Source organism: Edwardsiella hoshinae NBRC 105699 = ATCC 33379 (assembly GCF_000474215.1).
In the GTDB taxonomy this organism is placed as follows: domain Bacteria; phylum Pseudomonadota; class Gammaproteobacteria; order Enterobacterales; family Enterobacteriaceae; genus Edwardsiella; species Edwardsiella hoshinae.
The window spans coordinates 1-57,671 of sequence record NZ_BAUC01000016.1 but is presented as its reverse complement, the minus strand read 5'-3'; the positions used below and the strand labels follow the sequence as shown (position 1 = coordinate 57,671).

At 59.0% G+C, this 57,671-nt stretch carries 50 protein-coding genes and 2 tRNA genes (1 of these 52 running past the window's edge); 19 read left to right on the top strand and 33 right to left on the bottom strand.

Annotated elements, in window-relative coordinates; all coding sequences use genetic code 11:
* On the bottom strand, nt 1-1,525 hold the 5' portion of the coding sequence (locus tag EHO01S_RS07060; protein ID WP_024523297.1) for an ABC-F family ATPase. Its footprint begins 71 nt before the window's first position; 1,525 of the gene's 1,596 nt are visible here — the first part of the coding sequence; the start codon lies at nt 1,523-1,525; the stop codon falls past the left edge of the window.
* A 578-nt stretch (nt 1,526-2,103) separates the two neighbouring features.
* Between EHO01S_RS07060 and EHO01S_RS07050 the strand changes: the two genes are divergently transcribed.
* The 3 genes from EHO01S_RS07050 (at nt 2,104) to yajD (ending at nt 5,376) form a co-directional block, all read left to right on the top strand.
* The gene (locus tag EHO01S_RS07050) at nt 2,104-3,006 is read left to right on the top strand and encodes a LysR family transcriptional regulator (RefSeq protein WP_024523296.1); all 903 of its coding nucleotides are present in this window, start codon (nt 2,104-2,106) and stop codon (nt 3,004-3,006) included.
* Between the two features lie 200 nt (nt 3,007-3,206).
* Nucleotides 3,207-4,877 carry a methyl-accepting chemotaxis protein gene (locus tag EHO01S_RS07045; RefSeq protein ID WP_024523295.1) on the top strand — a complete coding sequence of 557 codons (1,671 nt, stop codon included), beginning with the start codon at nt 3,207-3,209 and terminating at the stop codon, nt 4,875-4,877.
* 151 nt (nt 4,878-5,028) lie between these two features.
* On the top strand, nt 5,029-5,376 hold the full coding sequence (yajD, locus tag EHO01S_RS07040) for an HNH nuclease YajD (protein WP_024523294.1): 348 nt from the start codon (nt 5,029-5,031) through the stop codon (nt 5,374-5,376).
* A gap of 346 nt (nt 5,377-5,722) precedes the next feature.
* Here yajD and EHO01S_RS07035 read toward each other — a convergent pair whose 3' ends face one another.
* The 16 genes from EHO01S_RS07035 to pbpG all read right to left on the bottom strand — a co-directional run bounded on the left by EHO01S_RS07035 (nt 5,723) and on the right by pbpG (nt 22,866).
* The gene (locus EHO01S_RS07035) at nt 5,723-6,304 is read right to left on the bottom strand and encodes a DJ-1/PfpI family protein (protein WP_024523293.1); all 582 of its coding nucleotides are present in this window, start codon (nt 6,302-6,304) and stop codon (nt 5,723-5,725) included.
* A 12-nt stretch (nt 6,305-6,316) separates the two neighbouring features.
* Entirely contained in the window at nt 6,317-7,171 is an 855-nt protein-coding gene (locus EHO01S_RS07030; RefSeq protein ID WP_024523292.1) for a tagatose bisphosphate family class II aldolase, read from the bottom strand.
* Nucleotides 7,172-7,270: 99 nt separating this feature from the next.
* On the bottom strand, nt 7,271-8,761 hold the full coding sequence (locus tag EHO01S_RS07025) for a DUF2264 domain-containing protein (protein ID WP_024523291.1): 1,491 nt from the start codon (nt 8,759-8,761) through the stop codon (nt 7,271-7,273).
* A 67-nt stretch (nt 8,762-8,828) separates the two neighbouring features.
* Nucleotides 8,829-10,445 carry a sulfatase family protein gene (locus tag EHO01S_RS07020; RefSeq protein WP_024523290.1) on the bottom strand — a complete coding sequence of 539 codons (1,617 nt, stop codon included), beginning with the start codon at nt 10,443-10,445 and terminating at the stop codon, nt 8,829-8,831.
* Nucleotides 10,446-10,459: 14 nt separating this feature from the next.
* Nucleotides 10,460-11,692 carry an anaerobic sulfatase maturase gene (locus tag EHO01S_RS07015; RefSeq protein ID WP_024523289.1) on the bottom strand — a complete coding sequence of 411 codons (1,233 nt, stop codon included), beginning with the start codon at nt 11,690-11,692 and terminating at the stop codon, nt 10,460-10,462.
* A 192-nt stretch (nt 11,693-11,884) separates the two neighbouring features.
* Nucleotides 11,885-12,934, bottom strand: a complete 1,050-nt coding sequence (locus EHO01S_RS07010) for a glycoside hydrolase family 88/105 protein (protein WP_024523288.1) — start codon at nt 12,932-12,934, stop codon at nt 11,885-11,887.
* 137 nt (nt 12,935-13,071) lie between these two features.
* Nucleotides 13,072-14,226, bottom strand: a complete 1,155-nt coding sequence (gene nagA / locus EHO01S_RS07005; protein ID WP_024523287.1) for an N-acetylglucosamine-6-phosphate deacetylase — start codon at nt 14,224-14,226, stop codon at nt 13,072-13,074.
* Between the two features lie 4 nt (nt 14,227-14,230).
* Nucleotides 14,231-14,671 (bottom strand): PTS galactosamine/N-acetylgalactosamine transporter subunit IIA, encoded by a 441-nt coding sequence (gene agaF / locus EHO01S_RS07000; protein WP_024523286.1) that lies wholly within the window; start codon nt 14,669-14,671, stop codon nt 14,231-14,233.
* A 68-nt stretch (nt 14,672-14,739) separates the two neighbouring features.
* Nucleotides 14,740-15,630 carry a PTS system mannose/fructose/sorbose family transporter subunit IID gene (locus EHO01S_RS06995; protein ID WP_024523285.1) on the bottom strand — a complete coding sequence of 297 codons (891 nt, stop codon included), beginning with the start codon at nt 15,628-15,630 and terminating at the stop codon, nt 14,740-14,742.
* Complete coding sequence (gene agaW, locus EHO01S_RS06990; RefSeq protein WP_024523284.1) at nt 15,620-16,390, bottom strand: PTS N-acetylgalactosamine transporter subunit IIC; 771 nt, start codon at nt 16,388-16,390, stop codon at nt 15,620-15,622. Before agaW ends, EHO01S_RS06995 begins: the two co-directional genes overlap by 11 nt.
* Before the next feature lie 54 nt (nt 16,391-16,444).
* A complete protein-coding gene (gene agaV / locus EHO01S_RS06985) occupies nt 16,445-16,942 on the bottom strand; it encodes a PTS N-acetylgalactosamine transporter subunit IIB (protein WP_024523283.1) in 498 nt (165 codons plus the stop codon).
* On the bottom strand, nt 16,929-18,125 hold the full coding sequence (locus EHO01S_RS06980; RefSeq protein WP_024523282.1) for an SIS domain-containing protein: 1,197 nt from the start codon (nt 18,123-18,125) through the stop codon (nt 16,929-16,931). The genes agaV and EHO01S_RS06980 overlap by 14 nt, the downstream gene beginning before the upstream one ends.
* 13 nt (nt 18,126-18,138) lie before the next feature.
* Entirely contained in the window at nt 18,139-19,419 is a 1,281-nt protein-coding gene (gene kbaZ, locus EHO01S_RS06975; RefSeq protein ID WP_024523281.1) for a tagatose-bisphosphate aldolase subunit KbaZ, read from the bottom strand.
* 50 nt (nt 19,420-19,469) lie between these two features.
* The gene (gene agaR / locus EHO01S_RS06970; RefSeq protein ID WP_024523280.1) at nt 19,470-20,249 is read right to left on the bottom strand and encodes a transcriptional repressor AgaR; all 780 of its coding nucleotides are present in this window, start codon (nt 20,247-20,249) and stop codon (nt 19,470-19,472) included.
* A 666-nt stretch (nt 20,250-20,915) separates the two neighbouring features.
* Entirely contained in the window at nt 20,916-21,827 is a 912-nt protein-coding gene (locus EHO01S_RS06965; protein ID WP_024523279.1) for a DUF808 domain-containing protein, read from the bottom strand.
* 109 nt (nt 21,828-21,936) lie between these two features.
* Nucleotides 21,937-22,866, bottom strand: coding sequence for a D-alanyl-D-alanine endopeptidase (gene pbpG / locus EHO01S_RS06960; protein WP_024523278.1), 930 nt, complete (start codon nt 22,864-22,866; stop codon nt 21,937-21,939).
* A 416-nt stretch (nt 22,867-23,282) separates the two neighbouring features.
* On the opposite strand from pbpG, the gene EHO01S_RS06955 reads away from it, so the two are divergent.
* Nucleotides 23,283-24,182: an EamA family transporter gene (locus tag EHO01S_RS06955; protein WP_024523277.1), complete on the top strand. Its 900-nt coding sequence runs from the start codon at nt 23,283-23,285 to the stop codon at nt 24,180-24,182.
* An 83-nt stretch (nt 24,183-24,265) separates the two neighbouring features.
* On the opposite strand, the gene dusC is transcribed toward EHO01S_RS06955, so the two are convergent.
* The 7 genes from dusC to bioB form a co-directional block, all read right to left on the bottom strand.
* On the bottom strand, nt 24,266-25,222 hold the full coding sequence (gene dusC, locus EHO01S_RS06950) for a tRNA dihydrouridine(16) synthase DusC (protein WP_024523276.1): 957 nt from the start codon (nt 25,220-25,222) through the stop codon (nt 24,266-24,268).
* A gap of 72 nt (nt 25,223-25,294) precedes the next feature.
* A complete protein-coding gene (locus EHO01S_RS06945) occupies nt 25,295-25,567 on the bottom strand; it encodes a VF530 family protein (protein ID WP_024523275.1) in 273 nt (90 codons plus the stop codon).
* 75 nt (nt 25,568-25,642) lie between these two features.
* Nucleotides 25,643-27,661 carry an excinuclease ABC subunit UvrB gene (uvrB, locus tag EHO01S_RS06940; protein WP_024523274.1) on the bottom strand — a complete coding sequence of 673 codons (2,019 nt, stop codon included), beginning with the start codon at nt 27,659-27,661 and terminating at the stop codon, nt 25,643-25,645.
* A gap of 554 nt (nt 27,662-28,215) precedes the next feature.
* Complete coding sequence (gene bioD / locus EHO01S_RS06935) at nt 28,216-28,914, bottom strand: dethiobiotin synthase (protein WP_024523273.1); 699 nt, start codon at nt 28,912-28,914, stop codon at nt 28,216-28,218.
* Entirely contained in the window at nt 28,907-29,677 is a 771-nt protein-coding gene (bioC, locus tag EHO01S_RS06930) for a malonyl-ACP O-methyltransferase BioC (RefSeq protein ID WP_024523272.1), read from the bottom strand. The genes bioD and bioC overlap by 8 nt, the downstream gene beginning before the upstream one ends.
* Nucleotides 29,661-30,812, bottom strand: coding sequence for an 8-amino-7-oxononanoate synthase (gene bioF / locus EHO01S_RS06925; RefSeq protein ID WP_024523271.1), 1,152 nt, complete (start codon nt 30,810-30,812; stop codon nt 29,661-29,663). The genes bioC and bioF overlap by 17 nt, the downstream gene beginning before the upstream one ends.
* A 1-nt stretch (nt 30,813) precedes the next feature.
* Entirely contained in the window at nt 30,814-31,851 is a 1,038-nt protein-coding gene (gene bioB, locus EHO01S_RS06920) for a biotin synthase BioB (protein WP_024523270.1), read from the bottom strand.
* Nucleotides 31,852-32,063: 212 nt separating this feature from the next.
* On the opposite strand from bioB, the gene bioA reads away from it, so the two are divergent.
* From bioA to EHO01S_RS06905, 3 genes are all read left to right on the top strand, one after another.
* The gene (gene bioA / locus EHO01S_RS06915; protein WP_024523269.1) at nt 32,064-33,353 is read left to right on the top strand and encodes an adenosylmethionine--8-amino-7-oxononanoate transaminase; all 1,290 of its coding nucleotides are present in this window, start codon (nt 32,064-32,066) and stop codon (nt 33,351-33,353) included.
* 107 nt (nt 33,354-33,460) lie between these two features.
* The gene (ggt, locus tag EHO01S_RS06910; protein ID WP_024523268.1) at nt 33,461-35,221 is read left to right on the top strand and encodes a gamma-glutamyltransferase; all 1,761 of its coding nucleotides are present in this window, start codon (nt 33,461-33,463) and stop codon (nt 35,219-35,221) included.
* Nucleotides 35,222-35,294: 73 nt separating this feature from the next.
* Nucleotides 35,295-36,113, top strand: a complete 819-nt coding sequence (locus EHO01S_RS06905) for a pyridoxal phosphatase (protein ID WP_024523267.1) — start codon at nt 35,295-35,297, stop codon at nt 36,111-36,113.
* Between the two features lie 36 nt (nt 36,114-36,149).
* Here EHO01S_RS06905 and modC read toward each other — a convergent pair whose 3' ends face one another.
* The 4 genes from modC to EHO01S_RS06885 all read right to left on the bottom strand — a co-directional run bounded on the left by modC (nt 36,150) and on the right by EHO01S_RS06885 (nt 39,566).
* Complete coding sequence (gene modC / locus EHO01S_RS06900) at nt 36,150-37,208, bottom strand: molybdenum ABC transporter ATP-binding protein ModC (protein ID WP_024523266.1); 1,059 nt, start codon at nt 37,206-37,208, stop codon at nt 36,150-36,152.
* 1 nt (nt 37,209) lies between these two features.
* Nucleotides 37,210-37,902, bottom strand: a complete 693-nt coding sequence (gene modB, locus EHO01S_RS06895) for a molybdate ABC transporter permease subunit (RefSeq protein WP_024523265.1) — start codon at nt 37,900-37,902, stop codon at nt 37,210-37,212.
* 9 nt (nt 37,903-37,911) lie between these two features.
* The gene (gene modA, locus EHO01S_RS06890; RefSeq protein WP_024523264.1) at nt 37,912-38,679 is read right to left on the bottom strand and encodes a molybdate ABC transporter substrate-binding protein; all 768 of its coding nucleotides are present in this window, start codon (nt 38,677-38,679) and stop codon (nt 37,912-37,914) included.
* A gap of 110 nt (nt 38,680-38,789) precedes the next feature.
* Nucleotides 38,790-39,566, bottom strand: coding sequence for a YdcF family protein (locus tag EHO01S_RS06885; RefSeq protein ID WP_024523263.1), 777 nt, complete (start codon nt 39,564-39,566; stop codon nt 38,790-38,792).
* Between the two features lie 615 nt (nt 39,567-40,181).
* On the opposite strand from EHO01S_RS06885, the gene EHO01S_RS06880 reads away from it, so the two are divergent.
* From EHO01S_RS06880 to EHO01S_RS06860, 5 genes are all read left to right on the top strand, one after another.
* On the top strand, nt 40,182-40,778 hold the full coding sequence (locus EHO01S_RS06880) for a hypothetical protein (protein ID WP_024523262.1): 597 nt from the start codon (nt 40,182-40,184) through the stop codon (nt 40,776-40,778).
* A gap of 90 nt (nt 40,779-40,868) precedes the next feature.
* On the top strand, nt 40,869-41,582 hold the full coding sequence (locus tag EHO01S_RS06875; RefSeq protein ID WP_024523261.1) for a hypothetical protein: 714 nt from the start codon (nt 40,869-40,871) through the stop codon (nt 41,580-41,582).
* A gap of 68 nt (nt 41,583-41,650) precedes the next feature.
* Entirely contained in the window at nt 41,651-44,269 is a 2,619-nt protein-coding gene (locus tag EHO01S_RS06870; RefSeq protein ID WP_024523260.1) for a TcfC E-set like domain-containing protein, read from the top strand.
* The gene (locus tag EHO01S_RS06865) at nt 44,250-44,897 is read left to right on the top strand and encodes a hypothetical protein (protein WP_024523259.1); all 648 of its coding nucleotides are present in this window, start codon (nt 44,250-44,252) and stop codon (nt 44,895-44,897) included. The genes EHO01S_RS06870 and EHO01S_RS06865 overlap by 20 nt, the downstream gene beginning before the upstream one ends.
* Nucleotides 44,898-44,923: 26 nt before the next feature.
* The gene (locus tag EHO01S_RS06860) at nt 44,924-46,099 is read left to right on the top strand and encodes a hypothetical protein (protein WP_024523258.1); all 1,176 of its coding nucleotides are present in this window, start codon (nt 44,924-44,926) and stop codon (nt 46,097-46,099) included.
* Between the two features lie 434 nt (nt 46,100-46,533).
* Here EHO01S_RS06860 and EHO01S_RS18225 read toward each other — a convergent pair whose 3' ends face one another.
* Nucleotides 46,534-46,677 (bottom strand): AcrZ family multidrug efflux pump-associated protein, encoded by a 144-nt coding sequence (locus EHO01S_RS18225; RefSeq protein ID WP_024523257.1) that lies wholly within the window; start codon nt 46,675-46,677, stop codon nt 46,534-46,536.
* 221 nt (nt 46,678-46,898) lie between these two features.
* On the opposite strand from EHO01S_RS18225, the gene modE reads away from it, so the two are divergent.
* The 6 genes from modE (at nt 46,899) to galM (ending at nt 53,151) form a co-directional block, all read left to right on the top strand.
* On the top strand, nt 46,899-47,690 hold the full coding sequence (gene modE, locus EHO01S_RS06845) for a molybdenum-dependent transcriptional regulator (RefSeq protein WP_024523256.1): 792 nt from the start codon (nt 46,899-46,901) through the stop codon (nt 47,688-47,690).
* Between the two features lie 155 nt (nt 47,691-47,845).
* Nucleotides 47,846-48,661 (top strand): CPBP family intramembrane glutamic endopeptidase, encoded by an 816-nt coding sequence (locus EHO01S_RS06840; protein ID WP_024523255.1) that lies wholly within the window; start codon nt 47,846-47,848, stop codon nt 48,659-48,661.
* A gap of 201 nt (nt 48,662-48,862) precedes the next feature.
* A complete protein-coding gene (gene galE, locus EHO01S_RS06835; RefSeq protein WP_024523254.1) occupies nt 48,863-49,879 on the top strand; it encodes a UDP-glucose 4-epimerase GalE in 1,017 nt (338 codons plus the stop codon).
* Nucleotides 49,880-49,890: 11 nt separating this feature from the next.
* Complete coding sequence (gene galT / locus EHO01S_RS06830; RefSeq protein WP_024523253.1) at nt 49,891-50,934, top strand: galactose-1-phosphate uridylyltransferase; 1,044 nt, start codon at nt 49,891-49,893, stop codon at nt 50,932-50,934.
* Between the two features lie 19 nt (nt 50,935-50,953).
* On the top strand, nt 50,954-52,111 hold the full coding sequence (galK, locus tag EHO01S_RS06825) for a galactokinase (RefSeq protein WP_024523252.1): 1,158 nt from the start codon (nt 50,954-50,956) through the stop codon (nt 52,109-52,111).
* Nucleotides 52,105-53,151 (top strand): galactose-1-epimerase, encoded by a 1,047-nt coding sequence (galM, locus tag EHO01S_RS06820; RefSeq protein ID WP_024523251.1) that lies wholly within the window; start codon nt 52,105-52,107, stop codon nt 53,149-53,151. Before galK ends, galM begins: the two co-directional genes overlap by 7 nt.
* A gap of 32 nt (nt 53,152-53,183) precedes the next feature.
* Here the strand turns inward: galM and EHO01S_RS06815 are convergent, their stop codons facing one another.
* Nucleotides 53,184-54,563 carry an SLC13 family permease gene (locus EHO01S_RS06815; RefSeq protein ID WP_024523250.1) on the bottom strand — a complete coding sequence of 460 codons (1,380 nt, stop codon included), beginning with the start codon at nt 54,561-54,563 and terminating at the stop codon, nt 53,184-53,186.
* A 305-nt stretch (nt 54,564-54,868) separates the two neighbouring features.
* Between EHO01S_RS06815 and gpmA the strand changes: the two genes are divergently transcribed.
* Nucleotides 54,869-55,621 (top strand): 2,3-diphosphoglycerate-dependent phosphoglycerate mutase, encoded by a 753-nt coding sequence (gpmA, locus tag EHO01S_RS06810; protein ID WP_024523249.1) that lies wholly within the window; start codon nt 54,869-54,871, stop codon nt 55,619-55,621.
* Between the two features lie 48 nt (nt 55,622-55,669).
* Here gpmA and aroG read toward each other — a convergent pair whose 3' ends face one another.
* The 3 genes from aroG to EHO01S_RS06795 form a co-directional block, all read right to left on the bottom strand.
* A complete protein-coding gene (aroG, locus tag EHO01S_RS06805) occupies nt 55,670-56,734 on the bottom strand; it encodes a 3-deoxy-7-phosphoheptulonate synthase AroG (protein ID WP_024523248.1) in 1,065 nt (354 codons plus the stop codon).
* 549 nt (nt 56,735-57,283) lie between these two features.
* A tRNA-Lys gene (locus tag EHO01S_RS06800) sits at nt 57,284-57,359 on the bottom strand.
* A gap of 165 nt (nt 57,360-57,524) precedes the next feature.
* Nucleotides 57,525-57,600: transfer RNA gene (locus EHO01S_RS06795), tRNA-Lys, on the bottom strand.
* Nucleotides 57,601-57,671: the final 71 nt, after the last annotated feature.

Sequence of the window (57,671 nt, the reverse complement as noted above, 5' to 3'; positions counted from 1 at the left end):
TGATCTCGATGACCCGGGTCGCTAACGAGCTGACAAACTCACGGTCATGAGAGACGAAAATCAGGGTGCCCTGATACAGCTCCAGCGCGATGTTCAACGCCTCGATGGACTCCATATCCATATGGTTGGTCGGTTCATCCATCACCAGCACATTGGGACGACGCATCATCAGCTTACCGAACAGCAAACGTCCCTTCTCCCCGCCGGACAACACCTTGACCGACTTCTTGATATCTTCTTGGCTGAACAACAGACGGCCAAGGAAACCGCGCACCGCCTGCTCGTCGTCCCCCTCTTGACGCCACTGACTCATCCAGTCGAACAGCGTCATATCCTGCTCGAATTCATATTCGTGATCCTGGGCGTAGTAACCGATCTGCGCGTTTTCGGCCCATTTGACCGTGCCACCGTCTGGCGTCAAATCGCCGACCAGCGTCTTCAACAGGGTTGACTTACCGACCCCGTTAGTCCCCAGCACCGCGACCTTTTCGCCCGCCTCCAGCAACAGCTTCAATCCGCTGAATAGCGGGCCATTATCGAACCCCTTGCTCAGATCCGTTAGCTCCAGGGCGTTACGGAACAACTTCTTCTCTTGCTCAAAACGAATAAACGGATTTTGCCGGCTGGAGGCTTTGATATCATCCAGTTTAATCTTCTCGATCTGGCGGGCTCGCGAGGTAGCCTGACGCGACTTAGAGGCGTTGGCGCTAAAGCGGCTAACGAAGGATTGCAGCTCGGCGATCTGCGCCTTCTTCTTGGCATTATCGGCCAGCAGACGCTCACGCGCCTGGGTCGCGGCGGTCATATAATCATCGTAATTACCGGGATAGATGCGCAACTCACCATAGTCCAGATCGGCCATGTGGGTACATACCATGTTGAGGAAATGACGGTCATGCGAGATGATGATCATGGTGCTGTTGCGCTCATTGAGCACCGTCTCTAACCAACGGATGGTGTCGATATCCAGGTTGTTGGTTGGTTCGTCAAGCAACAAAATATCCGGATCGGCGAATAACGCCTGCGCCAACAATACGCGCAGTTTCCAGCCGGGCGCGACTTCACTCATCGGCCCATAATGCTGTTCGACGGGAATACCGACCCCCAGCAACAACTCACCGGCGCGCGCCTCGGCGCTGTAACCGTCCATTTCGCCATAAGCGACTTCCAGATCGGCGACGCGATACCCCTCTTCTTCGCTCATCTCGGCCAGTGCATAGATGCGATCACGCTCCTCCTTGACCGCCCACAGCTCCTGATGCCCCATGATAACGGTATCGATGACACTATATTGCTCAAAGGCGAACTGATCCTGGCGCAACTTACCCAGACGCTCATTCGGATCTAACGCGACATTACCGGCGGTCGGTTGCAGATCGCCTCCCAGGATCTTCATCAAGGTAGACTTCCCGCAGCCGTTCGCCCCGATCAAACCGTAGCGGTTACCGCCGCCGAATTTGACCGAAATATTTTCAAACAAGGGCTTACTGCCAAACTGCATGGTGATGTTGTTACTTATCAGCACAGCGCGATCTCAATAGGTTAACGTGATTTTGCTCACATTATGCCACAATTGCGGCGCAAATGTCGTCCATTGTCGCCTGGATCCTCGTGCTGCCGTACAGGCGGCGACACGGCGCGCCTCGCCTGTAACGCAATAAACACAGGGCATTCATTCATCAAATATCAGCCCGATACGCCTTACGATAAAATTAACGTTAAAATTCCGGGTGAAAATGACGACATACTTTATAACGTCGGCTGTTACCGCCGGAAGTAGACTCCCATGCCCGGAATGAAATTATCAACATGAAAAGGATATTTCTTAATTTAACACCAAACACCAATAAAACCCATTAAGTGATAAACATTAATCAATAAGGTCAAATAATAAACCGCTAGCCGATATCTATTTAGCCTAGGGGAAATTTCTCTCCGCAAATATATGAATAGCTATGCAAAGGCATATATGAAAAATAACTGGCATTACGTTATGGCAATTTTTTTAGGGTTACTGCGTTACTGGGATAAAAAAGAGTTAGGCGCGACGATCCATCCGCCCCGCCGCCGCTCCCTGACCATCGACACCGGGGGCAACGGATTATGCGGATAAATCTTGAGGTACTCCTGATCCTGGATGCGTTAGAGCGTCACGGCAGTTTCGCCGCGGCGGCCCAATCGCTCTATAAAACGCCGGCGGCTCTGAGCTATATGGTACAAAAGCTGGAAAGTAACCTAAATTTACAGCTGCTCGATCGCAGCGGACATCGCGCGCGCTTCACCCGGGCCGGGCGGATTATCCTTGACAAGGGACGCCATCTGTTAAGTGAAGCGCAGGCATTAGAACAACAAGCGATACTGCTCGAATCGGGCTGGGAAACGGAGATCGTCGTCGCCTTGGAGGGCTATACGCTGCCGGAAATCCTCCACCCGGCGATTGAGGCCTTCCTCAATCAACATCGTCATACCCGCCTACACCTCGCTCCCTCACGCCTAGCGCATACGGGCCTAGAAGGCCGCGATGACGGCGCGGATATCATCATCGGTACCGCCGCACGGCTCCCCGAGCGCGAAGGCTACGTCTACCAAGCGCTCGGCAGCATCGAGAGTCTGCTGGTCGTCGCCCCCGGCCACCCACTCATCCACGCCACCACGCCGCTCACCCGCGCCCAGCTCAGCCAACACCGCGCCATTGAGATGGGGGATCGGCTTGGCCGTCAGGCTGGCGAGACGACAACAGAGACGCTGCACGCGCCGCTCATCGTTTACGATATCTACTGCCAAATCAGTCTGTTACTTAATGGTGTCGGCTTCGGTTATCTGCCCTGTCATATCGCACAACGTTATCTGGCGCAGCAAACCCTGATTGCCTGTCCACTCAGCTTTCATCCCGCCCATGAGATCGCCTATGTCGGGTGGCAGGCTGCCAAGAGCGGACGCGCCATGCAATGGTGGCGCGAACGCCTGCTGAACGGTGAATTACGCCGCACCTTAGGCTACGCTTAACCACGCTCTCCCCTTGCCGCAGTACGCTGTTCTGCCGTCGTACTGCGCGCTGCGCTTCCACCGACTGAGCGGAGGGGCGATTTAATTAATTAGCGAAAACATTAAAGTTTTTACTTGCTCTTCCGACAGTAATAACACCTTAATTCCGATCCATTGGCTCGATCGGTAGTTTTCCCATTCTGTTTATAACAGGTTACACCATGTTCGAACGCTTAAAAATTTCACGGGGTCTGATGGCCGTGCTCGCGCTATTCTGCGGCCTACAGATCTTTTCCGGTATTTGGAGCCTACGCGATGCTTCCACTACCGATACCCGCCTGGATGAGATCTCGCGGGGATTTAACCAAATTATGGCCATGGACCGCGCCTATGCCTCGATCACCCAAATCCGTGAAGAGATCATGAAAGATGCCTTGGCGTTGAGCGCACACGGCAACGATGCTAACGCAAGAACCTCGCTCAATAATTTGCCGCAGCGCCTGACCGACGTCGATCAGGAAATGGAAAACTTCTACACCCTATCCCACGACAGTGGCCATGACAACGGACGCGCCGAGAAGGTCAAGGGATTATATAGCAAGGCGCGCGCCGATCTGGTGGCGATGATCGAACACCTTCAGAATAACGACATCAACGGCTTCCAAAGCATCTTGCAGAACCATTCCAGCAGCGGCTTCATGTCCTCCCTGGATGAGGCCTCCGACTATGTCGCCAAGCAGATCATCCAACCAGCGTCACAGGCGGCCTCCGCCAACTACCATCAAATCATCCCGCTGACCATCGGCTTTATGCTGCTGTTCATCGCGATCACCGTGCTGGTCATGTATTGGGTTCAACGCTACATCATCGCCCGCATTCAACAAGTGATCGCCTACCAGGCCGAGATCGCACATGGCAATCTGGCCATCGACATCCAGACGCGTGGCGATACCGAGATCAGCCAACTGATGCAGGGACTGCGCCATATGCGAGACGAGTTGGCACACATGGTCGGCGCGGTACGCAATGGCACCAATCATATCTTCACCGGGGTTCAGGAGATTGCTGCCGGTAACAACGATCTCTCTAGCCGTACCGAAGAGCAGGCCAGCTCCCTGGAAGAGACCGCCTCTAGCATGGAGCAGATCTCCAGTACGGTGAAAAACAACGCCGAGAGCGCTCGAGAAGCCACCGAGCTGGTACAGAAAGCCTCCGCCATCGCCGTCAATGGCGGTGAGATCACGCGTAAAATGGTCAGCACCATGACCGAAATCGCGGAAAGTTCACGCAAAATAGGCGACATCACCGGGGTGATCGATGGCATCGCCTTCCAAACCAACATCTTGGCGCTCAATGCCGCCGTCGAAGCCGCCCGGGCCGGCGAACAGGGACGCGGTTTCGCCGTGGTCGCCGGTGAGGTTCGCAACCTGGCACAGCGCAGCGCTCAAGCCGCCAAGGAGATCAAAGGGCTAATCGACGCCTCTGTCAGCCGTGTCGAGCAAGGCAATCAGCTGGTAGAGAATGTGAGCCAGTCGATGGGCGACATCGTCACCTCCGTGCACCATATCGCCGACACGATGCAGGAGATCTCGTCGGCCTCGGAGGAGCAGAGTCGTGGTATCGCCCAAATCGCTCAGGCCATCAACGAGATGGATAAGGTAACGCAGCAGAACGCTGCCCTGGTCGAACAATCCGCCGCCGCCGCCGGCGCGTTGGAAGAGCAGGCCGATCGCTTAAACCAGACGGTCGCCCAATTCAAGATCACCTCGCAAGAAAGCGTCATCGCTAGCAGCGCCACCGCATCAAGCGCCGGCCCGCTACCGGCGGCACCCAAAAAATCGCCGCTTCCGGCACGGGAGAGCTCAGACGACGATAACTGGGATACTTTTTAATCGCCCTCACCGCGGCATGCCACACGGCATGCCGCCAACAAACTCGCTAACGCGTCTCCACCGCTAACGCACCGCCGTAGCGACACAGGTGATTAGCTGGCCGCTTTGCCTTACCATAGGGACTTCTATTGTCAGCTAGCGAGAGAGCCTCATGGCCATCATCCCGAAAAACTATGCCCGCTTGGAAAGCGGTTACCGTGAGCAAGCCCTGAAACTATTTCCCTGGGTCTGTGGCCGCTGTGCCCGCGAATTCGTCTACTCCAACCTGCGGGAACTGACGGTACACCATCTCGATCACGATCACACCAATAACCCGGCCGATGGCAGCAACTGGGAGTTGTTGTGCCTGTATTGTCATGATCATGAGCACGCTAAGTATACCGAGGCCGATGAATATGGCAGCCAGGTGGTCGCGGGTGAGGATGCCCAGCAGGACGTCGGCGTCGCCACCTATAACCCCTTTGCCGATCTGAAAAGCCGGATGGCAGGAAAGAAATAACCGTGACGGGGGACGCGCTCCACGCGTCCCCCTCTCAGCGAGGGCGGCAGTAGCCGGGTGCATTCGCGCCCGGGCGTCCACCGTTGTAATGCGGGCTCCCTACCTTTCCTCGCGCGATCAGTGCGCGCGGCGTATCGTTGACGCGATGGCGGCGGGCGTAAACACGCTAATCGACCTGCGATGGATTACCGTCTGCCCCCATCATGCCCCATACTGAAAAGCAAACGAAACATAACAACACGCAGCGCTCATCCGAGGATAAGTACGTGCGCGCAAAAAAAAACGGTATCACCGTCGGTGATACCGCCACAGTCAAAATTACCCCTAACAACGCTTCGGCAAACGGTTAATCGTCAGACAACGGCCAACGACGAAAATAGATATGGCTGGCCTGAGCATCAACCTTAGCAACATTGTCAGCCAATAAGTGGCGTGCCACGGTAAAGGCGAATTCAAAGCTCACCCCCAGCCCTTTGGCCGAGATGAAGCGGCCATCGACCACCACGTCGCGATCGACATACTCGCCGTCGGCGAAACGCTCCGCCAACTTATCCCCGGTGCTATAGCGTCGGCCCGCCAGTAAGCCGTGCGCCGCCAACACCTTGGCGCCGGAGGAGCACAACGCGCAGATATACTTATCGGCGGCGATGTGACGACGCAAGAACGCCAAGACCTGCACGTTGGCGTTGAGGCGGTCGGTGCCCTGAGGCCCTCCCGGCATCATCACCGCGTCATACAGGGTCTCTTGGCGATCGGCCAATAAGGCATCGGCCTGGATCGGCGTGGCAAAATAGCTATTCAATGCCAGGCTTTCTTCGCACGAGAGGATATCGACCTGAATGTCCAGACGACGCATGATGTCGATAAACACCACCGCCTCGCCCTCTTCAAAACCATGCGCCAGCAGTACGGCAACGCGCTTCGTCATGCTCATCTCCTCTTACAACTGTCCGGCACTGCCGCAGATACGGATCTTATGTTCGACCACCTGTTGCATCGCGGCCTTACCTGGCTCCATGTAATGGCGCATGTCATTGGCGTTAGGATGGCTGGCGAAGTAAGCCTTCACCGCGTCGGAGAAGGCGATCTTCAACTCGGTAGCGACGTTGACCTTACAGATCCCCAGCGACACGCAACGCGCCACGTCCTGATCCGGAATACCGGAGGCGCCGTGCAGCACCAGCGGAATCTCGGTCTGGCGACGGATCTGCGCCAGACGATCGAAGTCCAGGCGCGGAGCCTCTTTATACATGCCATGAGCGGTACCGATGGCGATCGCCAGCGAGTCGATGCCGGTGGTTTGCGCGAACTCGGCTGCCAGGGTCGGATCGGTATAGCTACCGTGTGCCGCGTCGACCACCAGATCATCTTCCTGACCGACCAGGCGTCCCAATTCGGCCTCGACGGTACAATCCAGGCGATGGCAATACTCCACCACCTGACGTGTCAACGCCACGTTATCGGCAAAGCTATGATGCGAGGCATCGATCATCGCCGACTTGACGCCACTCGCCACCTTGGCACAGATATCCTCATAGGATTCATGATGATCCAGATGGAGCGCCAACGGAATACGGTATTCACGTGCCGCCTCGCGGCAGATATCGACCAGGTAAGCAACGCCGGCATAACTAAAGGTGCCCGGCGTTCCCGCCAGGATCACCGGAGAGCCCATTTGTGCCGCCGTCTTGGCGATCACCTGGATGGTCTCCAGGTTATGAATGTTAAACGCCGGTACGGCGTAGCCCCTGGCCTGCGCTTGCAGCAACATATCCCGGGAAGAAACCAAAAACATCGTCACACCTCCGCATCTTCATCTGCTTTCATTTAATCATTAAAATAAAACAAAGAAAACATTCAAAAGACAATAAAAGTGTGACTCCACCCGGCGAAACTAAAAGTAAAGATCCATTTTCGAACTATAGCAGGTGACCCCTTTTCGCAGCAGGTTGTTTTTTGGCCGCTCGGCGCGCCCAGTCAGACGTTCCAATAGCCACGGCCATGGCCGTTGGCGGCTCAAGCGACGGCTAAGCGGTGTCTGTTCCTGGGTATAGTCATGGCGGAACACCACCACGCTTTCGCCCGTCTCGCGACAGCCAAACACCTGCATCCCCGTCGCTTCGATACACAAGGAAAAATCCGCCTGCTCGATCGGCAATGGCTGTTCCGGCACTTGCCATAACCCGTTTTGTGGCGCGCTGTACAAGGCAATATTCAAGGCGCGCAGCGACCAGAAGCTGCTGGCCGGTCCGCTGTAGTTGTCCACCAGGCGGGCATCGTCGGCGAACAGCCCTTGGGTCGGCGCGCCGGCGCGCATCGCGCCGTTGGCGATGAAGTAGCGTAGTGTCGAGGCCAACGCCCGTTTGGCGACGCCAAGGGTGGCGGGCGTGGGTGTTTGGCTGGCCTCGGCCAGTAGCGGTGCGGCGGCGGCCAGACGATAACAGGCGCTACGTCCGAAGAAGGCGATGCCCTGGGGGGTAAGCAGATGGCGATAACCCGCGTTAAACTGCTGCAAGGCCTGCTGAATAAAGGCCCGATCGAATTGTGGATCGATCTGATTTAGCCAATACAGGGAGTAATGGAAACCCCAGGCATTGTAATAGTCATAGTTGCCGCGTGCGCCATCACGGAACCAACCTTCGCCGACATGGAATTCCTTAATACGTTGGTATTTTTGCTGATCGACCTCCCCCTCACCGCGCAGATCGCGTAATACCATCTCGACCGTTAACCCGAACAAATGCCAATTGTTGTCTACCGTCTGCCGTGCCGGCACCTGCGCGAACCAAGCCAGGATCTGTTCACGTTGGCGCGCATCGTAATGCGCCCACACCCAGCGCTTACTCAGCCATAGCGCCAATGCCAGATCGGCGCTCTCACAGATGCGCTGATCGTAATCATGCAGCGTCCCCCAATAACCGGGATGTGCCGGATCGGTGCCGGCCAGAAAGGCCCGGCTCAGTAGATCAGCGATATCCCAGCGTTGGCCATTCAGCCCGCTCAATACACTGCCCTTCGCCTGGCTGAGCGCGCCGTGCAACCAAGCGGCCAGCGTCGGCAGAACCCGGCTGCATCCCTCCATCGCATCGGTGCGCGCATTCTGCTGGCTGGGGCGCCCTGGGTAGTAGGCGTGGCTGTAATCCCATACTGCATAGTGGACAAACGCCTCGGCGACATAGCGCACCAGCATGTCGCACTGCTGCTCCAACGGCCGGCTATCGTCGGCAAAACAGGCCCGCAGGGCGGCGTCGTTACGCGTGTAGGCCCGCTTACGCCAGCGCAGGCGGATCAGGCGTTCACGCAGTAAGCGCAAATACATCTGCGCATCGGGATGTTCGTAGGGGATGAGCGGACGCGGCGCGCCGTCGATTTTCTTTTGCGCCATTTCGGTTCCTTCGCTGAAAAAAGTCAAAAAAAGGGGCAGCGTGCATGACGCTGCCCCGATACAGAGCTTAACCGCGGGCAGACTGCTCCAAGATATGGTAGCGATCCTGTCCCCAGGCGACCGGCTTCGGCTTGGTCTTGATCCAGGCATGGTAGGCCGCTTTCATCTCGGCCACGCGCTGCGGGTATTTAGCCGCCAGATCCTGTGATTCGGCCGGGTCGAGGCGATCGTTAAACAGTTGAACCTTGTCGCTACCGTCGTCATAGAAGTAGAGCGTCCACTCCCCGTCGCGCACCGCCCACGATGAGGGAGAAAGCTTTTCAAGATTGGGGTTCTTCGGTGGCTGCGGTGCCTCATAGCTGATCCACTTCCAGTAGTCGAACCAGAACGGCTGGTTCTCTTCGCTGTAATGCTTGGCCCCCGGGCCGGCCCAGTACAAGTAACGGTGCGGCGAGGTCTGCGCCTTGCCGCTCAACTGCGGCAGGATGTCGCGCCCGTCCACCTTCATGCTGTCGGGAATGGTGATCCCGGCAGCCTTCAGCGCCGTCGGCAGGATGTCGATGGCGCTGACCATCACGTTACTCTGCGTCCCGGCCGGAATGTGTTTCGGCCAGTAGGCGATGAAGGGAACATGCACCCCACCGTTAAACATCTGTCCCTTGAAGCCACGATCCATACCGTTGAGCGGCATCGGCGACTCATGCACTGCCCCGTTATCGGAAATAAAGAAAATCAGCGTATTATCCAGCTCACCAAGCGCTTTCAGGCGTGCGATGATCTCACCGATGCCTTCATCCGCGGCGTTGATGGCGGCGAAGTATTTGTCCGCCTCGACATTGCCGGTGGCGAATTTATCCATGTAGCGCGCCGGTGAAGCCTGCTCCAACGGGATGTGCGGAACGCTGTAGGCCAGGCTGATAAAGAAGGGTTTTCCCTTATTCTCATCGAGGAACTTCAAGGTTTCGTTGGTCAGGTTATGGGTCAGGTAGCCCGGTGCGGCGATATTCTTGCCGTTTTGCCAGATGGCCGGCGAGTTCCACAGCGCCGCCCCGGAGGCATAGTAGCTGTAGGAGTAATCGAAGCCACGCTCCTCCGGCCCGTAGCCCGGTGCGCTGATGGAGATCATGTTGTCGTGATAGTCACGGGTCTGATCGGCCTTATCGATATAATTTTTCTTTTCGATACGCGCGTTGTGCCACTTGCCGATATTGGCGGTCGCATAGCCGTTTTCTTGGAACAGTGCAGGCAGCAGTTTGATATCCAACGGTACCCCGAGCAACGCATCATCGTTACTGTAGGTTCCGAAACTGGCCGGGTAACGACCGGTAAAGATGCCAGCGCGCGACGGGCCGCACACGGGATGGGCGACGAAGGCGTTCGTCATCTTCACCCCTTGGTTTGCCAACTGAGCCACGTTGGGCATGGCCCGACGCGCCGCATCGATCATCTTATCCAGATCGCCCTGATAGCGCGTGGCGACGGGACGCTGCGCTAACGCCTTAGGGTCCAGCGCATCCAACGCAAAATCCAGTTGTCCCGTACCCAGATCGTCCATGATCACCAACAGGACGTTGGGGCGCTTCGCCTCCGCCGTAGGGGCCGCCTGCGTGGTTGCGGCGCCGCACAGGCAGGCCGCGGCTACCAACCCCGCCAACTGCTTCTTCTTGCTACTGAAAAACGTCATTGCCAACTCCGTTATTATGCATGCTTAAGTAAAGGCATCACATCCGCCGCCACACCGCCGCGCCGGATCACCGCCTGCATCATCTGCATCGCCTGGGCGGTATGAGTAAAAAAGTGCAAGTAGGAGGGACACAGGTAATTGTGCCGCTGGCGCTCATCGGGCAAGCCCATGATGCGATGTTTAGGACAGCCGCCATGACAGAGCGGACGTACCGGACACTGTTGACAGCGCGTCGTCAGCTTATCCTGTTTGGCCTGACCGAAACGCTGCTGGCGCGTCGAGGTCGCTAACTTCACCAGAGGTGTATCGGCGATGTTACCCAAACGGTTAGCGGGATAGACGAAATGGTCGCAGCTGTAAACATCACCGCTGGCTTCGATGATCAGCGCCTGACCACAGGTCGCCGCCTGTACACAGGTCGAGGCGGGATAGCCCATCCATACCCCGAGTAGACTGTCGAACTCTCGCACGTAATAACGCCCCACATCCTGGGTGACCCAGGCGTCAAAGACGTCGCTCATAAATTGACCATAGCCATGCGCCGGCACGCTAAATGGCGCCATCGTCGGCGACGCAGGCGGCGAATAGTGACGCCCCTGGCTACAACCGATGGCCGCATCGACCTCCACCAGCGGGATAAACTGCATGAACGTCGACCCCAGCGCCTTGAGCGCCTCATAGGTCTGGCGGCCTTTGTCCCAGTTCTGATCATTCACCACCGTCAAGGTATTGAACGCCACCTGGTGGTTACGCAAGGTTTCGATCGCGCGACAGACGCGATCGAAAGTGGGTTGTCCCTGAGCGGCGATACGATAACGGTTATGCACCGCGGCCAAGCCATCCACCGAGATACCAATCAGGAACTGCTGCTCGGCAAAGAAGTCGGCCCACTGGCTATTGATGGCGATACCGTTAGTCTGAAAGCTGTTGGTGATGGTCTTACCGTCGGCATACTTCTTCTGGTAGGCCACCGCCTGCTGGTAAAACGGCAATCCCGCCAGCATCGGTTCACCGCCCTGCCAAGCGAAATCGACCTGATCGCCCGCGTGCGACTGAATATAGTCGCGCACATAACGGCGCAGTGTGGCATCGCTCATCGTCTCCGCCGCGCGCGCGCCTGCCTGTTGCGGCACCACCGTCTCCTTCTCCAGGTAGAAGCAGTAGTGACAGCGCAAGTTGCAACGATAACTCGCCGGCTTGGCCATCATATGAAAATGCGCTTGCGGCGCGGAGGGAGAACGCGACATGAGAAACACCCCAATTTAAAACGATGTTTCTTATTTTACGAAAGTGAAAGCAAAGATACGCTGCGTAAAATCACAGTATCGAAAAAAATCGAAAGCAAAGGCGAACACAGTAAGCGCAGAGGCCGCATAACAACGAAAGGGGGTGAAAGAACGCCCGACCTGGGTCGGGCGTCAGTGGCGACGATGAGGGGATCAGGCGTAAAGCGCTAACATCGCACTGCCCGCCAGCAGATAGGCTCCCGCACCGTAATCGATGTTGTGCTCTCGCTGTACATCGCGCGGGTTGAAGGCGGGTAACTGCACCCAACCCAACATGCCATTTGGCTGGATACAACCCTGCAACGCCGTCCAGGCACGCTCGACGATCGGCAGATAACGTTCACGCGCCAGCAGCCCCTGCGCAATCCCCCAAGCCAGCCCATAGCAGAATAACGCCGCGGCGCTACTCTCCGCCGCCGGGAAGCGTGCGGGATCGCGCATACTGGTGCGCCACAGGCCATCGGCTTGCTGGTAATCGCTTACCGCTGCCGCCAAATCGCTAAACAACGCCAGGTAACGCGCGCGGCTCGGATGATGCGCAGGCAGATGCGCCAGGATACGTGGCACGGCGGCCAATACCCAGCCGTTGCCCCGACTCCAAAACACCTTCTCGCCATTCTCTTCACGCAACTCGCCGCCCTGTCCATCGGGAATATAACGGTAGTCGCGATAGAACAGGCCGCTCTCGGGATCGTACAGATGCTCGACGGCATCCCAGAAGGCGACATCCATATAGTCGACGTAACGGCTATCGCCGGTACGCGCACTGAGCGCGGCGAAGGCCGGCGGTGCCATGAACAGCGCGTCGCACCACCACCAATCCTCACGACCCGGGCGCGGCTCATCCACCATCTGGCTCAACGCCTTGATGGTCGGCTCCAATGCTTCCGGCTGCTCGACCTGGGGATAGACATCCAAATAGGCCTGACAACACACCATGTCATCGGCGAAACGGGCATTAGGACCGGTACGGAAACCGGTATGCAGGGTGTAGTTCATCACCCCATCGAGATAGATGTTATCGCCGGTCGCCTGCCAGGCTGCGGCGACACAAGACCAAAATACCCCGCGCTCCCAATCGGTATCCTTGATGAAGCGCGTCTTGCCGCTGCGGCGTACCACGCTGCGCGTCTGATTGGCCGCCTGATAGCGGTAAACCCGCAGCATGTCTGCCAGGATCTCTTCACGTGTTATCGCACTCATTGCCTTATCCTCACTGGGCCCGCACGCCCTTATCGGACGACTCCCCTGCGGGCCACTGATTAGCGGTGGCCATGCCGGGCATGACCCTCCCTGGTTGTAATGTATCGCGCCGTCGCCCTCGCCCGGCCCGTCACGCGTTAGACCGAACGCCGGTAGGCGCACTCGCCGTTAATATAGGTTTCCACCACCGTCATCGCCTCATCCACCACGGTAAAGTTCGCCAGCGCGCCGCTGCGGATTTCGCCCAAACGCTGCGCCAGACCGAGGTAGGCGGCCGGGACCGCCGAGGCCATCTGCACAGCCTCCCAGACCGGCACGCCGGCCAGATTGACCATGTTGCGCACCGCCTGATCCAAGCTACAGGTACTGCCGGCTAACGAACCATCGTCAGTACGCGCCTCACCGTTACGCACGTTGATCTCCTGAGCGCCGAGCCGATAACGCCCCTCGCCCAGTCCGCCGGCACGCATGCAATCGGTGATCAGCGCGATATGCCGATAGCCCTTGCAACGATAGGCCAGGTTGAGCATCACCGGGTGAACGTGGATCCCATCGGCGATCAATTCGGACAGCATGTCTAAATAAAGCACCGCCCCACAGCAACCCGGTTCACGATGATGTAACCCAGACATGCCGTTATACAGATGAACGCCGCAATCGGCGCCTAAGGCGTGCGCGCGCTGTACCTGGGTAAAATTGGCCGCGGTATGGGCGATGCCCACCTTGACACCGCGCGCGCGCCACCAGGCGATAGCCTGGAGCGCCGTCTCCGATTCCGGTGCCAGGGCTGCACGCAACAGGGTGCCGTCGCTAGCCTGCCACAATGCCTCCAACGCGTCGGCATCCGGTTCGCGCAGGAAGGTTTCGGGGTGGGACCCCCGATAAGGCGCGGTAAAATGCGGCCCCTCGAGGAAACTTCCCAGCAGGCGGGCGCCATGCCGTTGCCCTGCGGCGACAAACGCCCCAACCTGTTGCAACGCCTGGCAGACATCCTGCTGCGGCGCGCTGACGGTGGTACCCACCCACGCCACCACCCCGCACTGCGGTAACGCATCGGCGATGGTTTGCAGGGCCTGCGGCGTCGCATCCATCACATCGGCACCAGCGCGGCCGTGAATATGCATGTCGATCAATCCCGGCCAAAGCGTATGACCGGCCAAGCGCACCACCTGTGCGCCCGGCGGGATTGTCGGGCCGACGCCGGTGATGATGCCATCCTCGACCAGCACGGCGACATCGCGCTCTATGCCGCGCGGGGTAAACACCCGGTCGGCCAGATAGGCAATCGGCATCATCTTACAGTCCGTCGCTCGCTTCACACTCGGCTGGTGCCATGACGGCTTCCAGCGTCTGGCGCATGTTCTGTACGCTGCTGGCGCCGATCTCTTGCAGGATCGCCACTAACTCCGCTAGGCTCGCGCCATCGCGCTCGAAGGCGGCATTGGCGATCATCGGCAAGTTAACGCCGGCCAGTACCTCAACGCCCTCGCGGCTCATCAGCACATTCAGCGCGCGGTTACAGGGGGAGCCGCCTGGCAGGTCGGTCAGGAACAAGACGCCGTCGCCCCCGTCCACCTCATCGGCTGCCTGGCGCAGTGCCGCCTCCAGATCATCGGTAGACATGGACTCAACGAAGTCGATAAAACGCATCTGCGGCTGTTCGCCGGCGATGGCGCGTACCGCGGAAGCCATGCCGCTGGCGAAATGGATGTGACCGGAAATGACAAGACCAATCATGAAATAACCCTTACAACTGACTCATTGGTAGACTCCCCGCTCCTTGATGATGGTGCGGGGAGTGACGATTACAGAATACCCAGCAGGTGGCCGACGACGCCGGCCGCCAACGTCGAGAAGATCAGCACCGGTGGCTTAGCCCAGAAGCCGGTTCCCTTCACCATGCGGAACATGAAGAAGACCAACAGCAACGGCAGCATGTTTGGCATGATCTTGTCGAACAAGGCACTCTGGAGATCCACCGTCTTGCCGCCCAACTCTATCGACGCCGTGGTACTGAAGCGGATAAAGGTGGCGCACAACGCCCCGATGACAAAGATACCCATGATGTTGGCGGCACGTGCCAGCTTCTCGGTGGCATCGCTCATGCTCACCATCGCCGCCGTCCCGGCGCGGTAGCCCATAAACATCAGGCCGAAATAGACCAGGAAGTGGACGATCTGATACAGAATGAAGAACACGAACGGACCGGCGATGGAGCCGTCGATGGCGATGGATGCGCCTAGCGCCAACGTCAACGGCATCAACGTCATATGGTCGATAGCGTCGCCGATCCCGCCGGTCGGGCCCATACCCGCTACCTTCATCACGTTGATGGTAGACGGCTTCTCTTTGTTCTCCTCCATCGCGATGGCTGTACCCAGCAGGAAGGTGAACAGTTTCGGACTGGCGTTAAAGAATTGCAGATGGTTCTTCAGCGACTTGGCCAAATCCGCGCGGTTATTGCCGTGGATCTTCTTCAGTGCCGGGATCATCGAGTAGGCAAAACCCCCACCCTGCATACGTTCGAAGTTGAAGTTACCTTCCATGAACAGCCCGCGGAACGCGCACTTCCACAGATCCTTCTTGGTGATCACCTTGCGGACTTCACCATCTTGATAAGCATCCACGTTGTCCACCAGGCTGGCGGCCTTACGTGTTTCTTCCTGCGCCGGAGAGATAATGACTTCAGATGCCATCTTCGAATTCCTCTTTAACCTGCTGCTGTGAATTGGACTTGTTACCGCTGAAGAAGTAGTACAACACGGCGATGGAGGCGCCGAGGATCGCCACGGCCATGATCGGCAGCTTGAGGTAGGTGGTCATCACGAAACCGATAAAGAACACCCCTGCCATTTCTTTAGACCACATGATTTTCAGCAACATGGCGAAACCGATAGCCGGAACCATCTTGGCGCCGATGCCCAGGCCTTCCAACAGCGCTTTCGGTGTATTCTTGTCGATCCATTCCGCCGCATGCTCACCGAAGTAGACGGTGGCGAAAGCGATAACAAAGTAGAGCATCGAGCGCGTGACGATCGTGCCGATCAGCAAGCGCGATATCCCGCCGGCATCCGCCTGCTCGGCATACTCGTCCGCTTTCCCCATGGTAAACGCGGTCAGGGCGAAGAAACCGATGACGATCATCTGCATCAGTACGGCGATCGGCATGCCGACCCCCATCGCCACTTCCGGTGACTGACCCGTCATCACCGCAAACGCCACGGCGGCGATGGTCCCCATGGTGACATCCGGTGGCTGCGCCCCGGCGTTCGGCACCAGACCCAACCAAGCCAGCTCCAACGTGGCACCGGCGATCAAACCAATTTCCATATTTCCCATAATTAACCCAACCACCGGGCCGGTAATTAATGGGCGGTGAATATTTAATGCCACATCGTATTTATCGATACCGCATAAGAATGCCCAAATGGCAACGAGCGTCGCTTCAAAGACCATAAATATATTCCTCAACCGCAGAGTTACAACGGGGGAAGCAATCCCCCCATTGAATTAGGCGCTTTTCGCCAGAGTCATAATATCGATGGGAGATTGGTCAGGTGTATTTTGTACGGTACAGCTGACGCCCAAATCGATCATACGACGGAAAGCATCCAGATCCTTATCATCGACCGATACGGTCTTCGCGATCTGCCGTTTACCTTCATGGAAATGCATATTGCCGATATTGCAATGTTTAATCGGCACACCGCCTTCGACCAAACGTGCGACATCGCTTGGGTTATTGCACAGAATAAAAATTTTCTGGCGCGCTGCGGCCTTATGAATCACATCGATGGTTTTCTGAATAGTAAAGAAGCGTACCTCATATTCACCGCCAGCAGAGGCTTTCATGCCCGCTTGCATGAATGCCGCGCTATCGCCTTCGGCCGCTTCATCGTTGGCAACCAGAATCAGATTGGCCTCAGTATGTTTACCCCAGGTAATACGGATTTGCCCGTGTAGTAAACGCTCATCGATACGAGTCCAGACAATATTAGGCTGATTCATATATTTTCCCTTCGAGTGATTTTTCAAAACCATAAATAGTAACACCTTGTACAACCCGATTAATTTCCCCGGTAGGTGAAGGGTTGTCCGGTGAATTGCCAACGGCGATTGAATTATGGAATGCAAATGCTTGCGCCAACATCAAATAAGCAAACAACAGTCCAATGTCATCGCTTTGTGCTACGCCTGGCACGATAATATGCCGACCGGCAGTGACGGCATGCTCGCTATAAGCGGAGACGGCAATAATTTCCTTGGCAACATTATCATTGCGTAGTTCTTGCAACAGATCGAGATCATACTTACGCGTATAAGGATCGTTGGAAATAAAAACAAAGATTAATGTTTCACTGTTAACTATTGCCTTCGGTCCATGGCGGAATCCCAATGGGGAGTCGTACATGGCAGCGATTCTGCCTGACGTTAACTCCAGCACTTTCAGTGCCGATTCCTGAGCCAATCCCTGTAATCCTCCGCTTCCCAGGTAGATAACACGCTGATACTGCCCAGCCCGGATATTATCCACAAATTGCTGGTTTATTTGTTTGAACCAATCCGCACTTTTTTTACAAAATTCTTCGATATCTTTCGAATATTTATCAAGGCCGGCAAAAATCGTAACTGCCGCCATCATCATTGAGGAGAAGCTGGAGGTCATCGCCAGCGACTGATCGTTAGTCTCCGCCGGCGTCAACACCGCCAAGGCGTTGAGGCTATCCTGGCAGAAACGATACAACTGCCCTTCGGCGTTACAGGTCAGCACCAAGTGATAGCACTGGCTGAGGCATTCGGACGCGACTTGCAATGCCGCCACGCTCTCCGGGCTATTCCCCGAGCGCGCGAACGACACCAACAGCGTCGGCACGTCTTCGCTCAGATACTGTTGCGGGCAAGAGACCAGATCGGTAGTGGCGATCGCCTCCATGCGGCGCGGGACATAACGTGACAGCAGCGGCACCAACGCACGCCCGGCGAAGGCGGAGGTACCCGCGCCGGTGAAGATCACCCGCGCATTGTCGGCCGCCAGCGCGCGATGCAGGAAGGCGCTGATTTGCGCGTGCATGTCGCTAACGATTTGCTGGGTCTTCGCCCAGCAAGCCGGTTGTTGTTCGATCTCTTTTGCCGTCCATGTCGCGCCGAGACGCTGTAAGGCGTCCAGGTCATATCCCATATACTGTTGCATAGTCACGTCCTAATTAGTTGCGCAAGCACGCCTGCGCGTAGCCGGATAAAATGTGTTTAATGTGCGCCTTGACCAACGCTTCGGGTTGCAGCGTCAGGTTGCCCTCACGCACCGCGGTGAATTCACGCGGCAGATACTGGCTGAGCAGCGGGTAAGGGATCGGCGACTGGGTCAGGTTGTCGAACAGCTTCTGCTGCGCCGCCTGTACTGCCGGCGTCGGCCAGTAGTAGCGGATGCGATCGCTAAAGCTGTAGCGACGCGCAAAACGCACCTGCTCTTCGCTGCCGCTGTAATATTTCTGCCAGTTCTGCGGGGCCTCCAGCATCGCCGTTTCGATGGCCTGGCGCAGGCCAGAGCACTGTTCTGCGGCATACATTTCTTCTTCGATATGACACAGGTTGAACAACGCCTCACGTAGGGCGAAAGTCAGCGCCGGACCAACCTTGAGGATGGCAAAATGGTTGTCCACCAGCTCACGATAAGCTTGATCGGTCTGGTAATCGGTCGAGTGTGCCTCAAACACCTGGTGCGGGTAATCCGCCAACACCTGGCTTAGCGCCTGGGCCTGCTGCGGACGGAAATCGATCACTCCAGTATGGTCAAACTCGACGCCCGGCTGTACCACCAGGCCGATCACCCGCTCCCAGCAGTCGGCGACGCCGGCCCGCGCAAAGGCCTCGCGGTGACATTCGATAGTCTGACGCGCCGCCTGCGGTGAGGTGACTTCCAACGTATCGATGTGCTCCTTAGCGCCACCCGGTACCGGAACTTCAGTACCGATCACATACACCAGTTGGCTACGGCCAAACTGTTCACGCGCGGTGCGCTCGGCGATGGCGGCCAGACGCGCGGCACGCTCGGCCACCATGGCATCGCTCAGCGGTAGCGGATCATCGGCGCAGGACATGCTGCAATCGAGGTGGATTTTTTGGAAACCGGCGGCCACATAGGCGGCGATCAGGGTATCGGCATGGGCCATCGCCTCAGCGGCGGGCAGATGCTGCCAACGGTTGGGGCCGAGATGGTCTCCCCCCAAAATCAGGCGGGCAAGCGGGAATTGCAGCAGATCGGCCTGACGGCACACGTAGTCGCGGAAATCGACCGGGGTCATCCCGGTGTAACCGCCGAATTGATCCACCTGGTTAGAGGTGGCTTCGATCAGCAGGAGCGAATCATCCTGCAACGCCTGCTCCATCGCGGCTTCGATAACCAGCGGATGAGCGGAACAGACTGAATAGATACCGACCGGCTCACCGGCCTTGTGACGCTGAACAAGCTGCGCTAACTGATGCATCAAAATAACTCCACAATAAACACGGACCGGTTTACCGTGGAGTCAGCGCGTCACTTCTCTTTTTCAGCGATAATCACTTCGACGTGGGCTTCCCGCAGGCGTTCGACATAATCGTCGGGCACCCCGGAGTCCGTCACCAGGATATCGATATCAGCAAAATCCCGAATCATATGGTAACCACGCTTGCCGAACTTGGTCGAGTCGGCAACCGCGATCACCTGATCGGAGATCTCACACATCAAGCGGTTAAGACTCGCTTCCTGCTCGTTGTGCGTAGTGATACCCGCTCGCAGATCGAATCCATCCACCCCGAGAAAAACTTTGTCGAAACAGAAGTTCTTCAAGCAGGCTTCGGCCTGCGAACCTGAAAAAGACATTGCGCTCTTACGTAACACCCCGCCGGTACACACTACCTCGATACCGGGCGAGGAGACGAGCTCCACGGCGACATCCAGACCGTTAGTCATGACCACCACGTTCTCCAAGCCCCGAAGGTGCCCGGCGATCTCACGGGTCGTCGTACCAGAATCCAGAATCACCGCGTCACCGCTGTTAATCAGCTTGGCCGCCGCCAGACCGATCTGGGATTTCACACCGCTATTACGGTGGCGCTTCTCGTGGACGCTCAGTTCGGCAATCACCCCGGTATTCGGGATAGCCGCCCCATGCGAACGCACGATATAGCCGTTCTCCTCCAGAAAGGTCAGGTCACTGCGGATAGTGACGCTTGAGACGTTAAATCTTGCGGCTAACTCCTCAACGCGAGCTTTCCCTTGAGCGGTCACCACGTTGAAGATTTCCATACGCCTTTCGATTGCTGCCGCTTTCACTTTTGTCCCCTTACGAAACCGGTTGAAGCGGGCTTCAACTGGCCTCGAACTAAGATTAATAACATTACGATTGCTTTCAACACAAACAACCGAAAAATATGATTGCTTTCACAAACTTTCGAATAACCACCACCAACTTTCAAAGCTAGCATAGCGACAACCTAACCGGAACGTCACCCGCGTGGTGACAGGCGCGGTCTATCCGCTGATAGAAGAGCGACATCGAGATCATCGACAAGCAGCATACAGTGCCGATCGCCCTCATTAGGTTGCCCAGGCTATAGAGTAGCAAACGAAAGCAATATTCTTCGTTAACTTACGCATAAAATGAAATAAAAAACAAATAAAAGCGAATAAGGGAAAAATGATGCACTTTCCGTGACAGAGGCATAAAAGGACGACAAGGTTCGAACTTACGCCTGCTTATCCCCTCAACAACGCTTTGGCAGCTATTTATCCAAATATTCCCTAGGGAAAGCAAGTGATAAATCGATTGCCTCACGTCTGTTTTGATCGACTCACCGCCACAGCCGAGGGTAAAATCGCTAATACCTTTACATAACCATCGCAAGGATACGAAAGCAAAACAAGGAGATATTGCGCATAGTGCGAAAAGGAAAACGCAAAGAGAAGGGCGTCGGCGGTAGGCCAGGCCACCGCCGCAGATCAACGACGCAGGAGACGCTGCCCCCCGAGGAGTACACCAACGATAACCATCCCCAACAGCAAGCCGAACAGCATCGCCAGCAAAGAGGGGACGACCCCGCCGAGTAACTCACCCAGCGTCGGCCATGCCCCTGCCGATTGACTCAGGGCGAGAATACCGTGATGCAACCAGGGTAAACCATGCACCACAATACCGCCGCCAACCATAAACATGGCGATCGTCCCCGCCAGCGACAGTAGACGCATCAACCAGGGGGCCGTATAGAGGATAGCGCGCCCCAGGCCACGCGCGATGCGGCTTGGCCGCGCGCCAAGCCACACCCCGGCATCATCCAGCTTCACGATCAACGCCACCAAACCGTACACGCCGAGCGTCATCAGCAAGGCGATGCCACATAGCACCAGCACTTGCTGGACAAAAGGCGCGCTGGCCACCGTACCCAGCGTAATGGCGACGATCTCGGCGGAGAGGATGAAATCGGTACGGATCGCCCCCTTCACCTTGTTACGTTCATAGGCGACGATATCCCCTTGCGTCAGCGCCGCTATCGCTGCCGGAGCCTCGCCCTCATCCTGCGGCCAGCACTTATGCACCAACTTCTCCGCCCCCTCATAACACAAGAAGGCGCCGCCCAGCATCAACAACGGGGTAATCAACCAAGGCGCCACGGCGCTGATCAACAGCGCCAGAGGCACCAGAATCGCCTTATTCAACAAGGAGCCGCACGCGACCGCCCACACCACAGGCAGTTCGCGATCGGCATGCACACCGCTAACCTGTTGGGCGTTGAGCGCCAGATCATCCCCCAATACGCCGGCGGTCTTCCGCGCCGCCACCTTACTCATCAACGCCACATCGTCGAGCAACGAAGCGATATCATCGATCAGGGTCAATAGACTGCTGCCGGCCACCCTCTACCTCCTTCTTACCATGATCGCGCCAGTGAGCATACGCCGCGAAGATCCAACAGTCGTACACCCTCAGGCGCACGCGCCCATCACCTCTGCACGAGGCATAACCTTAATTTTCAGCCAGACGCTGGCCCAGATTTTTCTGTTGTTTGTAGCTGAGGGCCGCCGCCGGTACCGGCGACGCCTTGCCCGTCAGCATCCATTCACGCAGGCGGTTAGCATCGGCGAAGTGGGTATATTTGCCAAAGGCATCCAATACCACCAGGGCCACCGGGCGCCCGCCGATCACCGTGCGCATCGCCAGGCAGTGTCCCGCCTGATTGGTGAATCCGGTCTTGGTCAGCGCGATGTTCCACTTATCATTGCGCAACAAGTGATTGGTATTGTTAAAGGTTTCTGTATAGGTCGGGTGACGGAAAGTCACGCTCTGGGTTTCCGTCGTGCTGAGTTCACTGATCAATGGATACGTCTTCGTCGCTTGCAGCAACTTAACCAGATCACGCGCGCTCGACACGTTCAGCGGAGAGAGGCCGGTCGGCTCGACATAGTGGGTACGCGTCATGCCCAACGCCCGGGCCTTGGCGTTCATCGCGCGAATGAAGGCGTCGTAGCCGCCGGGATAATGGTGCGCCAAGGTCGCGGCGGCGCGGTTTTCCGACGACATCAACGCCAACAGCAGCATCTGGCGACGTGTCTGCTCGCTGCCGACCCGTACCCGTGAGAAGACGCCTTTCAATTCTTTGGTATGACGGATATCGACCGCAATCACTTCGTTCAGATCAGGATGGGCGTCCAGCGCCACCATCGCCGTCATCAGCTTGGTGATCGAGGCGATCGGCACCTGCACATCGGGATGGCTGGCGTAGATCACCTGATGGGTATTCAGATCCATCACCATGGCGCTTCCCGAGGCGAGCGCCAACGGGGCACGCTGTTGCGCGGAGGGGGCATTGTCACTGGCCTGCACCGCTGGCAACGCCGCCAGAGTACCGCCCACGATCAGTAAACTTAATAGGGAATAACGGAGTGTAACAACCATGTTTCTTCATTAATCTCGCTAGGGAATGACCCGGGATGCGCCGGGAAACCCGCCATACTGATGGCCGACTGCGGCCTATGGGCGGGAATAGTGAGCCGAAAAGGCATGTCTATCATGGCATTAGCGGCTACAATGCGTTGCGTGCGCACCGACACAGTATAGACGCTGGCGGCGCGTTGGGCGCGGCGGCACACAGCCTAATCGCTCGCCGGAAAGGCAGCAAAAATAAAAATGTTTCCGTATGTGAATGGCGCGACGCGCTACATGCAAACAAAATTATTGCGGCCAAAGCGGGGAAAAGATACACGAACAGATAGCCTTGACTATAGTTGTTTTATCAGTGGGATAACCGCTAAAACGCCCCGCGCTCGCCACACCGCTGCACGGGAACGAAACGACAAAATGAGGGAGGCATTATGGGGCTAAAAGATACCCTGCTGGCGCTGTTGGTGGTGGCGATCTGGGGCGTCGGCTTTGTGGCGATGCAGCTAGGGCTGCAACACCTATCGCCGCTGCTCCTGGGCGGCCTGCGCTGTTTGCTGCTGGCGCTGCCCGCCATCTTCCTACTGCCGCGCCCGGCCCTCGCGGCACACACGCTGATCCTGTATGGCCTGCTGATCGGTTTCGGCCAGTTTGCTTTCCTGTTTTTCGCCCTGCATGGCGGCCTCAGTGCGGGCGTAGCCGCGATGTTGCTGCAACTACAGCTGCTGTTTACCGTGCTGCTCGGCACCCTACTGTTCGGCGAACGCATCCGCCTCAGTCAGCTCTTTGCGCTACTGTTGGTGTTCGCCGGCGTGGCGTTACTGTTACACCCGGGCGCCGATGGGCTCTCGCTACCAGAAGGCGCCGTTCTGTTAGCCCTGGGAGCCGCCCTGTGCCTGGCGCTGGGTAATCTGATCCAGCGTCTGCGCATCCGCGACAGCATTCAAGGCTCGTTACCGGCATTGATCGCCTGGGCCGCATTGGCACCGATCCTGCCTTTCTTCCTCGCCGCCTGGCTGTTCGATGGGGACGAAGCTACCCTGACGGCCCTGCGCGGGCTCGATCTTACCACCTTGCTGGCGCTGCTTTATCTGGCCTACATCGCGACCCATCTGGCCTACGCCATCTGGGGACGCTTGCTCAGGCGTAACCACACCGGCTACTTGATGCCCTTTACCCTGCTGATTCCGTTGATCGCACTGGCCGCCGATAAGATCATTCTGGGCACCACATTGAGCGCCGTACAGCTCTATAGCCTGTTGTTGATCCTACTCGGCCTGGCGCTGGCGCTGTTGGGTAACCGCCTGATGGATTTCCGCGTGGTGCGCCACTGAGTCGCCCCCAGGGCTGGGCGCATTCGCCTCGGTCTTAGCGCACACCGCTCGGCGATGACACGCGACTCACGGCGAGCCGGCGCTTACTCGGCGCATGACAGCGCATCGATGCGCGCCGCGATCGCCGATGTCGCCATCAGCGGCCGCACCTGGCGAAACAGCGTCTCCGCCTGGGGATAGACCTTACGCAAATAGCCAAGCCACTGCTTGATGCGCGCCACATGGTACAGACCGGTATCGCCCTGCTTCTCCAGACGAACGTAACGCTGCAACAGCGCCACGACCTCCGGCCACGCCAACGGCGCGGCGTTATCTTTCACCACCCGGCTCAGGTTAGGGATATTCAACGCTCCGCGTCCGATCATCACGGCGTCGCAACCGGTCTGCGCCAGGCAGGCTTGAGCGCTGGCATAATCCCAGATCTCACCGTTGGCGATCACCGGGATCGACAGACGCCGCCGGATCTCGCCGATCGCTGCCCAATTGATGCGTTCGGCGCGATAGCCGTCCTCCTTGGTGCGCCCATGGACCACCAGCTCCGTCGCTCCAGCCTGTTGCACCGCATCGGCGATCTCGAAGCGCTGGCTAGCACTCTCCCAGCCCAGACGCACCTTGACCGTGACCGGCAGCGCTGCGGGCACCGCCTGGCGCATCGCCCGTACGCCCGCGTAGATCTGTGCCGGATCCTTCAGCAGCGTCGCGCCCCCACCGCTACCATTGACCGCCTTCGACGGACAGCCGCAATTGAAGTCGACGCCGGGTGATCCCAGGGTTACCGCGCGCAGGGCGTTTTCTGCTAGCCAGTGTGGTGACTGCCCCAGTAACTGGATGCGTACCGGCGTGCCGCTGCGTGTGCGGCTGTGACGATGCAGCTCCGGGCAGAGGCGGTAGAACACCTTTTCCGGCAACAGGCGATCCACCACCCGCACAAACTCGGTGATGCACAGATCGTAATCATTCACCTCGCTCAACAGCTCGCGTACCAAGGCATCGAGCACCCCTTCCATCGGCGCCAACAGCACCCGTTTGACTTTCGGCATACCTTTCCCCTCGTGGATAGCGGCGCAGATAGTACTGAGTTCCTGTGCCGCCCGCAACGCAGGCGCGGCCCATCACGCATCGTCGTGACGTCGTCGCCAACCGTCCCACGGCGCGGCCGGATCGCTCGGCGCATCCTGCAATGACGCCAGATAAAGTGCCTCAACCTTGGCGCGCGCCCAAGGGGTACGGCGCAGAAACTTGAGGCTCGACTTGATGCTAGGATCGCTCAGAAAGCAATTGATGGCGATACGGCGGCCCAACTCCGGCCAACCGTAGCGTGCCACCAGCGCGTTGAGTAACGCTTCGAGAGTGACCCCGTGCAGGGGATCGCGTGATATAGACATGAGGATTATCCGCTTGGCATGAAAGGCGCTTACCCTAACGGCCTTAGCGCCGCCGGGCAAGCAAAAGCGACGCCGTTACGGCGCCGTCTTGAACTGTTCGCGTAACTGATGAATTTCATCACGCAACGCGGCGGCCTGCTCGAACTCCAGGTTCTGCGCATGCTGGTACATCTGCCCCTCTAGGCGCTGGATCTGCTGTTCGAGCTGTTTGGCAGAGAGGCCGCTGTAGGCGCGCGGCGGCTCGGCAGCCCGCTGCCCGCGCGTCCCTTTGCCACGCCCGCGCGTCGGAGCGTCACCCAGTTGCAGGATATCGGTCACCTTCTTGTTCAGCGCCTGTGGCACGATGCCATGCGCGAGGTTAAACGCCTGCTGGCGTTCGCGCCGCCGTTCCGTCTCGCCGATCGCCCGCGCCATCGACGGCGTGACGCTATCGGCATACAGGATCGCCTTGCCGTTGAGGTTACGCGCCGCTCGACCGATGGTCTGGATCAGCGAGCGTTCGGAACGCAGAAAGCCCTCCTTGTCGGCGTCCAGGATCGCCACCAGGGAGACTTCCGGCATATCCAAACCTTCGCGCAGCAGGTTGATGCCCACCAGGGCATCGAACTCGCCCAGACGCAGATCGCGGATGATCTCCATGCGCTCGACGGTGTCGATATCGGAGTGTAGATAGCGCACCCGCACCCCATGCTCCTCCAGATACTCAGTCAGATCCTCGGCCATTCGCTTGGTCAGGGTGGTCACCAGCACCCGCTCGCCGCTCGCGGCGCGCGCATTGATCTCCGACAGCAGATCGTCCACCTGGGTCGCCACCGGGCGTACCTCGATCTGCGGATCGAGCAGGCCGGTCGGACGCACCACCTGATCGATCACCTCACCACCCGACTTCTCCAGCTCATAGTTGCCCGGCGTCGCCGAAACATAGATCGTCTGCGGGGCCAACGCCTCAAACTCCTCGAAACGTAGCGGCCGGTTATCCAACGCGGAAGGCAGACGGAAACCATACTCGACCAACGTCTCCTTGCGCGCTCGGTCGCCACGGTACATGCCGCCGATCTGCGGGATGGTGACGTGCGACTCATCGATCACCAACAAACCGTCCGCCGGCAGGTAGTCGAACAGGGTCGGCGGCGGCTCGCCGGGCCCACGTCCGGAGAGGTAGCGGGAGTAGTTTTCGATCCCCGAGCAGTACCCCAGCTCATTCATCATCTCCAGATCGAACTGAGTTCGTTGGCTGAGGCGCTGCTCTTCCAGCAGCTTGTTATTGGCCAGCAGCACCTGTCGGCGCTGCGCCAGTTCGCCGCGGATCTCCTCCATCGCCTGCAAGATACGCTCGCGCGGCGTGACATAATGGGTTTTCGGATAGACGGTGAAGCGTGGAACCTGACGCAACAGTTGACCGGTGAGCGGGTCGAACAGCGACAGACGCTCCACCTCCTCGTCGAACAGCTCCACCCGCAACGCCTGATCCTCGGCCTCGGCGGGGAAAATATCGATCACCTCGCCGCGCACACGGAAGGTACCGCGTGCGAAAGCCTGATCGTTACGGGTGTATTGCAGCTCGGAGAGACGACGCAGGATGGCGCGCTGATCGATCAACATCCCCTGGGTCAGGTGCAGCATCATCTTCAGATAGAGATCGGGATCACCCAGGCCATAGATCGCCGAGACCGAGGCAACCACCACCACATCGCGTCGTTCCAATAACGCCTTGGTGGCCGAGAGCCGCATCTGTTCGATGTGTTCGTTGACCGAGGCGTCTTTCTCGATGAAGGTGTCGGAACTGGGTACATAGGCTTCCGGCTGGTAATAGTCGTAGTAAGAGACGAAATACTCGACCGCATTGTCGGGGAAGAATTGCTTCATCTCACCATACAGTTGGGCAGCCAGCGTCTTATTCGGCGCCATCACCATGGTTGGCCGATTGAGATCGGCGATCACGTTGGCGATGGTGAACGTCTTGCCCGAGCCGGTCACCCCTAGCAGCGTCTGATGCGCCAGGCCATCCTCCAGCCCCTCCTCCAGGCGGCGAATCGCCTCGGGCTGATCGCCGGAGGGCTGAAAGGCGGAATGCAATTTGAAGGTTTTACTCATGGCTCGCTACCCCATAGCTTGCGCGGCGGCAAAATGCCGACGGAGCAGCCGCACCTCGCCCGCCGGATCATCGCGTGAAGCCGTCATGTTACTGGATGGCCCGCCGGCTTAAAATAGCCGCCCCGCTCGTCGCGGCAAACATTCACCTGGCACTCACAACTGTCACATAAAAATGACATTTATCCCCATTCCGACATTACCCGCGCGCTTCCCCGCCGCCGGGCCGTTGTCAAGAGGGGAACGCCGGCAACGGTGAAAACGTCGCACCGCCTTGCTTTTGTTTAATTATTTGATATACAAGGAAATCATTCAAAAGCCGAGAATCCGAGCGGGTTAAGTGCAAGCCGCATAGGCACTGGCTTGGCGTCGGTTTTCTAAACCTAATACACAAGGTTATCCACAGGAATGGTGGATAACTTCGCGCGCCCCGCGGGAGAGCGCCCGTGCGGAGTCGGCGATTTTTTTTCGCCCGCCCGACACAGGCGGTTTATTAAACGAATATGCAGATTAAAAACAAATAAACAATCTAATTTTCAGTTATCAAGGAGGGCGGGCTAAGCTTCCGCCGCCAGCAGCGCGGTCAGATCCAAGTAGGCGGCTCGCGCCTGGCTGTCCAGCGCCGGATCAAAGGGGATCTCTCCCAGGCAGGGCACGGATAACCCCTGTCGCAGGGTCGCCAAATACTCCGCATGACGCCGACCGGGTGCCTGGATCTGATTGGCCACCCAACCGGCCAATGGCAGGCCGGCGGCCGTGATCGCCCGCGCGCTCAGTAAGGCGTGATTGATGCAGCCCAGCTTCACCCCCACCACCAGGATCACCGGCAGACGCTCTTGCACCACCCACTGATCGAAACCATAATCCGAGCTCAACGGGGTCAACCAGCCCCCCGCGCCCTCCACCACGACCCACTGCGCCCGGCGCTGTAGAGCATGTAACCCGGCGCTGAGGCGACGCGGATCGATGAGCACCCCCTGCGCTGCGCTGACGATATGCGGGGAGGTCGGTTCGGCGAAGGTGTAAGGATTCACCTCCTGGTAGCGCAGCGCCAAGTTCGAGGCGGCCTGCAAGGCCAACGCATCGGCATTACGCAACCCTTCCGCCTCCCATTCGCTCCCGGAGGCGACCGGCTTATAACCGGCACAACACAGACCATGGCGCGCCGCCGCCTGAAGCAATGCTGTGCTGACCACCGTCTTGCCCACATCGGTATCGGTTCCGGTAATAAACCAACTCTGAGTACGACTAGCCACGCGTCAATTCTCCTACCACCAGTTGATAACTTAGCGCGACGCCCTGTGCCTGGCGTGGATAGCACTGCGCCAGGCGTGCCAAACGCTGGCGTCCGCTTAATCCCCCCATCCGTCCCGCATGCAAATGGGTGGCGCCGATCCCTTTCAGCGACCGCATCAAGGCCACAACATCAGGAAAGTGATAACGCAGGGTATGCATCGTCAGGCAATGGCGATAGGGGGCGCAGGCCGCCGCAATCTGTTCGTGACGCAGAAAGCGGTTGACGTGTTGCCGCCCGTCCACCTGCCGCCAGGCCGCGGCCAGCTCCTGCAACGAGCCGTCGGCCAGGGTGGTGAATACCACCCGGCCACCGGGGCGCGTTACCCGCATCAACTCACCCAGCGCGCGAGGCAACGAAGCGCACCACTGGATCGCTAAGTTACAGAAGCAGAGATCCACACAGGCATCGGCTAACGGCAGGCGCTCCATATCGGCCAACACATAGTGCTGCGCGCTGTCCAGGCGCCGCGCCTGCGCCAACATGCCGGGTGCCAGATCGAGCGCTGTGACGCGGTAATCGCAGGCAGTCAGACGTCGGCTAAAATAGCCGGTACCGCACCCGACGTCCAAGGCCACACGCCCGGCCCCCGCGCCATCCAGCAGCGCCAACAGACGCTCGCCGCTGTGGCGCTGAAAGGCAGCCGCCGCGTCATAACTGTGGGCGGCGCGACTAAAGGCCGCCGCCACCGCCGGTTTGTCGACCCACTCATGCGCCAGCGTCATCGAGCGCCTCCAGCAATCGTTCGATATCTTGCGTCTGGTGCGCCGCGCTCAGGGTGATGCGCAAACGGGCACTGCCCGGCGGCACGGTTGGCGGACGCATGGCCCCCACCCATAGCCCGCGCGCGCGCAAGCGTTGCGCCAAATCCAACGCCGCCTGATTCTCGCCGACGATCAGCGGTTGAATCGCGCTAGGCGAGTCTGCCAAGCGCCAACGTCCCCCCGCCAAGGCCTGGCGGAAGCGCGCCACATGGCGCGCCAGACGCGCCCGCTCCTCGTCGGCCTGGCGCACCACCTGGAGGGCGCTCAGCAAGGCACAGGCTTGGGCCGGCGGCATGCTGGTGCTATAGATCAGGTGACGAGCAAACTGCAACAGATACTCCGCCAACGATTCGCTGCACAGCAGCGCCGCCCCACTGATGCCGAAGGCCTTGCCGAAGGTGACGATCAGCAGATCGGGGCGAACCCCTTGGGCATCGCAACTGCCGCGCCCCTCGCGACCACAGACCCCCACCCCGTGGGCATCGTCCACCATCAGCCAGGCCGCATGGCGATCACACAGGGTGCGTAGCGCGGCTAATGGCGCGCTATCGCCATCCATACTGAAGATCCCTTCGGTTACCACCAGGCTCTCACCGTCATGCGGTGCGGCCAACAGTCGCGCCAACGACGCGGGGTGATTATGTTGGAAACGACGCAACTGACTCGGCGCCAACATCGCCGCCTCCATCAGCGAAGCATGGCTCAGTTTATCCGCCAGCACCCGATCCTGACGCTGCATCAACGCCAGGATCAGCGCCTGGTTGGCGGCGAAGCCGGAGATAAACAGCAACGCACGCGGGTAACCGAGCCAGTCGGCCAACGCGGCCTCCAACGCCGCATGGGCCGTGGTATGACCGGTAACATGGCCGGAGCCGCCGGCGCCACTGCCATAACGCGCCAACCCCTGTTGCCAGGCGGCGATCGGTGCCGGGTGCTGACTCAGTCCCAAGTAGTCGTTAGCCGCAAAGTTGAGATAACGCCGCCCGTCGATGACGATCTCTCGTCCCCCGGGCGCCTCGCGTACCGTACGTCGCCGGTAGGCGTCGGCAGCTTGGCGCGCCGCCAAAGCCTGTGCAAGCCGTGTCTGCCAGCCCATATCAGCGCGCCGCGTTGTAGAACAGGTCGCTATCGGCATGCAACACCTGTTCGGTCAAGTGTTGCTGTTGCTGTTGGTCGCCGTAAGCCACCTGAGTCTGCTGTGGATTTAACCCCAGTTTACGGAACAACTGCCGATCGCGATCCTCCGCCGGATTAGGGGTAGTCAGCAGCCGGCAGCCATAGAAGATCGCGTTAGCCCCGGCCATAAAACACAGCGCCTGGGTCTGCTCGTTCATCTGCTCACGCCCGGCAGAGAGTCGCACATACGAGGTCGGCATCATGATGCGCGCCGCGGCGATGGTGCGAATGAAGTCGAACGGCTCGACGTCAGGATTATCCGCCAGTGGCGTTCCCGCCACTTTCACCAACATGTTGATCGGTACGCTCTCCGGCGGCGTCGGTAGGTTGGCCAACTCCACGAGCAAGGCGGCACGATCGCGCTCGGACTCACCCAGCCCGACGATCCCGCCGGAACATACCTTGATCCCCGCCGCGCGCACGCGCTCTAGGGTATCCAGGCGATCTTGGTAACGACGGGTGGTAATGATATTGGCGTAGTATTCCGGCGAGGTGTCCAGGTTATGGTTGTAGTAGTCCAAGCCCGCCTGCGCCAGGCGCTGTGCCTGACTATCGCTTAACGCCCCCAGCGTCATGCACGCCTCCATGCCCAACGCCTTAACACCGCGCACCATCTGCTCCAGGTAGGGCATATCGCGCTCATGGGGATTCTTCCACGCCGCCCCCATGCAGAAACGGGTCGAACCGGCGGCGCGAGCCTGACGCGCCGAAGCCAACACCTGCTCCACCTCCATCAGCCGCTCGGCCTCTAGCCCCGTCTTGTAACGCGCGCTCTGCGGACAATATTTGCAGTCTTCCGGGCAAGCGCCGGTCTTGATAGACAGCAGGGTGCTCACCTGCACCTGACGCGGGTCAAAATGTTGGCGGTGAACCTGCTGGGCCTGAAACAACAGCTCTAACAGGGGATATTCAAACAGCGCCTGCGCCTGCGCCAAGGTCCAGCGCCCGGAATGCGGTATCTCTGCCACGGTGGCTTCTCCCATCGAATGAGTCGGTAAATCGTCGGCTCAGTGTAAGGCGGGAAAATAACGTGTCAACCATACTTAATGCCAAAAGGTTGACAATATCGGCGCGATACGCGGGCGCGATTACGGCACACGGCATGACGCCGGCGGCATAAAGCGTTACAATGTCAACCTTAACCATAAATGTAAGGTTGACCAAATAAGCCATGGATTTCAGCGCACTCGACTTCGATCGCCGCCATATCTGGCACCCCTACACCTCGATGAGCCGGCCGTTACCGGTCTACCCCATCGTTGCGGCCAGCGGCTGCGAACTACAGCTGGCGGACGGCCGCCGGTTGGTGGACGGCATGTCCTCCTGGTGGGCCGCCATCCACGGCTATAATCATCCGCACCTGAATCAAGCGCTGAGCCGCCAGCTGACACAGATGGCGCACGTCATGTTCGGCGGCATCACCCACCCGGCGGCGGTGGCGCTGTGCCAAAAGCTGGTGGCGTTGACACCGGCGGCATTGGAGTGCGTGTTTCTCGCCGATTCCGGCTCTGTCGCCGTGGAAGTGGCGTTGAAGATGGCGTTGCAATACTGGCAGGCACGCGGCGAACCGCGTCAGCGCTTCCTCACCTTGCGTCACGGCTACCATGGCGATACCTTCGGTGCTATGGCGGTGTGTGATCCGGATAACTCGATGCATAGCCTGTATCACGGTTACCTGCCGCAACACCTGTTCGCCCCGGCACCGCAATGCGCCTTCGACGACGCGTGGGATGAGGCAGACTTTGTCCCCTTCGCCCGTCTGCTGGCGGCGCACCACACCGAGATCGCCGCCGTGATCCTCGAACCCCTGGTACAGGGTGCCGGCGGCATGCGTTTCTACCATCCGCGTTACCTGCAACGCGTGCGTCAAGCCTGTAGCCGCCACGGGGTATTGCTGATCGCCGATGAGATCGCCACCGGCTTTGGCCGCAGCGGGGCGTTATTCGCCTGCGACCACGCCGCCATCACTCCCGATATTCTCTGTCTCGGTAAGGCATTGACTGGCGGCTACCTGACCCTCTCCGCCACCCTGACTACCCGCGCCGTTGCCGACACCATCAGCGAGGGGGAGGCGGGCTGCTTTATGCATGGCCCTACCTTTATGGGCAACCCGCTGGCCTGCGCCGCGGCGGTGGCCAGTCTGGAGCTGATCGAGCAGGGGCACTGGCGTGGTCAGGTCGCCGCCATCGCGTCTCAGCTGCGTGCGGAGCTACTGCCGCTCAATGCGCACCCCCGTGTACGCCAGGCTCGGGTGCTCGGCGCTATCGGCGTGGTGGAGACGCATCAGCCGGTCAATATGGCCGCCCTGCAAGCCTTCTTCGTCGCACAAGGCGTCTGGATCCGTCCCTTCGGCCATCTGATCTACCTGATGCCGCCCTACCCGATCAGCGCCACACAGCTAACGCGGCTGACAGAGACAATCGGTGCGGCACTCGAGCATGACGCTCACTTTTTGCCCTAAATCGGTTGCGCCAGCTTCCCCCGTAAGCAATGGTAAACCCAGCGCCGCCGTCACGGCGCGTTGGGTTCCTGTCCCCGTCAACGGGGCATTGCGCATGGAGAGCCACAATGAACCGATTTCCCCCACTGAGCGCCGTTCTCATGGCGCTGTTAACGCTCATCTTCCCCTGCCTGTTACCCGCGGCGACCCTGCCCGCCGTCGAGGCGCGCCAGGGCGCCGTGGTCAGTGAACAGCACTTAGCCTCCGCGGTGGGGGTACAGATCCTCCAAGCGGGGGGCAACGCCGTGGATGCCGCCGTCGCGACGGGGTATGCGCTGGCGGTGGTGAATCCCTGCTGCGGCAATATCGGCGGCGGCGGCTTTATGACCCTGCACCTGACCGATGGCAAAAACACATTTATCAACTTTCGTGAACGAGCCCCGGCCGCGGCCAGCGCCGATATGTATCTCGACGACCAGGGGATATTACGCCCAGACAGTAGCCTGTACGGCCCACTTGCCGTCGCCGTTCCCGGCACCGTCGCCGGGTTGGATCATGCGCTACAACGCTATGGCACCCTCAGCCGCCAGCAGGTGATGGCGCCGGCCATTCGCCTTGCCCAGCACGGATTTATACTGACGCGCGGCGACACCGACATCATCGATAGCAAGCGAGAGCAACTGTACGCCGATCCCCTGGCACGCCAACGCTTTTTCCGTCCAGACGGCAGTCCGTTGCAACCCGGCGACCGCCTGACGCAACCAGAGCTGGCGGCGACGCTACAGGCCGTCGCCCGCCAAGGTAGCGCCGCCTTTTATCGCGGCACATTACCCCAGACCACCAGCCAGGCTATACGGCGCAACGGCGGGATCATCACGCCGCAGGACTTTGCCGACTACCACATCAGCGAAAGTTCGCCCGTCGCCTGCGACTACCGAGGCTATCAGTTCCTTTCCGCGCCTCCGCCCAGCTCGGGCGGCATTACGCTGTGCCTCCTGCTCAATATTCTAGAGGGGTACGATATCGCCCAGGCGGGGGTTAACTCCGCCCAAAGCATCCGCTGGATGGCCGAAGCGATGCGTTATGCCTATCAAGATCGCAATACCCTATTGGGGGACCCCGACTTCGTCGCTATTCCGCTGACGCGCCTGCTCAGTAAGGCGTATGCCGCCGACATCCGCCGGCGGATCGCCAGCCATGCCGCCAGGCCGCCCGCCACGCCACAGAACAACCGGGAAAAACCCGAGACGACCCACTATTCGGTGATCGATAAGCAGGGGAATGCCGTCGCGACCACCTATACATTAAACGGGCGCTTCGGCGCGCTGGTCATGGCCCCTGGCGGTTTCTTTCTCAATAATGAGATGGACGATTTCACCACCCAGTTGGGCAGCGCCAACTTGTACGGGTTGGTACAGGGCGAGAAAAATGCCATCGCGCCGGGGAAACGACCGCTCTCCTCGATGGCACCGACCCTGGTTTTACAGCAGGGCCGGATCGTGATGGCGCTCGGTTCGCCGGGCGGTTCACGCATCATCAGCATCCTCTTGCAAAACGCGCTGAATCTCATCGACCATGGCATGGCGCCTCAAGAGGCCGTCGATGCCGCGCGGATCCATTATCAAGGGGTGCCGGATCGCCTGTATATCGAACAACGCGGGATCTCGCCCGATACCCAGGCGCTGCTGAGGGCGCAGGGCTATACCTTACAGGAGCAGACCCCTTGGGGAGCGGCGGAAATCATCGTCAGCGCCCCCTTGTCACCCTCGCCCAGCCCATCGGCGGCCAGCTCCGGCAACGACGCCGCGCTCTCCGGGGCGATGCGTCCCGGTTACCTGTACGCGGCCAGCGACGCCAGGCGACCCGCCGGCGCGGCGATGGGCTATTGAGTCGTGGGTGTGTCGTCCGGCGAGCATCCGGTGTACCATTTAGCGCAGAATCCCTCGTCTTAAGGTATCGCTCATGCACTATCGCCTGATCGCCCTCGATCTCGACGGCACCCTACTCAATGCACGCAAACAGATCCTCGCGGAGTCGCTGGCCGCGCTGGCCGAGGCGCGCGCCGCCGGCCTGGAGGTGATGATCGTCACCGGCCGCCATCATGTCGCCATCCATCCGTTTTATCGCGCCCTCCAACTCGATACGCCGGTCATCTGCTGCAACGGAACTTACCTGTATGACTACCCGGCCGGGCAGGTACTGGCGGCCGATCCCCTGCGCCATGATCAGAGCATAGCCGTTCTGGATCGCTTACAGCAGCAACAGATCCACGGGCTCATGTACGTCGATAACGCCATGCTCTATCAGCGGCCGACCGGCCATGTCATGCGCTCTCACACCTGGGCAGCCTCCCTGCCGGATGAGCAACGCCCGATACTGCAACAGGTCGATGATCTGCATAGCGCGGCCGGACAGGCCAGCGCCATCTGGAAGTTTGCCACGTCAGATGAAGATCTGGGGCGTCTGGCAGAATTTGCCGCTGGCATTGAGCGGGATCTTGGCCTGACTTGCGAGTGGTCATGGCATGATCAGGTCGATGTGGTGCAGACGGGCAACAGCAAGGGACGGCGTCTGGCAGAGTATGCCGCCACACGCGGCATCGCCATGGAGCAAGTGATTGCATTTGGCGATAATTTCAATGATATCAGTATGTTGAAGGCAGTCGGCCTGGGCGTTGCCATGGGCAACAGCGCCGATGAAGTCAAGGCCTGCGCCGCAGAAACCATTGGCAGCAATGAAACGCCGGCCATCGCCGACTTCCTGCGCCGCCACATTCTGTAAGGGGGAGACACGCCGCGCTAGCGTCGCGGCATGATACTACTGATTGATCGAGACGCTTTTGATCTGGGCATACAAGTGCTGGCCGGGTGCCAGCCCCAGATCATCGCGGGCCCAAGGCGTGATGCGCGCCCACAGCGTCTCATCGGCTAACGCCAGCTTGACGTCGATCTGCCCGTCGACTTCCACCAGTTCAACCACCCTGACCGCCAAGATATTGCGAATGCTGCTGGCACGTGGCACCTCTCGCACCAGCGACACATCCGCCGCCGCGATACGCAACCGTAGACGCGTCCCCGGCTCGCCCGCCTGACGCGCCACCCACAGGCACTGATCGCCGAGGGCTAACGCGCTCATAGCATAGTGTGGGTGATGGTGAGCGAGACGCACATTCAGTACGCTGCTCGGCTCCTCCTTTTGCAGCCAGGGACGCAAGGCGCTACTGGCCCACACCTCCTCCAGACGACCAAAGGCGCGCATCTGGCCGTGATCCAGCAGCAGTACGTGGTGCGCCAGACGCAGGATCTCTTCCATGCTATGGCTGACGTACAGGATAGGAATACGGACATCGCGCGCCAAGCGCTCCAGATAAGGCAGCAGCTCACGCTTGCGCGGCAGATCGAGGGAGGCCAATGGCTCGTCCATCAGCAGCAACTCGGGGGCGGTCAGCAGCGCGCGCCCGATGGCCACCCGCTGGCGCTCACCGCCGGACAAGGTACGGGGGAAACGATTCAACAAGGCCGAGATCCCCAGTAACTCGACGATATCATCGAACTGATCACGCATCGTCTCCGCCATGCCGTAGGTGAGGTTGCCGCGCACCCGGTAGTGGGGAAACAGGCGTGCATCCTGAAACACATAGCCGATGCGCCGCTGCTCTGGCGGCAGATAAATAGCACGCTCACAATCCACCAATGTGCGGCCATTGAGCACAATGCGTCCCTGCTGTGGGCGCGTCAGCCCACCGATGGCATTGATCAGCGACGTCTTCCCCGCGCCAGAAAGCCCGAAAATGGCGCAGATCCCCTCTCCCGGCAGATCGGCATTGACCCGCAGATCCAGATCGCCTAAACGTTGGCAAACATCGACATGCAGCATCTCAAGCCCCCCCCAGCCGTTTCTGGCTCCAACGCGCCAGCCACTCCGAGAGTAACAGGGACAACAGCGACAAGGCGATGGCGATGGCGCAGAGGCGCGCAGCCTCTAATTCCGCCCCCGGCGTTTCGATCAGGGTATACATCGCCAGCGGAATGGTGCGCGTCTCGCCAGGAATGTTGGAGACGAAGGTGATGGTAGCCCCGAACTCGCCCAATGAGCGAGCGAAAGCCAACACCGTCCCGGCCAAGATACCGGGGAACGACAGCGGCAGGGTGATGGTAAAGAACACCCGCAGTGGCGTGGCTCCCAAGGTACGCGCTGCCAATGCCAGGCGCGGATCGACGGCGGACAGGGCCAGACGGATCGCGCGTACCATCAACGGGAAAGCCACCACCGCCGAGGCCAGCGCGGCGCCATGCCAACTGAAACTGAAACTGAAACCGAACCAGTGATACAACCAGGCACCGATCACCCCTTTACGCCCCATCGCCAGCAACAACAGGTAGCCGATCACCACCGGCGGCAGCACCAGCGGCAGATGGATCACGCTATCCAGCAAGGCCTTGCCTGGGAAACGGTAACGGACCAACACCCAGGCGGTGAGAATACCGAACGGCAGACTGAAGAACACCGCAGTACCCGCCACCTGTAGGCTGAGCACCACGGCTTCCCATTCATAAGGACTGAGGAACATACTCACGGATTAACGCGGGGTAAAGCCGTAACGGGTAAAAATAGTCGCCGCTTGTGGCCCCTTCAGGTAGTCATAGAAGGCATCGACCGCCGGCGACTGCTTACCCTTGACGATCGCCATCGGGTATTCCACTGGTTTGTGGCTGTCGGCCGGGAACACCCCGACCACCTTCACTTTCTTACTGGCCACGGCATCAGAGCCGTACACGATCCCCAACGGCGTTTCGCCACGCTCTACCAGTACCAAGGCGGCGCGCACGTCGTTAGCCCGCGCCATCAACGGCGCCAGCGTCTGCCAGGCTCCCAACTTCTGCAACGACTCTTTGGCGTAGATCCCCGCCGGCACGTGATCCGGATCGCCGACGGCTAAACGGCCACCGTCCAACAGCGTCTTCCACGGGGTCTGTGCGTCGATGGTGACCTGACCCAGCTTGCTATCGGCCGGCGCGACCAGCACCAACTGATTACCCAGCAGGGTGTAACGGGTATTAGCGACCATCGCCTGCTTATCGATGGCATAATCCATCCACTTCTGATCGGCGGAGATGAACAGATCAGCCGGAGCCCCTTGATCGATCTGGCGAGCCAGCGTCGACGAGGAGGCAAACGAGGTCACGATGCGAACATCCTTACCTTGTTGATACTGTGCGGCGATCTCCTGCAACGCATTGGTCAACGACGCGGCGGCGAATACCGTGACCTTCTCGGCCGCCTGCGCCCCCTGACACATCCCGGCAGCCAGTACAGCTCCCGCCATCAACTTATTCCACGCTTTCATCGCCTCTCCCCGTTACTTACCATGATATCGTTATGTATTGGATTATATGGCGAGAATCCATGCAATGACACTGAAAAAAATCATAACTATGACGCCGTTAGCATTTACCTTCACGCCGGACGAAAGCCGTAACGCGCCCCCAGCGTCGCCGCCAGCCGCTGAAACGCCGCCTCTACTTCATCCGGCAGTGAGACATGGGCGATGAAGTCGCGCCCACGCGGCCCGTATCCCTGCGCATCGTCACGCAGACGCGGGATCTCACCCAACAGCAACGACATGAAGCGCGGCAGCGACCACAGTGCGCCCGGCGCACCGTCGATACACCATTGCCCTGCACGCCACACCAGCTGTGGAACAAAGGTTGGCCAACTGGCAAAACTGACCTCCGGCTGATCTTGCCAGACACGTTGAAAGGTCGCCAAGGTTCGGCGTTGCATCAGCGGGTCCTGTACCAACAGGATGCGCGTGGGTCTTTCCCCCTGCGCCTGCAATAACGCACGGCTGAAACGCGCGTTCTCACCGCAGTTGGTCGACGCTGTCTCTAGCCAGATGCGCTGCACATCGAGCCCGGCCTCTTGCCGCGCCAACGCGGCCAACAGCTCGGCCTCCGCTCGCCCCGCGCTCGCGAACCCCGCAGTGACGGGATCGGCCGCCAACGCCTGATACAGCAGCGGGGTCGAATGACCAATCCCCCCGGCGATCAGCAGCTGCGGCGCCACACCGGCACGCACAGCGGCGAAGCTGGCACGGGCGGTCGCTAACAGGGCATTGCCCAGCAAGATCAGCAGATCGGCGCTGGCCGGCGGCGGTCGCTGGCCGGCAAACTCATCACAGGCGAGGAAACGGGCAAGCAGATTAATATCGTGCTGTTGGGCATCGGAAAACACACAAACCTCCATGACGGGGAGCGCAAGAGAGTTCAAGGGATGGCGTCTACTCTAGGCTGTTTACCCGCATCGCACCACCAGGCGATGGCGCAGCAAAAGCGGCTAAAATAGCGCTATATTATTATCATATAACCTGATTAAATATATCAGCGCATCGTTTATATGGCAAAATTCCCCATCGCTCGATGGTAGGCTTTATCCACCGGCTGCGACCTACCGCTAGCGTTAACCTCCTGCACCGATCAACGCAACACACAATAGGGGAAAGACAATAAGGTACAACACCATGTATTATAACAAGAACACCACCGATGGCAGCGCAGTATTCGGGTTAAACGGAATACTTGTCGCGGCAAAACATATAATTTAAATAAATATATTCAACAACAAGGATATATCATTCTATAAATCACCAGATCATAAAATACAAAAAGCGAAAATATCACCCATAAAATGCATCCTGACGTACAGATAAAAAATAAATTTCATTGATAGGTATTGGTGCTGCCTGTCAGGTGAATATGAATTTTTTAGCTGCCGCTAGCGTCGTTCGATCAATCACACTATCGATTATCGATAGCTTTTATTTATAAACCCAGCGTAATGGTGATATTTATGCGTAAACAACTCTTAGCGTTAACGCTGACCTTACTGAGCGCGTCGCTTTCTTCTCAGGCTGCCGTGAGTAATGCACAGCTTTCTTTTAGTTGGGTGGGGACCGTACCGCCTGCAACCGTAGCCGGTAGCGGTTGGAAGTTTACCGATTTATTAGGCAATGATTTTGTTCCCCGGGCACAGACACTCCAGGTCATCACTGACGCAGACCAGAAGGTCAACTTTATTACCAGCCAACCGGTCGTCTTCAATTTAACAAGTAATAATACCAACAACCTGAATAGACTCGATGCCTACCTGGCCGGGCAGCCCAATGTCACCGGACTGGTTGGAAATAAACAATTAGCACTGACCCAAACCTTCACTGCGCCGGGTGATGATGAGATGTTAGTCTCGTTAAATCAGCAGGCGCTTAAGGTAGGTGATACAAATAAAGTTCAGATAGCGAGCTGCGCCAGTAGTACGAGCTGTACCGTTGGCCTCATGCTGCACGCTAAGGTCACTCAGAGTAATGTCGCGCATGGCAGCACCGTTAATTTCACCACACCTGTCGTCTTTGCCGTCGATCTAGCCAGTAGTAGCGGTCAACAACCCTAACATCCGCTTTTCTCCCAATAATGGCGCGTCCAACAGCGCCATTATTGGAGTAAGACGCCAGGTTATGGATTTTTAAACGGGCGAGCCCTCATGCTGAAATATCTCCTGCTGTTTTTACTGCTGGCGGCACAGCCACTGGCCGCCTTCACGCTGGATGCGCTGTTTAAGGTAGATGGCGAGAATAATCGCTTCTTTCTGCTTAACAATCCCGACAAAGAGCCAGTCTATCTCGCGATTAACCTCAGTGAGCTGCGCCGAAAGGCCGACGGGCGCTATCAGGAGTCGCCGCTACAGCCGGAAGCGTTCCTTAGCTGGCCCATCTACCTTGACCCGAGCGAACTGGTGATCGACGGCGAAGGTGAGGTGCGGGTCGCGGTCGTACGGGTGGCCGGGCCGGTCGCAGAAGATCGTATTCTCGGCATCACCTTTGTGCCGGATACCTTGCGCCAGCAAGCGCAAACCGGCAGCAGCATCTCCCTGGCCATCGGCTACAAGGCCTGGTACTTGCTGCCCGGCACCCAGCCGATACAAGGGGCGCCCGCCGCCTGGCTAGCCAATGGCCAACTGCACTTTGCCAACCGCAGCAACAAGGTCTTGCAGATGGAGCTGGATCTGTGCCGCGACCAGAGTCCGCCGAGCGGGGCGGAACGCAACATATGTTACGCCGAGGCGCTGCTGCTGCCAGGCAACAGCAAAACGATGGCATTACCCACGGCGATCACGCGTCCCAACGGACGCGTCACCTTTAGCGATCTGACCGGCGATTATCGCCAGGAGATCATGCTGCCGGCCACGGGACGCTAAGTTTGCTGGGTGAGAATCGGGGAGTCCGCTGCCCATCGGCAGCCGTAGCTAATCAATGGATGGACATTGTGGGCAAGCAATCTTTTTTTAGACTCTTAATCTTCACGAGCGCGCTGGCGCCGTACGACACGGAGGCGCAAACGCTACGGCTCGCTCACCGCGCGACGTCGGCGGCGCCCACCGAACTGGCCGTCAACCGCCCAATCGATCTGGCGCAACGCACATCCGTTCCCACGGCCAAGACACGGGAGCTCGCCGCGGTGTCGCCGACTACGCTGGCGTTGGCGCGCGGTATGCAACTCGCCTCGGGGCAATCCCTGGCCCAGTCGCGTTACAACAAGATCCTCGTGCCCAGCCCGATGTCCATCACGCTGGTGCTACCGCAACTGGCTGAAGAGCGCTTTGACGGCCAACTGGCGTTGGACAGCGTGCAGATCGATGACACGGCGGCAGTAGCGCGCTTTTTGCAGCAAGCCGGCCTCCAGGAAGGATATGCCCACCAGGCCGCCGCGCAGCTGGCTGCGGGGGCACAGCACGACGCCCGTTGTAAGGGCAACCGCAGCCAGTGCGTGGTCCCCAGCGACGGCATGGCACTGGTGATCGATTACTATGCCCGCCAGGTGCGGCTGTTCTTTGCCCCCGCCTGGTTTGCCCGCAACGAGCGCCAACGCGCCTGGCTACGCGCTGGCGACGGTCAGGCGGTGTTGGTCAACCATGCCAGCCTATCCGCCAACCGCTATAGCGACAGTAACAGCCTCTACCTGCGCGATTACGGTCTGCTGGGGCTGCCCGGCGGCTACCTTAAGTACGATGCCTACGCCACCGAGTGGCAGCGAGAGATAACCGATCTCAACTATGTATGGCAACGGCGTTGGGCTAAAGCCCAGTTGGGAAGCATCGGTAACAGTTACGATTTCAACCCTTCCGCCCAGCGTGGACTGTTCCGTAACAGCCAACTGCATGGCGTGCTGCTCGGTAACTCTGCCGAATTGCGCCTACGACATCGTGACGATCGCAGCTATACCTACTATGCCCCGCTGCCGGGGGTGTTGGAGGTGTGGCGCGAAGATCGCCTGTTGCTGCGGCGCAGTGTCTCTGCGGGCATCGGGGAGCTGGCCTACCATCAATTGCCAACGGGGATCTACCCGGTTCGGGTGCTGCTCAAGGGACTCGACGAGGCGCTGTTCTCCAGCCAGTCGTTACTGATCGTCAACGATGGGGCGGCGTTAGAGGGGATCAGCAGCCACCTAAGCGCCGGGCGACTACAGCGCCACAGCTACTATGGTAATGCCTGGATGAGCGAACTGGGCGTAACCATCCCCATCGGCGAGCGGTTAAGCCTCTCCGGCCTTGCCGACTATGTCGGGGGAGAATGGCTCGCCAGCCTGGGGGGAGAGATGCGCAGCAACGATTTCTCCCTCTCGCTGATGCACAGCCAGGGCAATCGCGACTACTTAAAAAGCGATCTCACCGCGACCTGGCGGCTGCTGTCGCTGCAATTTACCCAGGAGCGCTACCGAGAGCGGGCATGGGCGCGTGCCGAACCGGAAGAGTCGGCCGAACTGGCGGCGCTACAAACGGTAGCATTGCCGTCGCCCGGGTTCGATGCGCGACAACGGCAGTCGGGGGAAACGGTCAAGCGCAGCAGTCTACTGGTCAACTACAGCCTGGCACTGACCCCGGAGCATAACCTGCAACTGGGTTACCAGCGCTTCAATGAGGGGGAACAGGAAACCCGCAACCATAGCTATAACCTCAGCCTGTTCAGCCGCCTGCCGTGGCAACTTAACCTCACCGCCGTCGCGAGCTATTCGCGCAGCGATATGTGGAGCGTCAGCCTGGGACTGTCACGCATATTCGGCGACCTACAGATCAACAGCAACTACCTGCAACAAGATCACGGGCACTGGAGCAGTCAAAACATGCTCAACTACAACCGGCGGCTGAATGACGCCTGGCAGGTAAATGCCCAAGCAGGGCAACAATTTACCGATAACGGCCCGCAGAGCAGCCTATCGGCCGGGGCGACCTACCAGCACGGACTGGACGCGCGTGGCCAACTCTATTTGGCCGGCGGCCGCCCCCTTACCGGCAGCCTGGATGTACAGTCCAGCCAACTCCTCTCCGCCGACGGCATCCGCTTTCAGCGGCCTAGCGAACTAAGCCAACAGTCATTCCTGCGTCTGCCGCCGCCGCAACAGGGGGCGATGCAGCTGGGTCTGAACGATCTGGCCTCGGGGTATACCCGCTACTACACCCCCGAACAGGGGCGCATCATCGCCCTGCCCCCCTACAGTCGTTACCGTCTGGAAGGGAAGCTTATCGGCGGCAATCAGCTGTTTGATAACCGTCAAGCGCGCTATCAGCAGCAGGTCGATCTGCTACCGGGACGGCTGATCGATGCCACGCGCCCGGTGATCACGGTGCGCAGCCAGGCGGTGTTGGTACGCCGTCACAGCCAACCGGTCGAGTCGTTGCGCTGTAGCGGAGCCGGCTGCGTCGGGGTGCAACGCCTGCAAGCGGGGCTGTTTATGTTGCAACTGCAACAGAATGGGCGCATCCAGCTACAAGCCGGGGACCAGATCTGTGCCACGCTCGCCTCGCCCCATCTGTTGCCGAGCGATCAACTGCCCATTGTGGAGTGCCAAGGTGAACAAGGTGAACAAGATGATACGCGCACACAGTAATCGCTGGTCGCTTGGCTTGTCGGCGCTACTGCTGGCCACCAGCGCACAGGGGACGCCGACCTTCAGCCAAAATAACCAACACGTTGAGGAGACGCTCTCGCTGCAAGCCGACATCGATCTTAGCCAGGCTCAGCGCCAGTCGCTGGAGGTGATCAGTTTTAGTCCGGCTATCCAGCAGGTGGCTTGGAACCCGCGAGAGCAGCGTTTTGAAGATTTATTCATCTCCTTGCGCGTGCTCGCGCTGCAAAATACACAGCCGCTGGTGCTGGATCTGCTGTCTGACGCCTACCAATGCGCCGAATTATCACTGCACAATGCCTCTCCCTTCTTCAGCCAAGAGGTCAATCGCGGCTACCACTACCAGCTATGGGTACAAGGGCGCCGCTGGTCAACGTTAAACACAACCGGCGGCGCCAACTACGCCTCACAGCAGCAATACCGCGTTTCAAGCGACCAATGGCAGTACGCCGGTGCGCTGTCCGGCGTGCTACAAGACCGTTATACCCTGGATCTGTCGCTACAGGTCGCGCTCCCCGTGCCGCACGCTATACCGGCAAACGCGAGAGGCCTGCAATGCAGCGGGGCGCTGACACTCCTGCTCAGTCAACCGCTCACTTCTGCCCCATAAGCGATCCCCCACTATCTGGAGGCCCCATGTTTCGATTGCCACAATTACGCTCGCTACGGCTCACCGTCCCGGGCTCTCTGGCGCTACTGCTCACCGCCCCCGTCCCCGTCCCGGCGGCGATGGAAGCCAACCTGAGTGTGATTAACCGACTGGTTCTGCCAAACCAGGGCAACACTTGGCAACACGACGCTTCGTCGTCGCCCGGGCTGCTACACCTATGGGATAACTACCCGGATGCATACGTTTACCGGGTCGACCAGACTGGGAATGTTAATGCCGGGAAAGGGGCTTACCGACACAGCAGCTTGTTTACCCTGACATTCACCGGCACGCAGTACGGACGTACCTTTACTCTCCGCGGTAAACTGGGCAGAACCCGATACCGCCCGAATGGCTACACGGGCAACTATTGGCCGCAATTTTACGCAAACAATGGCTGTCAAACCGTCATGCCAAACTTAAATCAAGTCTGGAAAGGCGGCCACACCTTCGGCTTTGACCCGCTCAACTTGGCGATGGATCAAGACTGCGTAGGGCAAACGCCATTTTTTGTCTGGGATCGCATCGGCCAGGTTGGCCCAGAAGGGGGGCCGCCCGAGCGCCATGTCTATCTGGATCTGGGAACGCTACTACAGAGCGAAGCCTGGCGGCAGTTGCCCGTCGATCTCTACCAGGCCTCCACCAATCTGGCGTTGGAAGGGTGGAGAGCGACCGATACGGGCTACCGTTTTTTTGATCTGCCGATTACGGTCGCTATTCGTAAACAGGCCTACTTTAGCGGATTGCAGATCCCCAACACCCAGGTAAGATTTCAGGTCAGCTATCTGCATGACAAGGTGTACGGCAGCGCCAACACGCCCCTACTGTTGCAGGGTGCCTTCGATCCCACCTTTGGCCGGGTGAGATTTAGCGTGCACTCCACGCATAACTTTCAGTTACAAAAACAAAATTCTGCCAATAGTGGCAGCGGCCAAACCACCGCGGGCATCGCCTACCAGGTAGAACTGCGCGATCCAAGCCAGCGGCGCTATCCGCTGAATGAGGGCATGACAGCCAAAGCGGTCATCACCTTGGAAAACCTCAACAGCGTGCAACAGATCCCCCTGGAGCTTCGCTTCAACTTTGAGCAAGCGCGCAACGCGCTAACCAGCGGCAGCTACACCGATCAACTGACCCTCATCGCCGAGGTGCCGTTTGTTTAGGGATATGGCTATCCGCGATGCGGATCATGCGGCAAGCCGTGGATGGTGGATGGTGGATGGTGGATGGTGGATGGTGGCGGACGATAGCCTCGACGCGGGCGCGAGCAAGCGGCACATCACCGGGTGTCGTTACCTTGCGGCACCGTCAATGTACATCCAACGGAGCATCATCGTGGCCTAAATCAGGTAGGACAGTGCGTGGCGAGGGCTCAGCGGCTGGCCCCCTGAAAAGAGATCGGTTTTCCGGTGAGCCGAATCGCTATCGGCGGCCGACGGTTTTCCGGCGGGATAACGATAACCGGGGGCCGCTTACCCCGCCGCACGCACCATGGTGACAGACGCCGTTGCGTCTCTACTTGGTAACGATGCCGATACGCGCCGCCAGGCAAGGTACTGATCTTATGGCGCGCTGGGTTTTACGACAAAGACGTGTATCAGGACTCTTTCTCTTCCGGATGGCCCCAGGCGGAAATTAGGTTGCAAAGCTCCCCCATTCCCCAGATCAGCCCCAAAATAACCGCCATCACCACCGGCACCATAATGGCGGCGACAACTAAACTCTTCAGCAATTCCAACATAGCTGGCTTCACTCTCCGTTGATATGCGCACTGCGCTAACGTTGCCCCTCGCCACCGATGACGCGGCGAGGGTACTTTCCTCGTCGGATGACAGGCTCCTGTGCGATAGTGTAACTCAGCCGGCACCGTTTCGCATTGTTCAATCCGTGCGATAGTCCCGGTTTGCCTGTCGATGGTCAGATCGGCCACAATAGAGCACGCAGTCACGCCGAGGAGCCACCATGCAAGCCGATATCTTACTCACTCTCAAACTTCAAGATCGCCTGTTCGCCGATCCGCGTCGTATCGAACTGCTCAAGCAGGTGCGCCATACCGGCTCCATCAGCCAGGGAGCCAAACTGGCCGGGATCAGCTACAAGAGTGCCTGGGATGCCATCAACGAGATGAACCAACTGGCGGATGAAGAGATCGTCGCCCGGGCCACCGGTGGCAAGGGGGGAGGTGGCGCGCATCTGACCCGCTATGGCGAACGCCTGATCGCCCTGTACGATCTTCTGGGACAGATCCAACAAAAAGCCTTTGATGTGTTAAAGCGCGACGATTTACCGCTCGATAGCCTGTTAGCGGCCATCGCCCGCTTCTCTCTACAGACCAGCGCCCGTAACCAATTCTTCGCCACCGTCATCGAACGTGACGATGAGGCGGTGCAGCAACACCTGCTGCTGCGCCTGGCGGACGGCAAGACCCAACTGCGTGCCGCGGTCACCGCTCAGAGTGCCCAGCGACTGGCGCTACACCCGGGCAAAGAGGTTCTGGTACTGATCAAAGCGCCGTGGATCCGCCTGAGTACCGATCCCGCGCTGAATGGCGCCGCCGACAATGCCCTGAGCGGTCGTGTCAGCCACATTCAGGCCGGTAGCGATAACAGCGAAGTACTGCTAACCCTGCCGAGCGGCGAGACCCTGTGTGCGACCGTCGATAATCGCACCATGAGCCAGCTCCAACTGAGTCTGGGCATGTCCGTCAATGCCCTGTTCAACGCCGATCGGGTGATCGTCGCCACCCTGGCCTAGCCCCGCTCGGCGCTACCGCGGATGCCATCCCGAGCTGGCGTATCACACTCCCCCAGCGCCGCACGACGGGGCATGATGTTAACGTTAGGTTAATAATGATGTGCTAATATACTGCCCGTTTGCATAACATAACGACATTCCCAAGGGAGGGAAACATGTGGGGGATATTGCTACTGCCGCCGCTGCTGCTGGCCTGGGCGCCGCGTGCCGCCTTTCTGATCGCGACCATCGGCGTCGTACTACTGGCGTACCAAGGGATGATCTCCCCGCTGGCGCTGGCGCTGCTGGCCTTGATGGTACTGCTGCTCTACCTGCGACGTCGTCTGACGCTAAGCGCTCCCTGGCTCGCCCTCTCCGAAATCGTGCTACTGGCCGCCATCCTGGCGCTATACCTACACGCTTTCCCCGGCTTCCATAACCCGCGGCTGCTAGATAGCGTGTATGCCGGCGCGCACAGCACCCCGTTCACCCTGTACGCCAATCTGGATAAGGCATTGGCACCGCTGCTGCTGCTAGCGCTGTATCCCCCCCTGCTGCGCCGCCCTGTGGCAAGCGCGGTCCCCGCCTGGCGCTGGGGAGTATTGCTGCTCAGTCTACCTGCACTGCTGCTGTTAGCCGTCGCCCTGGGCGGCCTGCGCATTGAAGCGCACTGGCCCAGTTGGCTCCCCACATTCGCCATCCTCAATCTGTTGTTTGTCTCACTGCCGGAAGAGGCGTTGTTTCGCGGTTACCTGCAACCGCGTCTGAGCACCTGGTTTGGCCCTTGGGTCGCCCTTCTGCTCGCCGCCTTACTGTTTGGTCTGCTGCATCTCGCCGGCGGTCTGCTGTTAGTGCTCTTCGCTACCCTCGCCGGGGTGATTTATGGCTTGGCCTGGCAATGGAGCGGACGCTTATGGGTCGCGACGCTGTTTCATTTCGCGTTGAATATGCTGCATCTGCTGTTCTTCACCTATCCGCTCTACCGCCCCTAAGCCAGCGCCAGTGTAATCGCTACCACCAGAAGACCGCGCAACGATGGCGCCGCCGGCTAAGATAAAAGCGGCGCCGCTATAAATAGCGCCCGTATTATTGATGATAGTTGTGTAAACGATTCCATTTTATCGCCTAGATCACCTTTTCGCCTCTCGCCACGTGCTACCTTTTCACCATCAGAGTCGCACTGGGAGTCCATCATGATTGTATTAGTCACCGGAGGAAGCGGTTACATCGGTAGCCATACCTGTCTCCAACTGCTCCAGGCGGGCCATACGCCGGTCATCGTCGATAATCTCTGTAACAGCAAGGCCAGCGTACTGGATCGTATCGCCGCCCTCAGCGGGACGCGTCCCGTGCTGTACCACGGCGATATCCGTGACCAGGCCCTGCTCACGCGTATCTTCGCCGAGCAGTCTATCGATGCGGTGATCCACTTTGCCGGGCTGAAGGCGGTCGGCGAATCGGTGCAACAGCCCCTGGCCTACTACGACAATAATGTCAGCGGAACGCTGGTGTTACTGGCGGCGATGCAAGCGGCCGGGGTGCATAACATCATCTTTAGCTCCTCGGCCACCGTCTACGGCGATCAGCCGCAGGTGCCCTATGTCGAAACGATGCCAACCGGGATGCCCTCTAGCCCTTATGGCCGCAGCAAGCTGATGGTCGAGCAGATACTGCAAGATCTACAGCACGCCTCACCGGCGTGGAGCGTGACGCTGCTGCGCTACTTCAATCCGGTCGGCGCGCATCCCTCGGGCACCATGGGCGAAGATCCGCAGGGGGTTCCCAACAACCTGATGCCGTATATCTCGCAGGTGGCGATCGGTCGCCGCGATTCGCTGGCCATCTTCGGCAACGACTACCCGACCCCCGACGGTACCGGGGTACGCGATTATATTCATGTGATGGATCTGGCCGATGGCCATCTGGCGGCGTTACAGGCCAAGTGCGGCCATGCGGGGGTACACATCTATAACCTCGGCGCCGGTGTCGGTTACAGCGTGCTACAGATGGTCGAGGCGTTCAGCCAGGCTTGTGGCAAGCCGATCCCCTACCATTTTGCCCCGCGTCGAGCCGGCGATCTGCCCGCTTATTGGGCCGATGCCGCCAAGGCCGAACGAGAGCTGGGCTGGCACGTAAGCTACTCCCTGGCGCAGATGGCCGAAGATACCTGGCGCTGGCAATCCCATAACCCGAACGGCTACCCACAATAAGGAGCGTGGCGATGACTATTCCCTTTAATCCGGTGGATCATCCCCACCGCCGCTACAATCCGCTGAGCGATCAATGGGTACTGGTGTCGCCGCATCGGGCCAAGCGCCCCTGGCAAGGGGCGCAGGAAACACCGGCCAATCCCCAGCTACCGGCGCACGATCCCGATTGCTATCTCTGCCCGGGTAACCTCCGTGTCACCGGCGATCGCAACCCGGATTACCACACGACCCATGTCTTCACCAACGACTTCGCCGCACTGATGCCGGACACCCCCGACGCACCGAGCAGCGACGATGTCCTGATGCGTAGCGCCAGCGCTCGCGGTACGAGCCGGGTGATCTGTTTCTCGCCCGACCACAGTAAAACCCTCCCGCAACTCTCGCTGTCGGCGCTGGAGACGGTGATCGCCACCTGGCAAAGCCAGAGCGCCGAGCTGGGCCGCCGTTATCCCTGGGTGCAGGTGTTCGAGAACAAGGGCGCGGCCATGGGTTGCTCCAATCCTCACCCTCATGGTCAGATCTGGGCCAACAGTTTCCTGCCCAACGAGGCCGCACGCGAGGATCGTCTCCAGCGAGACTACTTCCTCCGCCACCAACGCCCGCTATTGCTCGACTATGTGCAGCGAGAATTGGCCGATGGTAGCCGTACCGTGGTCGAGACGGCACACTGGCTAGCGGTCGTGCCCTACTGGGCCGCCTGGCCGTTCGAGACCCTACTCTTGCCGAAACACCCACTACGACGTCTGCCGGAGATCGACGCACAGCAGCGTAGCGACCTGGCCGTGGCGCTAAAAAAACTGACGAGCCGTTATGACAACCTGTTTCACTGCGCCTTCCCCTATTCGATGGGCTGGCATGGCGCGCCCTTCGATCAGGTCGATGCCGATCACTGGCTGCTGCACGCCCATTTCTATCCGCCCTTGCTGCGCTCCGCGACGGTGCGCAAGTTCATGGTCGGCTACGAGATGCTGGCAGAGACCCAACGCGATCTGACCCCGGAGCAAGCGGCCGAACGCCTGCGCGCCGTCAGCGACATTCACTTTAGCGAAGCCTAACCGCCGAGAGGATACAACCATGCGTCTCCATGATCTGACTCGCGTGACCCGTGAGATCTTTACCCGTGAATTTGGCTACGCGCCAACCTGCTGCGTCCAAGCGCCGGGGCGCGTCAACCTAATCGGCGAACATACCGACTATAACGATGGCTTCGTTCTCCCCTGCGCCATCGATTACCAAACCGTCATCAGTTGTGCGGCGCGTCCCGATCGCCAGGTACGCGTCATCGCCGCCGATTATGCGAATCAGCAAGACAGCTTCAGCCTCGATGCGCCGATCACCGCCCACGACAGCATGATGTGGAGCAACTATGTCCGCGGGGTGATCAAGCATCTCCTGCAACGCTGCAACGCTATCGGTGGCGTCGACATGGTGATCAGCGGCAACGTACCGCAAGGGGCGGGGCTCAGCTCCTCCGCCGCCTTGGAGGTCGCTGTTGGCCAAGCACTCCAGGCGCTGTATCAACTGCCACTGGATGGCGTCGCGCTGGCGCTCAATGGTCAAGAGGCGGAGAACCGTTTCGTCGGCTGTAACTGCGGCATCATGGATCAGTTGATCTCCGCCCTCGGCCAGGCGCAGCACGCACTTCTGATCGATTGCCGCTCGCTGGCCACCCAGGCAGTTCCGTTACCGGCGCAGGTGGCGGTGGTGATCATCAACTCCAACGTCAAACGCGGCCTGGTCGACAGCGAGTACAACACCCGTCGCCAGCAGTGTGAAGAGGCGGCGCGCTTCTTCGCCGTACCGGCGTTACGCGACGTGACCCCAGAGCGCTTCGCCGCCGAGGCGCATGCCCTCCCCGCGCTCACGGCCCGACGCGCTCGCCATGTGATCAGTGAAAACGCACGTACCGTGGCGGCGGCCGAGGCGCTCGCCGCTGGCGATCTGGCACGCATGGGGGAATTGATGGCGGCCTCACACGCCTCGATGCGCGACGACTTCGCCATCACCGTCCCGCCCATCGATATTTTGGTCGAGATCGTCAAAGGCGTTATCGGCGATCAGGGCGGAGTACGAATGACCGGTGGAGGCTTCGGCGGCTGTATCGTCGCCCTGATGCCACAGCATCTGGTTGAAGCGGTACGCAGCGCGGTGGCACACGACTACCCGGCACGCACCGGACTGCGTGAGAGTTTCTACGTCTGCCAACCATCGGCAGGGGCCAGCGTATGCTAAGCGCTCACCTCGAACGGGCACCGGATGGTGCGCCTTTTCAGTTTACCGCCCTGCATAATGCCCGCGGCACAACCCTGCTGTTCATGGATTGGGGGGCGACCTGGCTCTCCTGCCGTCTAGCGCTGCGTGACGGCCAGGCACGCGAGGTCTTGCTCGGCTGCCGACGCGCCGGGCAATATCCCGAGCAGCAGGCCTTTCTCGGCGCGACCGTTGGCCGCTATGCTAATCGCATCGCCAACGCCGCTTACCATCATCAGGGGCGATGTATCACCCTGCTACCCAGCCAAGGAGCCAATCAGTTACACGGCGGCCCCGAAGGGTTCGACAAGCGCCGCTGGCAACGCGTCGCTCACGATACCCACTCGGTCACCTATCGCCTGCACTCGCCCGCTGGCGATCAGGGCTATCCCGGCAACCTGACGGTAGAGACGCGCTACACACTCGACGACAATGATCGGGTGACGGTCGACTGGCAGGCTCACGTCGATCATCCCTGTCCCGTCGGCCTGACCAACCACGCCTATTTTAATCTTGGCGGCGATGGCCAGGCGGACGCGCTCATCCAGCGTTTACAGCTAAACGCCGACTATTATCTGCCGGTGGATGAACAGGGTATCCCCTGTGCGCCATTGAAGGAGGTCGAAGGCAGCGGTATGGATTTCCGCCAAGGGAAAACGTTGCGCCGCGACCTGTTAAGCGACGCCGATCAACGTCGAGTTAAGGGCTATGATCACGCCTACCTGCTGCAACCCCGTTGCGCCGACGGCGCTTACCCCGCCGCCACGCTCAGCGCAGACGATGAGCGAGTCCGTCTACAGGTGTATACCAACGCCCCGGCGCTGCAACTCTACAGCGGTAACTACCTCGCTGGGACGCCCGATCGGGCGGGTGGCCACTACAGCGACTATGCCGGGGTGGCACTGGAGTGCGCCTTCCTCCCCGACAGTCCCAACCATCCCGAATGGCCTCAACCCAGTTGCCTGTTGCAACCGGGCGAGCGTTACCACGCCTTCGCTCACTACCAGTTCTGTGTGGCCTAATACCTGCGGGGCGCTCGCCGCGCCCCACGAACCTAACGCCAGAACAGCCATGCGAAGAGGCTAAGCGCGACGATACTCACCAGGTTGAGCCAGAAACCAACGCGCACCATCTCCTGTTGGCGAATATGACCGGAGCCGAACACGATGGCGTTCGGTGGCGTGGCGACCGGCAACATGAAGGCGCAGGAAGCACCGATACCGATCACCAGCGTCAGCAGACTCTCCGGCATACCTAGCGCCTTAGCGACGGTCGCAAACACCGGCACCAGCAGCGCGGCGCTGGCGGTATTACTGGTGAACTCCGTTAGGAAGATGATAAAGGTCGCCACCGCCAGCAAAATGATAAACCAGTGACTTTGGCCGAAGATGTCGGCCATTCCACGTGCCAGGATGGCGCTCGCGCCCGATCCTTCGAGGATCAGACTCAGCGTCAGGCCGCCACCGAATAGCATCAGTACGCCCCACTCCGTGTTACGCTGGATCTGATCCCAACTCGCCACCCCACTGGCCCCGATCAATACCGCCGCACCGACGGCTACTAAGGTGTCAAACTGCTTGATGCCACCCAACATGGCACTGATTTGGCTACTGAAGATCCAACCGATCACCGTCAAGGCGAAGATCAACAAGGCGATCACCCGCGCTGCGGTCCATTCCAATTTTTCGACATGCAGCGTCACCTTATGCTGGAGATTGGGGCGTAGCAGCAAGTAAAGCAGCCCCATCATCAGCGGCATCATCACCACCATCACCGGGATACCAAACTTCATCCAGGTAAAGAAATCGATCCCCAACTGGGCGGCGGCGATAGCGTTAGGTGGGCTGCCGACCAGGGTACCCAACCCGCCGATACTGGCGCTATAGGCGATCCCCAATAGTAGGAAAACGTAGGTATTACGCTCACGTGCTGGATCGAGATTACTGAGAATCCCCAGCGCCAGAGGCAACATCATCGCCGCCGTCGCGGTGTTACTGATCCACATTGAGAGCGCGGCAGTCACACTGAACAGCATCAGTACCGCCGTCCCCATCCGTCCACCGGCCAGTAACAGCAACTGATTGGCGATCAGACGATCCAGCCCTTGCACATGCAGCGCCGTCGCCAGCACGAAGCCGCCGAAGAAGAGGAAGATGGTCGGGTTAGCGAATGATTTCAACGCCCCACTGGCATCCAATAACCCGAAACCGATCGCAAGCAGCGGGATCAGCAACGCGGTGATGGTCACATGCACCGCCTCGGTCAACCACAGCACACCGACGAAAATCGTCAACGCCAAGCCCGTATTGGCCTTCTCGTCAAAGGGTAAGGTATGCAACAAAATCACCAATAGCACAATGTCGAGCGCCATAATCAATAAACCCCGCTGCGAAGGCGGACTGGTCATCGCAGCGGTTAATGGGGTGGCATCCATGGGCAACCTCGCTATCCTAGAGTCATTTATTGTTAACATTTGAAACAAGACGTTAACTATAATCAACAATGCGCCGCCCTCAAACCCCGAAACGGCAAAAATGAGAGGCCGATAGGATCCTAGCCGCCCCGCCGCCGCTGGGGCTCGAATGGTGATATCGTTTGAGCGGGCCTCCACTACACTGAGAAGATGACGCAGCGCGTCGACACGGCAACATATACCGGCCCCGCACGCGATGCCATTGCATTTCATAACGCATAATGATAATTATTATCATTATGCTAACGCAATTAAGGAGTCTCTCTATGGCTGTCACCAAACTGGTCCTGGTTCGCCACGGCGAAAGCGAGTGGAACAAGGAAAACCGCTTCACCGGCTGGACCGATGTCGAACTGTCGGATAAAGGACGTCAGGAGGCCCTGGCAGCAGGACGCCTGTTAAAGGCGCAGGGATTCAGCTTCGACTTCGCCTACACCTCCGTGCTAAAACGGGCTATTCATACCCTCTGGCATATTCTGGACGAGATCGATCAACCCTGGCTCGCGGTCGAAAAGTCGTGGAAGTTGAACGAGCGCCACTACGGCGCTCTGCAAGGACTGAATAAGGCCGAGACCGCTCAGAAGTATGGCGATGAACAGGTCAAGTTATGGCGACGCGCCTTCGCCATCACCCCGCCGGCCTTGACGGTGCAAGATGAGCGCTACCCGGGGCACGATCCACGCTATGCCGCGCTAAGCAGCGATGAGTTACCGCTGACGGAAAGCCTGGCCACCACCATTGAGCGAGTGATCCCCTACTGGCAGCAACAGATCATGCCGCGCATCGCCGCCGGTGAGCGGGTGATCATCGCCGCTCATGGCAACTCACTACGCGCCTTAGTAAAACACCTGGATCACATCAGCGAAGAGGCGATCGTCGAGCTGAATATCCCGACGGGCGTACCGCTGGTGTACGAGTTCGATGAGCAAATGCGCCCGCTACGCCATTACTACCTCGGCGACGCCGACGAGATCGCCGCCCGGCAAGCGGCAGTTGCGAACCAGGGCAAGGCCGGCTAACCCCTTCCGGCCAGACGGCGACGGCGCGCACTGGCGCCGTCGTCCGTTTTATTCCACCGCATGGCTACGACGCGCGCGCACCGCCTGGGCTAGCTGGCGCAACGCTCGCTCGCTATCCTCCCAGCCGATGCAGGCATCGGTCACACTCTGACCATAGCGTAACGTCGCGCCGCTGTCTGGACTCTGGTTTCCCTCCACCAGATTACTCTCGATCATGACCCCGATGATGGCGCGTTCACCGGCGGCTAACTGGCCGCAGACATCCTCGCACACCACCATCTGGCGCTGGAATTGCTTGCTGCTGTTGGCGTGACTGAAATCGATCATCACCTGAGGAGGCAGACCGGCTTGGCTGAGCCCCGCTTTCACCGCCTGCACATCGGCGCTGGCATAGTTCGGCTGACGCCCACCACGCAGGATGATATGGCAGTCACCGTTACCGCTGGTGCTCACGATTGCCGAATGCCCCCACTTGGTGACCGACAGGAAGCAATGGGGAGCCCCGGCGGCATTGATCGCATCGATTGCGACCTTGATGGTGCCATCGGTGCCGTTCTTGAAGCCGACCGGGCAGGAGAGCCCCGAGGCCAGCTCACGGTGTACCTGAGACTCGGTCGTCCGCGCCCCAATGGCTCCCCAACTCATCAGATCGGCCAAGTATTGCGGGGTGATCATATCCAGAAACTCACCCGCGGTCGGCATACCGCTGTCGTTGATCTCAAGCAGTAGGCGACGCGCACTACGCAGGCCATCATTGATACGATAGCTACCGTCCATATGCGGATCGTTGATCAGCCCTTTCCACCCCACCGTCGTCCGGGGTTTCTCGAAGTAAACACGCATCACAATCTCTAATTCACCGGCGAGCGCATTGCGCAGCGCCAGCAGGCGAGCGGCGTACTCTTTCGCTGCCAGAGGATCATGGATTGAGCAAGGGCCGATGATCACCAGTAAGCGATCGTCTTGTCCCTGTAAAATATGGTGGATGGCATCGCGGGTCTGCGCCACCGTCTGTGCCGCACGCTCACTGGCCGGGAAGGCTTCCAGCAAGGCCACCGGCGGTAATAACTCCTGGATCTGATTAATGCGTAAATCGTCGTTCTGATAACTCATAGTGCGTCCATCACAGTCAGAGAAAAGGCGTATCATAAGCATTTCAATCTATCTGCTTTTTTACACGCTTGTAAATGACTGTTCCAATGGAAGATTTTTTACATAATTACATGATTTAATTAAAAAAAGGCAATAAGGCAAAACATCAGGCTGGTTCAAGCGCCGCATTCACCATATCGAGAGGATGGATAGGTAGAGAAACAGACTAATTCACTGCCATGAGGCTGAGGATAACTCGGTAAAATCGCAGAGAAAACGACAAACTCGCGGCGCCCCCTCATAAGGCATGATGATTCGCGCACCACGCTAGGCGCAGCTTGGACTCGGCGAAGATAAGGAGCAAGCGCTAAGGAGCAGACACAGGATAGCTTGGCTGATGCCTCGCTCTGACAAGCCTTCGTTAAACGAGGTTATCCGGCTCGCTACATGCTGATTTTTCGACGGGAGAATGGTGGGTCGTGCAGGATGACTCGGTTGACGCCTCGCCCTTCGGGCCATCGCTGAGCGATGTTATCCTTCACGCTAAACACCGATGACACATCGCGAGAATGGTGGGTCGTGCAGGATTCGAACCTGCGACCAATTGATTAAAAGTCAACTGCTCTACCAACTGAGCTAACGACCCGCTCGGACAATCATTCGCCAACGGCAAACGATTTAAAAAGAAATGACACAATGACGAAAAGAAAAGGTGCGTCGTGCAGAATGACTCGGCGGATGCTTCAGCCCTCCGGGCCATCGCTGAGCGATGTTATTCTTCACGCTAAACACCGATGATGCATCGCGAGAATGGTGGGTCGTGCAGGATTCGAACCTGCGACCAATTGATTAAAAGTCAACTGCTCTACCAACTGAGCTAACGACCCGCTCGACGTGCGATGCGACTCTGGAGAACTATCTTCTCTCGATAACGGAAATCGTGATGATGACGCGTTGA

Coding starts and splice junctions, on each gene's coding strand:
- EHO01S_RS07050 (WP_024523296.1), top strand. CDS start 2,104: ATGCGGATAAATCTTGAGGTACTCCTGATCCTGGATGCGTTAGAGCGT.
- EHO01S_RS07045 (WP_024523295.1), top strand. CDS start 3,207: ATGTTCGAACGCTTAAAAATTTCACGGGGTCTGATGGCCGTGCTCGCG.
- yajD (WP_024523294.1), top strand. CDS start 5,029: ATGGCCATCATCCCGAAAAACTATGCCCGCTTGGAAAGCGGTTACCGT.
- EHO01S_RS07035 (WP_024523293.1), bottom strand. CDS start 6,304: ATGACGAAGCGCGTTGCCGTACTGCTGGCGCATGGTTTTGAAGAGGGC.
- EHO01S_RS07030 (WP_024523292.1), bottom strand. CDS start 7,171: ATGTTTTTGGTTTCTTCCCGGGATATGTTGCTGCAAGCGCAGGCCAGG.
- EHO01S_RS07025 (WP_024523291.1), bottom strand. CDS start 8,761: ATGGCGCAAAAGAAAATCGACGGCGCGCCGCGTCCGCTCATCCCCTAC.
- EHO01S_RS07020 (WP_024523290.1), bottom strand. CDS start 10,445: ATGACGTTTTTCAGTAGCAAGAAGAAGCAGTTGGCGGGGTTGGTAGCC.
- EHO01S_RS07015 (WP_024523289.1), bottom strand. CDS start 11,692: ATGTCGCGTTCTCCCTCCGCGCCGCAAGCGCATTTTCATATGATGGCC.
- EHO01S_RS07010 (WP_024523288.1), bottom strand. CDS start 12,934: ATGAGTGCGATAACACGTGAAGAGATCCTGGCAGACATGCTGCGGGTT.
- nagA (WP_024523287.1), bottom strand. CDS start 14,226: ATGCCGATTGCCTATCTGGCCGACCGGGTGTTTACCCCGCGCGGCATA.
- agaF (WP_024523286.1), bottom strand. CDS start 14,671: ATGATTGGTCTTGTCATTTCCGGTCACATCCATTTCGCCAGCGGCATG.
- EHO01S_RS06995 (WP_024523285.1), bottom strand. CDS start 15,630: ATGGCATCTGAAGTCATTATCTCTCCGGCGCAGGAAGAAACACGTAAG.
- agaW (WP_024523284.1), bottom strand. CDS start 16,390: ATGGTCTTTGAAGCGACGCTCGTTGCCATTTGGGCATTCTTATGCGGT.
- agaV (WP_024523283.1), bottom strand. CDS start 16,942: ATGAATCAGCCTAATATTGTCTGGACTCGTATCGATGAGCGTTTACTA.
- EHO01S_RS06980 (WP_024523282.1), bottom strand. CDS start 18,125: ATGCAACAGTATATGGGATATGACCTGGACGCCTTACAGCGTCTCGGC.
- kbaZ (WP_024523281.1), bottom strand. CDS start 19,419: ATGCATCAGTTAGCGCAGCTTGTTCAGCGTCACAAGGCCGGTGAGCCG.
- pbpG (WP_024523278.1), bottom strand. CDS start 22,866: ATGGTTGTTACACTCCGTTATTCCCTATTAAGTTTACTGATCGTGGGC.
- EHO01S_RS06955 (WP_024523277.1), top strand. CDS start 23,283: ATGGGGCTAAAAGATACCCTGCTGGCGCTGTTGGTGGTGGCGATCTGG.
- dusC (WP_024523276.1), bottom strand. CDS start 25,222: ATGCCGAAAGTCAAACGGGTGCTGTTGGCGCCGATGGAAGGGGTGCTC.
- EHO01S_RS06945 (WP_024523275.1), bottom strand. CDS start 25,567: ATGTCTATATCACGCGATCCCCTGCACGGGGTCACTCTCGAAGCGTTA.
- uvrB (WP_024523274.1), bottom strand. CDS start 27,661: ATGAGTAAAACCTTCAAATTGCATTCCGCCTTTCAGCCCTCCGGCGAT.
- bioC (WP_024523272.1), bottom strand. CDS start 29,677: ATGACGCTGGCGCATGAGTGGGTCGACAAACCGGCGGTGGCGGCGGCC.
- bioF (WP_024523271.1), bottom strand. CDS start 30,812: ATGGGCTGGCAGACACGGCTTGCACAGGCTTTGGCGGCGCGCCAAGCT.
- bioA (WP_024523269.1), top strand. CDS start 32,064: ATGGATTTCAGCGCACTCGACTTCGATCGCCGCCATATCTGGCACCCC.
- ggt (WP_024523268.1), top strand. CDS start 33,461: ATGAACCGATTTCCCCCACTGAGCGCCGTTCTCATGGCGCTGTTAACG.
- EHO01S_RS06905 (WP_024523267.1), top strand. CDS start 35,295: ATGCACTATCGCCTGATCGCCCTCGATCTCGACGGCACCCTACTCAAT.
- modC (WP_024523266.1), bottom strand. CDS start 37,208: ATGCTGCATGTCGATGTTTGCCAACGTTTAGGCGATCTGGATCTGCGG.
- modB (WP_024523265.1), bottom strand. CDS start 37,902: ATGTTCCTCAGTCCTTATGAATGGGAAGCCGTGGTGCTCAGCCTACAG.
- modA (WP_024523264.1), bottom strand. CDS start 38,679: ATGAAAGCGTGGAATAAGTTGATGGCGGGAGCTGTACTGGCTGCCGGG.
- EHO01S_RS06880 (WP_024523262.1), top strand. CDS start 40,182: ATGCGTAAACAACTCTTAGCGTTAACGCTGACCTTACTGAGCGCGTCG.
- EHO01S_RS06875 (WP_024523261.1), top strand. CDS start 40,869: ATGCTGAAATATCTCCTGCTGTTTTTACTGCTGGCGGCACAGCCACTG.
- EHO01S_RS06865 (WP_024523259.1), top strand. CDS start 44,250: ATGATACGCGCACACAGTAATCGCTGGTCGCTTGGCTTGTCGGCGCTA.
- EHO01S_RS06860 (WP_024523258.1), top strand. CDS start 44,924: ATGTTTCGATTGCCACAATTACGCTCGCTACGGCTCACCGTCCCGGGC.
- EHO01S_RS18225 (WP_024523257.1), bottom strand. CDS start 46,677: ATGTTGGAATTGCTGAAGAGTTTAGTTGTCGCCGCCATTATGGTGCCG.
- modE (WP_024523256.1), top strand. CDS start 46,899: ATGCAAGCCGATATCTTACTCACTCTCAAACTTCAAGATCGCCTGTTC.
- EHO01S_RS06840 (WP_024523255.1), top strand. CDS start 47,846: ATGTGGGGGATATTGCTACTGCCGCCGCTGCTGCTGGCCTGGGCGCCG.
- galE (WP_024523254.1), top strand. CDS start 48,863: ATGATTGTATTAGTCACCGGAGGAAGCGGTTACATCGGTAGCCATACC.
- galT (WP_024523253.1), top strand. CDS start 49,891: ATGACTATTCCCTTTAATCCGGTGGATCATCCCCACCGCCGCTACAAT.
- galK (WP_024523252.1), top strand. CDS start 50,954: ATGCGTCTCCATGATCTGACTCGCGTGACCCGTGAGATCTTTACCCGT.
- galM (WP_024523251.1), top strand. CDS start 52,105: ATGCTAAGCGCTCACCTCGAACGGGCACCGGATGGTGCGCCTTTTCAG.
- EHO01S_RS06815 (WP_024523250.1), bottom strand. CDS start 54,563: ATGGATGCCACCCCATTAACCGCTGCGATGACCAGTCCGCCTTCGCAG.
- gpmA (WP_024523249.1), top strand. CDS start 54,869: ATGGCTGTCACCAAACTGGTCCTGGTTCGCCACGGCGAAAGCGAGTGG.
- aroG (WP_024523248.1), bottom strand. CDS start 56,734: ATGAGTTATCAGAACGACGATTTACGCATTAATCAGATCCAGGAGTTA.